The 57,671-nt window shown below is 71.8% G+C and carries 47 protein-coding genes and 1 pseudogene (2 of these 48 only partly in view); 29 read left to right on the top strand and 19 right to left on the bottom strand.

What is annotated here, in order from left to right; translation table 11 throughout:
* From OO62_RS09175 to glgB, 8 genes are all read left to right on the top strand, one after another.
* A protein-coding gene (locus OO62_RS09175) for a M4 family metallopeptidase (protein ID WP_033266776.1) crosses the window boundary here: on the top strand, positions 1 to 1,638 show its 3' portion. Its footprint begins 639 nt before the window's first position; 1,638 of the gene's 2,277 nt are visible here — the last part of the coding sequence; the start codon falls outside the window, past its left edge; the stop codon is at positions 1,636 to 1,638.
* A gap of 287 nt (positions 1,639 to 1,925) precedes the next feature.
* Positions 1,926 to 3,560, top strand: coding sequence for a M4 family metallopeptidase (locus OO62_RS09170; RefSeq protein ID WP_033266775.1), 1,635 nt, complete (start codon positions 1,926 to 1,928; stop codon positions 3,558 to 3,560).
* A 113-nt stretch (positions 3,561 to 3,673) separates the two neighbouring features.
* Positions 3,674 to 4,339: a response regulator transcription factor gene (locus OO62_RS09165; RefSeq protein WP_033266774.1), complete on the top strand. Its 666-nt coding sequence runs from the start codon at positions 3,674 to 3,676 to the stop codon at positions 4,337 to 4,339.
* Entirely contained in the window at positions 4,336 to 5,814 is a 1,479-nt protein-coding gene (locus OO62_RS09160) for a sensor histidine kinase (RefSeq protein WP_248782274.1), read from the top strand. Before OO62_RS09165 ends, OO62_RS09160 begins: the two co-directional genes overlap by 4 nt.
* A 669-nt stretch (positions 5,815 to 6,483) precedes the next feature.
* Positions 6,484 to 8,487, top strand: coding sequence for an alpha-1,4-glucan--maltose-1-phosphate maltosyltransferase (locus OO62_RS09155; RefSeq protein ID WP_033266773.1), 2,004 nt, complete (start codon positions 6,484 to 6,486; stop codon positions 8,485 to 8,487).
* The gene (gene treS / locus OO62_RS09150; RefSeq protein ID WP_033266772.1) at positions 8,484 to 10,235 is read left to right on the top strand and encodes a maltose alpha-D-glucosyltransferase; all 1,752 of its coding nucleotides are present in this window, start codon (positions 8,484 to 8,486) and stop codon (positions 10,233 to 10,235) included. The genes OO62_RS09155 and treS overlap by 4 nt, the downstream gene beginning before the upstream one ends.
* A 323-nt stretch (positions 10,236 to 10,558) precedes the next feature.
* Positions 10,559 to 12,067, top strand: coding sequence for a maltokinase N-terminal cap-like domain-containing protein (locus OO62_RS09145; protein WP_033266771.1), 1,509 nt, complete (start codon positions 10,559 to 10,561; stop codon positions 12,065 to 12,067).
* Between the two features lie 259 nt (positions 12,068 to 12,326).
* Entirely contained in the window at positions 12,327 to 14,519 is a 2,193-nt protein-coding gene (glgB, locus tag OO62_RS09140) for a 1,4-alpha-glucan branching enzyme (RefSeq protein ID WP_033266940.1), read from the top strand.
* A gap of 31 nt (positions 14,520 to 14,550) precedes the next feature.
* On the opposite strand, the gene OO62_RS09135 is transcribed toward glgB, so the two are convergent.
* Both OO62_RS09135 and OO62_RS09130 read right to left on the bottom strand, forming a co-directional pair.
* Entirely contained in the window at positions 14,551 to 15,033 is a 483-nt protein-coding gene (locus OO62_RS09135) for a DUF4259 domain-containing protein (protein ID WP_063738989.1), read from the bottom strand.
* Between the two features lie 230 nt (positions 15,034 to 15,263).
* The gene (locus OO62_RS09130; RefSeq protein WP_033266770.1) at positions 15,264 to 16,694 is read right to left on the bottom strand and encodes a cation:dicarboxylate symporter family transporter; all 1,431 of its coding nucleotides are present in this window, start codon (positions 16,692 to 16,694) and stop codon (positions 15,264 to 15,266) included.
* A 143-nt stretch (positions 16,695 to 16,837) separates the two neighbouring features.
* Here OO62_RS09130 and OO62_RS09125 point away from each other — a divergent pair, with 143 nt between their 5' ends.
* From OO62_RS09125 to OO62_RS09090, 8 genes are all read left to right on the top strand, one after another.
* Complete coding sequence (locus tag OO62_RS09125; protein WP_033266769.1) at positions 16,838 to 18,502, top strand: sensor histidine kinase; 1,665 nt, start codon at positions 16,838 to 16,840, stop codon at positions 18,500 to 18,502.
* 43 nt (positions 18,503 to 18,545) lie between these two features.
* Positions 18,546 to 19,226, top strand: coding sequence for a response regulator (locus tag OO62_RS09120; protein WP_033266768.1), 681 nt, complete (start codon positions 18,546 to 18,548; stop codon positions 19,224 to 19,226).
* Between the two features lie 80 nt (positions 19,227 to 19,306).
* Positions 19,307 to 20,671 carry an extracellular solute-binding protein gene (locus OO62_RS09115; protein ID WP_033266767.1) on the top strand — a complete coding sequence of 455 codons (1,365 nt, stop codon included), beginning with the start codon at positions 19,307 to 19,309 and terminating at the stop codon, positions 20,669 to 20,671.
* Complete coding sequence (locus OO62_RS09110) at positions 20,668 to 21,585, top strand: carbohydrate ABC transporter permease (RefSeq protein WP_397689659.1); 918 nt, start codon at positions 20,668 to 20,670, stop codon at positions 21,583 to 21,585. Before OO62_RS09115 ends, OO62_RS09110 begins: the two co-directional genes overlap by 4 nt.
* A 2-nt stretch (positions 21,586 to 21,587) precedes the next feature.
* Complete coding sequence (locus OO62_RS09105; RefSeq protein ID WP_033266766.1) at positions 21,588 to 22,454, top strand: carbohydrate ABC transporter permease; 867 nt, start codon at positions 21,588 to 21,590, stop codon at positions 22,452 to 22,454.
* A gap of 155 nt (positions 22,455 to 22,609) precedes the next feature.
* A complete protein-coding gene (locus OO62_RS09100) occupies positions 22,610 to 23,311 on the top strand; it encodes a helix-turn-helix domain-containing protein (RefSeq protein ID WP_033266937.1) in 702 nt (233 codons plus the stop codon).
* Between the two features lie 198 nt (positions 23,312 to 23,509).
* Positions 23,510 to 24,310: an ABC transporter ATP-binding protein gene (locus OO62_RS09095; RefSeq protein ID WP_033266765.1), complete on the top strand. Its 801-nt coding sequence runs from the start codon at positions 23,510 to 23,512 to the stop codon at positions 24,308 to 24,310.
* Positions 24,311 to 24,349: 39 nt separating this feature from the next.
* Entirely contained in the window at positions 24,350 to 26,917 is a 2,568-nt protein-coding gene (locus tag OO62_RS09090; RefSeq protein ID WP_033266764.1) for an ABC transporter permease, read from the top strand.
* A 97-nt stretch (positions 26,918 to 27,014) separates the two neighbouring features.
* Here OO62_RS09090 and OO62_RS37745 read toward each other — a convergent pair.
* A pseudogene (locus OO62_RS37745) lies at positions 27,015 to 27,893 on the bottom strand (ATP-dependent 6-phosphofructokinase); the annotation flags it as partial.
* Between the two features lie 230 nt (positions 27,894 to 28,123).
* Here OO62_RS37745 and pta point away from each other — a divergent pair.
* The 3 genes from pta (at position 28,124) to pyk (ending at position 32,970) form a co-directional block, all read left to right on the top strand.
* The gene (gene pta / locus OO62_RS09085) at positions 28,124 to 30,217 is read left to right on the top strand and encodes a phosphate acetyltransferase (protein WP_033266763.1); all 2,094 of its coding nucleotides are present in this window, start codon (positions 28,124 to 28,126) and stop codon (positions 30,215 to 30,217) included.
* A gap of 52 nt (positions 30,218 to 30,269) precedes the next feature.
* Positions 30,270 to 31,481, top strand: a complete 1,212-nt coding sequence (locus OO62_RS09080) for an acetate kinase (protein WP_033266762.1) — start codon at positions 30,270 to 30,272, stop codon at positions 31,479 to 31,481.
* A 61-nt stretch (positions 31,482 to 31,542) separates the two neighbouring features.
* Positions 31,543 to 32,970, top strand: a complete 1,428-nt coding sequence (pyk, locus tag OO62_RS09075) for a pyruvate kinase (RefSeq protein ID WP_033266761.1) — start codon at positions 31,543 to 31,545, stop codon at positions 32,968 to 32,970.
* A gap of 105 nt (positions 32,971 to 33,075) precedes the next feature.
* Here pyk and OO62_RS09070 read toward each other — a convergent pair whose 3' ends face one another.
* From OO62_RS09070 to OO62_RS09055, 4 genes are all read right to left on the bottom strand, one after another.
* Entirely contained in the window at positions 33,076 to 34,365 is a 1,290-nt protein-coding gene (locus tag OO62_RS09070) for a hypothetical protein (RefSeq protein ID WP_033266760.1), read from the bottom strand.
* Positions 34,355 to 34,918 carry a DUF6114 domain-containing protein gene (locus OO62_RS09065; protein ID WP_033266759.1) on the bottom strand — a complete coding sequence of 188 codons (564 nt, stop codon included), beginning with the start codon at positions 34,916 to 34,918 and terminating at the stop codon, positions 34,355 to 34,357. Before OO62_RS09065 ends, OO62_RS09070 begins: the two co-directional genes overlap by 11 nt.
* 217 nt (positions 34,919 to 35,135) lie before the next feature.
* Positions 35,136 to 35,753 carry a DUF6230 family protein gene (locus tag OO62_RS09060; protein WP_033266758.1) on the bottom strand — a complete coding sequence of 206 codons (618 nt, stop codon included), beginning with the start codon at positions 35,751 to 35,753 and terminating at the stop codon, positions 35,136 to 35,138.
* 611 nt (positions 35,754 to 36,364) lie between these two features.
* Positions 36,365 to 37,339, bottom strand: coding sequence for a tetratricopeptide repeat protein (locus OO62_RS09055; RefSeq protein ID WP_033266757.1), 975 nt, complete (start codon positions 37,337 to 37,339; stop codon positions 36,365 to 36,367).
* 295 nt (positions 37,340 to 37,634) lie between these two features.
* Between OO62_RS09055 and OO62_RS09050 the strand changes: the two genes are divergently transcribed.
* Positions 37,635 to 38,285, top strand: a complete 651-nt coding sequence (locus tag OO62_RS09050) for a TetR/AcrR family transcriptional regulator (protein ID WP_228332537.1) — start codon at positions 37,635 to 37,637, stop codon at positions 38,283 to 38,285.
* A gap of 39 nt (positions 38,286 to 38,324) precedes the next feature.
* Here the strand turns inward: OO62_RS09050 and OO62_RS09045 are convergent, their stop codons facing one another.
* Both OO62_RS09045 and OO62_RS09040 read right to left on the bottom strand, forming a co-directional pair.
* On the bottom strand, positions 38,325 to 39,329 hold the full coding sequence (locus tag OO62_RS09045; RefSeq protein ID WP_033266755.1) for a GDP-mannose 4,6-dehydratase: 1,005 nt from the start codon (positions 39,327 to 39,329) through the stop codon (positions 38,325 to 38,327).
* Complete coding sequence (locus OO62_RS09040; RefSeq protein ID WP_033266754.1) at positions 39,326 to 40,492, bottom strand: UDP-N-acetylglucosamine--N-acetylmuramyl-(pentapeptide) pyrophosphoryl-undecaprenol N-acetylglucosamine transferase; 1,167 nt, start codon at positions 40,490 to 40,492, stop codon at positions 39,326 to 39,328. Before OO62_RS09040 ends, OO62_RS09045 begins: the two co-directional genes overlap by 4 nt.
* Positions 40,493 to 40,555: 63 nt before the next feature.
* Between OO62_RS09040 and OO62_RS09035 the strand changes: the two genes are divergently transcribed.
* Together OO62_RS09035 and OO62_RS09030 are read left to right on the top strand one after the other, a co-directional pair.
* Positions 40,556 to 41,284 (top strand): response regulator transcription factor, encoded by a 729-nt coding sequence (locus OO62_RS09035; protein WP_051732939.1) that lies wholly within the window; start codon positions 40,556 to 40,558, stop codon positions 41,282 to 41,284.
* Positions 41,281 to 42,681, top strand: coding sequence for a sensor histidine kinase (locus OO62_RS09030; protein WP_033266753.1), 1,401 nt, complete (start codon positions 41,281 to 41,283; stop codon positions 42,679 to 42,681). The genes OO62_RS09035 and OO62_RS09030 overlap by 4 nt, the downstream gene beginning before the upstream one ends.
* A 67-nt stretch (positions 42,682 to 42,748) precedes the next feature.
* On the opposite strand, the gene icmA is transcribed toward OO62_RS09030, so the two are convergent.
* The 4 genes from icmA to OO62_RS09010 form a co-directional block, all read right to left on the bottom strand.
* Complete coding sequence (gene icmA, locus OO62_RS09025) at positions 42,749 to 44,449, bottom strand: coenzyme B12-dependent isobutyryl-CoA mutase large subunit (protein WP_033266752.1); 1,701 nt, start codon at positions 44,447 to 44,449, stop codon at positions 42,749 to 42,751.
* 174 nt (positions 44,450 to 44,623) lie between these two features.
* Positions 44,624 to 44,956 carry a DUF3817 domain-containing protein gene (locus tag OO62_RS09020; protein ID WP_033266751.1) on the bottom strand — a complete coding sequence of 111 codons (333 nt, stop codon included), beginning with the start codon at positions 44,954 to 44,956 and terminating at the stop codon, positions 44,624 to 44,626.
* A gap of 89 nt (positions 44,957 to 45,045) precedes the next feature.
* A complete protein-coding gene (locus OO62_RS09015) occupies positions 45,046 to 45,555 on the bottom strand; it encodes a MarR family winged helix-turn-helix transcriptional regulator (protein ID WP_033266750.1) in 510 nt (169 codons plus the stop codon).
* Between the two features lie 73 nt (positions 45,556 to 45,628).
* Complete coding sequence (locus OO62_RS09010; protein ID WP_033266749.1) at positions 45,629 to 46,939, bottom strand: MFS transporter; 1,311 nt, start codon at positions 46,937 to 46,939, stop codon at positions 45,629 to 45,631.
* A gap of 74 nt (positions 46,940 to 47,013) precedes the next feature.
* On the opposite strand from OO62_RS09010, the gene OO62_RS09005 reads away from it, so the two are divergent.
* On the top strand, positions 47,014 to 47,994 hold the full coding sequence (locus OO62_RS09005) for an ArsR/SmtB family transcription factor (protein WP_033266748.1): 981 nt from the start codon (positions 47,014 to 47,016) through the stop codon (positions 47,992 to 47,994).
* Positions 47,995 to 48,372: 378 nt separating this feature from the next.
* Here the strand turns inward: OO62_RS09005 and OO62_RS09000 are convergent, their stop codons facing one another.
* Positions 48,373 to 48,669: an MTH1187 family thiamine-binding protein gene (locus tag OO62_RS09000; protein ID WP_033266747.1), complete on the bottom strand. Its 297-nt coding sequence runs from the start codon at positions 48,667 to 48,669 to the stop codon at positions 48,373 to 48,375.
* A complete protein-coding gene (locus OO62_RS08995) occupies positions 48,666 to 49,016 on the bottom strand; it encodes a DUF3817 domain-containing protein (protein WP_033266746.1) in 351 nt (116 codons plus the stop codon). The genes OO62_RS09000 and OO62_RS08995 overlap by 4 nt, the downstream gene beginning before the upstream one ends.
* Positions 49,017 to 49,318: 302 nt before the next feature.
* Here OO62_RS08995 and OO62_RS08990 point away from each other — a divergent pair, with 302 nt between their 5' ends.
* The 4 genes from OO62_RS08990 (at position 49,319) to OO62_RS08975 (ending at position 51,994) form a co-directional block, all read left to right on the top strand.
* Positions 49,319 to 49,957: an AIM24 family protein gene (locus OO62_RS08990; protein WP_033266745.1), complete on the top strand. Its 639-nt coding sequence runs from the start codon at positions 49,319 to 49,321 to the stop codon at positions 49,955 to 49,957.
* Entirely contained in the window at positions 49,957 to 50,619 is a 663-nt protein-coding gene (locus OO62_RS08985; protein ID WP_033266744.1) for an AIM24 family protein, read from the top strand. Before OO62_RS08990 ends, OO62_RS08985 begins: the two co-directional genes overlap by 1 nt.
* On the top strand, positions 50,616 to 51,389 hold the full coding sequence (locus OO62_RS08980; protein WP_033266743.1) for an AIM24 family protein: 774 nt from the start codon (positions 50,616 to 50,618) through the stop codon (positions 51,387 to 51,389). Before OO62_RS08985 ends, OO62_RS08980 begins: the two co-directional genes overlap by 4 nt.
* A gap of 128 nt (positions 51,390 to 51,517) precedes the next feature.
* On the top strand, positions 51,518 to 51,994 hold the full coding sequence (locus OO62_RS08975) for a MarR family winged helix-turn-helix transcriptional regulator (RefSeq protein ID WP_033266742.1): 477 nt from the start codon (positions 51,518 to 51,520) through the stop codon (positions 51,992 to 51,994).
* A gap of 89 nt (positions 51,995 to 52,083) precedes the next feature.
* Here the strand turns inward: OO62_RS08975 and OO62_RS08970 are convergent, their stop codons facing one another.
* Together OO62_RS08970 and OO62_RS08965 are read right to left on the bottom strand one after the other, a co-directional pair.
* Entirely contained in the window at positions 52,084 to 53,496 is a 1,413-nt protein-coding gene (locus OO62_RS08970) for a sensor histidine kinase (protein ID WP_033266741.1), read from the bottom strand.
* 31 nt (positions 53,497 to 53,527) lie between these two features.
* On the bottom strand, positions 53,528 to 54,220 hold the full coding sequence (locus tag OO62_RS08965; RefSeq protein ID WP_033266935.1) for a response regulator transcription factor: 693 nt from the start codon (positions 54,218 to 54,220) through the stop codon (positions 53,528 to 53,530).
* A gap of 132 nt (positions 54,221 to 54,352) precedes the next feature.
* Here OO62_RS08965 and OO62_RS08960 point away from each other — a divergent pair, with 132 nt between their 5' ends.
* Positions 54,353 to 54,994, top strand: coding sequence for a PepSY domain-containing protein (locus tag OO62_RS08960; RefSeq protein ID WP_033266740.1), 642 nt, complete (start codon positions 54,353 to 54,355; stop codon positions 54,992 to 54,994).
* A 56-nt stretch (positions 54,995 to 55,050) separates the two neighbouring features.
* Here OO62_RS08960 and meaB read toward each other — a convergent pair whose 3' ends face one another.
* Positions 55,051 to 56,010, bottom strand: coding sequence for a methylmalonyl Co-A mutase-associated GTPase MeaB (gene meaB, locus OO62_RS08955; protein ID WP_033266739.1), 960 nt, complete (start codon positions 56,008 to 56,010; stop codon positions 55,051 to 55,053).
* Positions 56,011 to 56,063: 53 nt separating this feature from the next.
* Positions 56,064 to 57,239, bottom strand: a complete 1,176-nt coding sequence (locus OO62_RS08950) for an acetyl-CoA C-acetyltransferase (protein WP_033266934.1) — start codon at positions 57,237 to 57,239, stop codon at positions 56,064 to 56,066.
* A 173-nt stretch (positions 57,240 to 57,412) separates the two neighbouring features.
* Between OO62_RS08950 and mce the strand changes: the two genes are divergently transcribed.
* On the top strand, positions 57,413 to 57,671 hold the 5' portion of the coding sequence (gene mce, locus OO62_RS08945; protein WP_033266738.1) for a methylmalonyl-CoA epimerase. Its footprint extends 182 nt past the window's final position; only the first 259 of its 441 coding nucleotides appear in the window; it begins with the start codon at positions 57,413 to 57,415; the stop codon falls past the right edge of the window.

Here is a 57,671-nt window from a genome sequence, read left to right as displayed (position 1 = left end):
GCCAAGATCTTCCAGTACCAGGGCATCGAGACCGGCATCGGCAACAGCGAGTACAGCGGCAAGGTCACCATCGGGACCTCGGGCTCCGCCCCGAACTTCTCGATGACCGACGCCACCCGCGGCGGCCACAAGACCTACAACCTCAACCACGGCTCGTCGGGCACCGGTTCGCTGTTCACCGACGCCGACGACACCTGGGGCGACGGTACGCCGCAGAACGCCCAGACGGCCGGTGTGGACGCCGCCTACGGCGCCCAGGAGACCTGGGACTACTACAAGAACGTGCACGGCCGCAGCGGCATCAAGGGCGACGGCGTCGGCGCCTACTCCCGCGTGCACTACGGCAACAGCTACGTCAACGCCTTCTGGGACGACGGCTGCTTCTGCATGACGTACGGCGACGGCAGCGGCAACGCCGACCCGCTGACCTCCCTCGACGTGGCCGGCCACGAGATGTCGCACGGTGTCACCTCCAACACCGCGGGCCTGGAGTACAGCGGGGAGTCCGGCGGCCTCAACGAGGCGACCTCCGACATCTTCGGCACGGCGGTGGAGTTCTACGCCAACAACGCGTCCGACCCCGGTGACTACCTCATCGGCGAGAAGATCAACATCAACGGCGACGGCACCCCGCTGCGCTACATGGACAAGCCGAGCAAGGACGGCGCGTCCGCCGACTACTGGTCCAGCACCGTCGGCAACAAGGACGTCCACTACTCGTCCGGCGTCGCCAACCACTTCTTCTACCTGCTGTCCGAGGGCAGCGGCCCGAAGGACATCGGCGGCGTCCACTACGACAGCCCGACCTTCGACAACCTGCCGGTGCCGGGCATCGGCCGGGCCAACGCCGAGAAGGTGTGGTTCAAGGCGCTCAGCCAGTACATGAGCGCGAACACCAACTACGCGGCCGCCCGTACCGCGACGCTGAAGGCCGCGGCCGACCTGTTCGGCCAGGGCAGCGCGTCGTACAACACGGTCGCCAACACCTGGGCGGCGGTCAACGTCGGCTCCCGCGTCCCGGACGGCGGCGTCACCGTCACCAACCCGGGCAACCAGACCAGCACCGTGGGCCAGGCGGCGAGCCTGCAGATCAAGGCGACCAGCGGCACCGCGGGCGCGCTGAGCTACGCGGCGACCGGCCTGCCCGCCGGGCTGTCGATCAACGCGAGCACCGGTCTGATCTCCGGTACGCCGACCACGGCCGGCACCAGCAACGTCACGGTGACGGTCACCGACTCGGCGAAGAAGACCGGTACGGCCGCCTTCACCTGGACGGTCAACCCGGTCGGCGGGGGCAATGTCTTCGAGAACGCCGACGACGTGCAGATCCCGGACGCCGGCGCGGCGGTCACCTCGCCGATCACCGTCAGCCGCAGCGGCAACGCGCCGAGCACGCTGAAGGTCGGGGTCGACATCGTGCACAGCTACCGCGGTGACCTGGTCATCGACCTGATCGCCCCGGACGGCACGGCCTACCGGCTGAAGAACTCCAACGCGTACGACTCCGCGGCCAACGTGAACACGACGTACACCGTCAACGCCTCCTCGGAGGCGGCGAGCGGTACCTGGAAGCTGCGGGTCCAGGACGTCTACTCCCAGGACAGCGGCTACATCAACGGCTGGAAGCTGACGTTCTGACCAGGTGGCCGCACCCGGCCGTCACCTTGGTGTGACATAGACGGGCCGGCACCCCACAGGTGATCACAACTGGCCCGTGCAGCAAGGAAGTTGGGCGTCGTTCCCGAAAATCCGGGAACGGCGTCCAACTCCGTTATGCGAACAGCGCGCACCTCTCTACGAACGAAAATCAGCCAAGTTGTGAACAGACTCCTGACATGCACGCGTTCGAATGGCAGTGTTCCGGTCGCACGTCACACCCGCATCGCTTTGCACCCCCACCACTTGGCAAAGTTGAAGGAGCACGCGTGACCCCCCGCATATCCCGTAAGACCCGTGTGACCGGTACCGCCCTCGCGGCCGCGGCCCTGCTGGCCGCCGGTATCACGGCCGGTACCGCCGGCGCCTCGCCGGCCCCCACCCCCACGAAGACGGACGGCACTCCGCTCCGGCTCAGCGCCTCGCACCGGGCGGAACTGCTGCGTGACGCGGGCGCCGCCCGCGCGCAGACCGCCAAGGCGCTCGGCCTCAGCTCGCAGGAGAAGCTGGTCGTCAAGGACGTCATCAAGGACGCCGACGGCACCACGCACACCCGCTACGACCGCACCTACGCCGGCCTGCCGGTGCTGGGCGGCGACCTGGTCGTGCACACCGCCAAGGGCGGCGCGATCAAGTCCACCACCAAGTCGACCGACAAGTCCGTCAAGGTCGCGTCCACCACGGCGAAGATCGCCCCGCAGGCCGCCGCGAAGTCCGCGCAGGGCACCGCGGCGAAGTCGCTCGCCGCGAAGCAGGCCGACGCGCAGGCGCCCAAGAAGGTCGTCTGGGCCGCCTCCGGCACCCCCGTCCTCGCCTACGACACCGTCGTCAAGGGCACGCAGAAGGACGGCACCCCCAGCCGGATGCACGTCATCACCGACGCCAACACCGGCAAGAAGCTCTTCCAGTACGACGAGATCCACACCGGCAAGGGCGAGAGCGAGTACAGCGGCAGCGTCGAGCTGGGCACCTCCAAGGAGGGCAGCGGCTTCACGCTGACCGACGCCGGGCGCGGTGGCCACAAGACCACCAACCTGGGCAACAGCGAGTCCGGTGACGGCAAGGCGTTCACCGACGACGACGACGCCTGGGGCACCGGCAAGCCCGACGACCCGCAGACCGCGGCCGTCGACGCGCACTACGGTGCGGCCGAGACCTGGGACTACTACAAGAACGTGCAGGGCCGCAGCGGCATCAAGGGCGACGGCAAGGGCGCCTCGTCCCGCGTGCACTACGGCAACAGCTACGTCAACGCGTTCTGGGACGACAGCTGCTTCTGCATGACGTACGGCGACGGCGAGGGCAACAAGAAGCCGCTCACCGCGCTGGACGTCGCCGCGCACGAGATGTCGCACGGTGTCACCTCCGCCACCGCCAACCTCACCTACAGCGGTGAGTCCGGCGGCCTCAACGAGGGCACCTCGGACATCTTCGGGACCTCGGTCGAGTTCTACGCCAAGAACGACAAGGACCCGGGCGACTACCTCATCGGCGAGAAGATCGACATCAACGGTGACGGCTCGCCGCTGCGCTACATGGACAAGCCCAGCAAGGACGGCCAGTCGAAGGACAACTGGGACTCCAACACGGGCAACCTCGACCCGCACTACTCCTCGGGCGTCGCCAACCACTTCTTCTACCTGCTGTCCGAGGGCAGCGGCGCGAAGGAGATCAACGGCGTCAAGTACGACAGCCCGACGGCGGACGGCTCCAAGGTCACCGGCATCGGCCGGGACAAGGCCGAGAAGATCTGGTTCAAGGCCCTGACCGAGTACATGACCTCGAACACGGACTACAAGGCCGCGCGCGAGGCGACCGTCAAGGCCGCCACCGACCTGTACGGCAAGGACAGCGCCGAGGTCAAGGGCGTCGAGGCCGCTTGGACCGGTGTCGCCGTCAAGTGACGCAACGAGCGGGAACGTGCTGATCGTCCCGGGGTAACGTGACCCCGGAGCGGGCGGTGTCCGGAGATCTCCGGACACCGCCTTCGCACGTCACGGGGTGATCAGGGGGAACGATGAGCCGGACCGTCACGGTGCTGCTGGCCGACGACGAGACGCTGCTGCGGGCAGGGGTGCGGGCGGTCCTCACCGCCGGGCCCGGCATCGAGGTCGTCGCGGAGGCCGCCGACGGCCGCGAGGCGGTCGACCTGGCGCTGCGTCACCGGCCCGACGTCTGCCTGCTGGACATCCGCATGCCGCGCCTGGACGGCCTCGGCGCCGCCGCCGAGCTGGCCAGGGTGGCGCCGGGGACCGCCGTGATCATGCTGACGACGTTCTCCGAGGACGCGTACATCGCCGACGCGCTGAGCTCCGGCGCCGCCGGCTTCCTGCTGAAGTCCGGCGATCCCCGGGAGCTGATCGCCGGCGTACGGGCGGTCGCCGAGGGCGGCGCCTGCCTCTCCCCGACCGTCGCCCGGCGCGTCCTGGCCCACCTGGGCGACGGGCAGTTGACCCGCGGCGCGGCCGCCCGCGCCCGGGTCGCCGGACTGACCGGGCGCGAGCGGGAGGTGCTCGGGCTGGTCGGCGCCGGACTGTCGAACGCGGAGATCGCCCGGCGGCTGTTCCTCGTCGAGGGCACCGTCAAGGGCTATGTCAGCGCGATCCTCGCCGGCCTCGGGGTCCGCAACCGCGTCCAGGCGGCGATCCTCGCGTACGAGGCGGGCCTGGTCCCCGCGTCGTGACGCCCCGGATACCCCCGGACCGGCGGCGGCTGCGCGCCGCCCTCGCCGGTCTCGGTCTGTGGCTGGCGCTGTGCGGTGCGCCGGTCCTCGCGCTGGAGGCCGTGCCCGGCTCGCCCGTGGCGGCGACCGCGGCCGCGTTCCCGCTGCTCGCCGTGGCCGTGCTGGTGCGCGGCCGGTGGCCGCTGGTGGCGCTGACGCTGCCGGTCGTACCCAGCCTGGCGATCACCCTGGACCTGTTCACCGTCGCGTACTCCCCCGCGCTGGCCGTCTTCGGCTGTCTGGCGGGCGTCCGGATGCCGCGCGCCCGTCCCGCCTTGTGGTGCTTCGCAGGTCTCGCGGCCGGCGCGCTGCCGCTGACCGCGGTCGTCGGACGGACGGTGTGGCCGTGGTTCTCCTTCCTGCTGACCCTGCTGCTCAACGTGGTGCTGCCGTGGCTGCTGGGCCGCTACCGCCGCCAGTACGCCGAACTGGTCCGCACCGGCTGGCAGCTCGCCGCGCGGATGGAGCGCGAGGCGCGGGCCGTCGCCGAACGCACCCGGCTGCGCGAGCGCACCCGGATCGCCGGCGACATGCACGACTCCCTCGGGCACGACCTGGCCCTGATCGCCCTGCGGGCCGGGGCGCTGGAGCTCGCCCCCGAGCTGTCCGCGGAACGCCGGGCGGCGGCCGGTGAACTGCGCGCGGCGGCCGGGTCGGCGACCGAGCGGCTCGCGGAGATCATCGGCGTACTGCGCACGGACGACGAGGGCGCGCCCCGGCTGCCGCCCGGCGAGAGCGTCCCGCGACTGGTGGAGCGGGCGCGCGCCTCGGGGATGACGGTGACGCTGGAGCAGCCGGACGACGCCGCGGGGGACGGACTTCCGGCCATGACCGGGCACGCCCTGCACCGGGTGGTGCAGGAGTCGCTGACCAACGCCGCCAAGCACGCCCCGGGCGCGGACGTACGGGTGCGGATCACCCGGGAGGCCGAGGAGCTGGCGGTGACCGTGACCCACCCCGCGCGGCCGGCCGGGCCGGCCCCGGCACCGGTCTCCGGCGGCAGCGGCCTGGTGGGGCTGGACGAGCGGGTACGGCTGGCGGGCGGCGCGCTGCGGGCGGGGCCCGCTCCGGACGGCGGTTTCACGGTCTCGGCCCGGCTGCCGGCCTCCGGCGGCACACCGCCCGCCCCGCTCCGCGGCCCGGAAACCACCGCCACCGGACGGGAGTTGGCGCACGCCCGGCAGCAGGTGCGGCGCCGGCTCCGGCAGACGCTGGCCGTCCCGTTCGCGCTGCTGGCGGCCCTGGTCGTGCTGATGGGCCTCTTCCATCTGCTCACCCCGTCCTGGACGGTCCTGGAGCGGCAGAGCTACGACCGGCTGCGGCCGGGCGATGCACGCTCCCGGGTGGAGGCCGTCCTGCCGTTCCTCGCCCTGGACGCCCCTCCGGACGGCACCCCGCCGCCCCCGCCCGGCCGGTCCTGCGTGTACCAGCGTTAGCTGGGGGAGTGCGGTGCCTGGGGGCACCTCCCAGCGGTAGCTGGGGGAGCGTCGCAGGCCCACGGAGATCGGGGAGACACCCCCCAGGCGTGCCCCGCGGGGTGCTTCCGGGCCGTCCCGTCACCCGTACGCCGCCGCCCCTCCGCGCCCGCCCCGCCCCGCGGGTTCACTCCCAACTCACCTGCTGACCAGGGGAGTTCACCGGCCGGACGACATCCGGAGCCTTTCCTACCGCCGCGTTTCCCGATATGGCCGATTCCACCCCCTCAGGCGCTCTTGTACGGACCTCCTCCTGGAGAGAGGCTCGGGGTGCGCCGACGGGCCCCGGCGCGGCACCGGACCTCCGCACACCGCAACTCCGCTGTGATCACAACGAGTTGAGGAGGCGAAAGCCGACCGTGTCAGCGCAGCTCCGCGGCCGCCCGCACAAAGGCGGACGTATGTCGGACGGGTCACGGCGGACCCGAGGTTACGTACCAGTAGTTCACATTCCGCCGGATTTTCGGGGCACGACCCCAGGGAAGGCTCAGCAGGGAGACCCCGGCCGGCCGTGTCATCCGCCAGCCGGGTGAAAGCGGACTGGAGCGCCCCTCCCCGCACCCGCTCCCCCTGCCGTAAAGCGGATACAAAGGACAAAACCCAGCAAAGCATCACAAACCAGGTGAGCTGATGATCGGTCGCATCCCTGTTCTGGACATCCGCCCGCAGATCGATTGCGGCCGCCGCCCGGCGAAGGCCGTGGTGGGCGAGACCTTCGAGGTCTCGGCCACCGTCTTCCGCGAAGGCCATGACGCGGTCGCGGCCAATGTGGTGCTGCGCAATCCCGCCGGCCGCTGCGGTCCGTGGACGCCGATGCAGGAGCGGGCGCCCGGCACCGACCGGTGGAGCTGCGACGTCACCCCGGACGTCGAGGGCCGCTGGACCTTCACCGTCGAGGCGTGGTCCGACCCGCTCGCGACCTGGCGCAAGCACGCCTCGGTCAAGATCCCGGCGGGCATCGACACCGAGCTGGTGCTCGCCGAGGGCGCCGCGCTGCACGAGCGGGCCGCCGCCGACGTCCCCAAGAGCGACGGCCGGGAGTCGGTGCTGGCCGCCCTGGACGCGCTGCGCGATCCGAAGCTGCCCGCCGCCACCCGGCTCGCCGCGGCGCTCTCCCCGCAGGTCATCGAGGCCCTCGCCCGCCATCCGCTGCGTGAGCTGCTGACCGTCTCGCGCCCCATGCCGCTGGTCGTCGAGCGCCGCCGGGCCCTGTTCGGCTCGTGGTACGAACTCTTCCCACGCTCCGAGGGCGCCGTCGTCACCGCACGGGGCACCGCCGTCAGCGGGACCCTGCGCACCGCCGCCGAGCGGCTGCCGGCCGTCGCCGCGATGGGCTTCGACGTGGTCTACCTGCCGCCCGTCCACCCCATCGGCACCGCCTTCCGCAAGGGCCCCAACAACGCCCTGTCGGCCGGGCCGGACGACGTCGGCTCCCCCTGGGCGATCGGTTCGGCGGCCGGCGGCCACGACGCCCTCCACCCCGACCTGGGCACCTTCGAGGACTTCGAGCACTTCGTGCGTACCGCCCGCGACCTGCGGATGGAGGTGGCCCTGGACTTCGCGCTGCAGTGTTCGCCCGACCACCCCTGGGTCACCCTGCACCCGGAGTGGTTCCACCACCGCGCGGACGGCTCGATCGCCTACGCCGAGAACCCGCCGAAGAAGTACCAGGACATCTACCCCATCGCCTTCGACGGCGACTTCCGCGGGCTGGTCCGCGAGACCGAGCGGGTGCTGCGGTTCTGGATGGCCAAGGGCGTACGGATCTTCCGGGTGGACAATCCGCACACCAAACCGGTGGCCTTCTGGGAGAAGGTGCTCGGCGACATCAACCGCACCGATCCCGACGTGCTCTTCCTCGCCGAGGCGTTCACCCGACCGGCCATGCTGCACACCCTCGCCCAGATCGGCTTCCAGCAGTCGTACACGTACTTCACCTGGCGCAACACCAAGCAGGAACTGACCGACTACCTCACCGAGCTGTCCGGCGAGTCGGCCTCCTACCTGCGGCCCAACTTCTTCGTGAACACCCCGGACATCCTGCACGCCTACCTCCAGGAGGGCGGCCGGCCGGCCTTCGAGATCCGTGCCGTGCTGGCCGCCACCCTCTCCCCCACCTGGGGCGTCTACGCCGGCTACGAGCTCTGCGAGTCGACGCCGCTGCGCCCCGGCAGCGAGGAGTACCTCGACTCGGAGAAGTACCAACTCAGGCCGCGCGACTGGGATGCGGCGGCGAAGGAGGGACGCACCCTCGCCCCCCTGATCACCGCCCTCAACCGCATCCGGCGCCGGCACCCTGCCCTGCAGCAGCTGCGCAATCTGCATTTCCACCCTGTCGACAACGACGCGGTGCTCGCCTTCTCCAAGCGGGCGGGACACGGCGAGGGGGCCGACACGGTGCTCACGGTGGTCAACCTCGACCCGCACCACACCCACGAGGCGACGGTGTCGTTGGACATGCCGGAACTCGGCCTCGGCCGGCACGAGTCCTTCCCGGTGCGCGACGAGCTCACCGGCGATACCTACCACTGGGGCAGGGACAACTATGTGCGCCTGGAGCCGGGCAGCTCCCTCGCGCCCGCCCATGTGCTGTCGCTGCGACCGTCCTCACCGATCGGAGGGTCACCCAATTGATCGTCAATGAGCCTGTCCCCGACACATTCGAGGACACCCCGGCGAAGGACCGCGATCCCGACTGGTTCAAACGGGCCGTCTTCTACGAAGTCCTGGTGCGGTCGTTCCAGGACAGCAACGGCGACGGCATCGGGGACCTCAAGGGCATCACGGCCAAGCTCGACTATCTGCAGTGGCTGGGGGTGGACTGCCTCTGGTTGCCGCCGTTCTTCAAATCGCCGCTGCGCGACGGCGGTTACGACGTGGCCGACTACACCGCGGTTCTCCCGGAATTCGGCGATCTGGCGGACTTCGTGGAGTTCGTGGACGCCGCGCACCACCGCGGCATGCGGGTCATCATCGACATGGTGATGAACCACACCAGCGACCAGCACCCGTGGTTCCAGGAGTCCCGCGCCGATCCCGAAGGCCCCTACGGCGACTACTACGTCTGGGCGGACGACGACAAGCAGTACGCCGACGCCCGGATCATCTTCGTCGACACCGAGGCGTCCAACTGGACCTTCGACCCGGTCCGCAAGCAGTACTACTGGCACCGCTTCTTCTCCCACCAGCCGGACCTCAACTACGAGAACCCGGCGGTCCAGGAGGAGATGATCTCCGCCCTGCGGTTCTGGCTCGACCTGGGCATCGACGGCTTCCGGCTGGACGCGGTGCCGTACCTCTACGCCGAGGAGGGCACCAACTGCGAGAACCTGCCCGCCTCGCACGCCTTCCTCAAGCGGGTCCGCGAGGAGGTCGACAAGCACTACCCGGACACCGTCCTGCTGGCCGAGGCCAACCAGTGGCCGGAGGACGTCGTCGACTACTTCGGCGACTACGCGGTCGGCGGCGACGAGTGCCACATGGCGTTCCACTTCCCGGTCATGCCGCGCATCTTCATGGCGGTGCGCCGCGAGTCCCGCTACCCCGTCTCGGAGATCCTCGCCAAGACCCCGGCGATCCCCTCCGGCTGCCAGTGGGGCATCTTCCTGCGCAACCACGACGAGCTGACCCTCGAAATGGTCACGGACGAAGAGCGCGACTACATGTACGCGGAATACGCCAAGGATCCGCGGATGCGCGCCAACATCGGCATCCGCCGCCGGCTGGCCCCGCTGCTCGACAACGACCGCAACCAGATCGAGCTGTTCACGGCCCTGCTGCTGTCGCTGCCCGGCTCGCCGATCCTCTACTACGGCGACGAGATCGGCATGGGCGACAACATCTGGCTCGGCGACCGGGACGCGGTGCGCACCCCGATGCAGTGGACGCCGGACCGCAACGCCGGATTCTCCTCCTGCGACCCGGGGCGGCTCTTCCTGCCGACCATCATGGACCCGGTCTACGGCTACCAGGTCACCAACGTCGAGGCCGCGATGAGCTCGCCCTCGTCGCTGCTGCACTGGACCCGCCGCATGATCGAGATCCGCAAGCAGAACCCGGCCTTCGGCCTCGGCAGCTACACCGAACTGTCGTCCACCAACCCGGCCGTGCTGGCCTTCCTGCGGGAGTCCCCGGGCACCGGCGGCGCGGACGACGACCTGGTGCTGTGCGTGCACAACTTCTCGCGGTTCGCCCAGCCGACGGAGCTGGACCTGCGGTCGTTCAGCGGCCGCCATCCGGTGGAACTCATCGGCGGCGTGCGCTTCCCGGCCATCGGGGAACTGCCGTATCTGCTGACCCTCGCGGGACACGGGTTCTACTGGTTCCGGCTGCGCAAGAACCCGGCGACGACCGGCGGGAACGCCGCGGGGAGAACCACCTGACGCCGGTGCCCTGACCGGGCACGGGCGCCCTGCACACCGCCCGTACGCGGCCCCGTGGCGCGTACGGGCGTTTTTTGACCTTTCGCTCGGGCAGTCTCCCTAGTACCGCACGGGCCGGGTGAGCCATCGTCGGTCCCCCGGCTCCGGAGAGGACCGCCACGCGGCGGAAGCGCACGCCGCGGACACTCCCGAGGCCATGCCCTCCGGGGGGACCCGCACCGCCTCCGTACGGGGGTACTGCCACCGCGCCACCGCACAGTGAAGGCCGCATTCCGGGACACTTTGCCCTACCTGTCGTGTGCCCGGGGAAAGGACGCGACGCCATGTCGGACACCGCCCCGACCCGTGCCACCCGAAACAGCCCTGACCGCCGACCGCTCGTCACCGCACCCGATCTGCTGTCCTCGCTGGTGCCCCTGCTCGCCGAATGGGTGCCACGACAGCGCTGGTTCGCCGGCAAGGGCCGGCTGCTCACCGGCTTCACGCTGCTCTCGGCCACCGAGCTGCTGCCCTGCACCGGCGACGGCACCGCTCCGGGCCTGCTCCAGCTGCTGGTGCGGGCGCAGCAGAGCGCCCCACCGAGCCGTACGCCGGCCGGCGGGGACTGCTACCAGCTCCTGCTGGGGGTGCATCCGGCGCCGTCGCCGCAGCTGGCACCGGCGGTGATCGGCCGTCCGGGCGGCGGTCCGCTGAGCGGCCGTACGGTCTACGACGCGCTGCTGGACAACCGGCTGTGCGGGCTGCTGCTGGAACGGCTCCGGGTCCCGGGACGGCTCGGGGGCCTGCGCTTCTGCCGCGAGGCGGACGTGGACATCCCCTCCGGGCTGCCGGCCCGGCCGATCGCCGTCGAGCAGTCCAACTCCTCGATCGTCTATGGAGATTCGTTCATCCTGAAGGTCTTCCGGCGGATCGAACCGGGCGTCAACCCGGATCTGGAGCTGCCGCGGGCGCTGGCGGACGCCAAGTGCGCGCGGGTGCCGGCGCCCGCCGCGTGGTTCGAGGCGGCGACCGCCGACGAGAGCGGCGAGGCGACGACGCTGGGCGTGCTCCAGCCGTTCCTGGCGGGTTCGGCGGACGGCTGGCAGCTGGCGCTCAACGCGCTGGCGGTGCGCGCCGACTTCACCGGCTCGGCGCGGGCCCTCGGGCACGCCACCGCCGAGGTGCACACCGCGCTCGCCCAGACGCTGCCGACCACCGAGCTGCGCCGTCCCCAGCTGGACGTGATCGCCGCTCAGATGCACGAGCGGCTGGAGGCCACCGCCCGCGCGGTGCCCGTGCTCCAGCCCTACCGCGCGCGGCTGCGCACCGCCTTCGACGAGCTTGCCGCGGTGGGCCACGACGGCCGCAGCTGGGCCGCCCAGCGCATCCACGGTGATCTGCACCTGGGGCAGACGCTGCGCACCGCCGACGAGGGACGCTGGTCGCTGATCGACTTCGAGGGCGAACCGGCCCGCCCGCTGGCCGAGCGGCGGCGGCCGCAGCCGGCGGTGCGGGATGTCGCGGCGATGCTGCGCTCCTTCGACTACGCCGCGCGCAGCGGGCCCGCGGGCGGGGACCCCTGGGCACTGGAGTGGGCGCGGCGCACCCGCGACGCCTTCTGCCTGGGATACGCCGAGGCCGGCGGGCTCGATCCGCGCTCCGCGCCCGAACTGATGCGCGCCTACGAGACCGACAAGGCCGTCTACGAGGTGCTCTACGAGGCCCGGCACCGGCCCGACTGGCTGGCCGTCCCGATGGCCGCCATCCGCCGGCTGGCGGCGGGCGGGGTACCGGCCGTGGGCGTGGACGGGTCCGGCCCGGCGCGCTCCCCCGGCTCCGACGGCCGGGGGTGAGCGGACGGGACCAGCCGCCGCAGCACCGCCACCGACCAACCGCCGCAGAGGACCCCGCCGAGGAGGCCCCGTCGTGACCGCCCGCCCGTCACCCGCCACCCGTTCCGACACCGCACCGCCTGCCACCGGTTCCGACACCGCACCGCCCGCCACCCGTTCCGACACCGCACCGCCCACCGCCCGGGAGGCCACCACCACGAACCCGTCGTCCGCCGCGGCCCCGGCCCCCGGCGCGGGGACGGCGGCCGGTACCCGCGGGGTGCGCGCCGCCGCCCCGCTGTCCGACGAGGACCGCGGCCGGCTGCTCGGCGGTGCGCACCACGACCCGCACGGGCTGCTCGGCGCGCACCCCGTGCGCGGCGGGCTGCTGATCCGGGTGCTGCGGCCGTACGCCCGAACCGTGACCGTCGTCGGCAAGGGCCTGCGCGCCGGGCTGCTGCCGGAGGGTGACGGGCTGTTCGCCGGGGTGCTGCCGCTGCGCACCGTCCCGGAGTACGAGCTGCTGGTCGACTACGGCGACGGGCCGGTGACCGTACGCGACCCCTACCGCTTCCTGCCCGCGCTCGGCGAGCTGGACCTGCACCTGTTCGCCGAGGGGCGGCACGAGCAGCTGTGGCAGGCGCTCGGGGCCCGGACGATGGAGCACCAGGGCGTGACCGGCACCCGCTTCACGGTGTGGGCGCCCAACGCGCAGGGCGTCCGGGTCGTCGGCGCCTTCAACTACTGGGACGGCACCGCGCACCCGATGCGGTCGCTGGGTTCCTCCGGGGTCTGGGAGCTGTTCCTGCCCGGCATCGGCGAGGGCGAGCTGTACAAGTTCGAGATCACCCGGCCGGACGGGTCGAGGACGGTGCGCGCCGACCCGATGGCCCGGCGGACCGAGTGCCCGCCCGCCAACGCCTCGGTCGTGCACGAGTCGCACTACCGCTGGAAGGACGCCGACTGGCTGGCCCGGCGCGGTGAGCGGCCGGTGCACGAGGCGCCGTTCTCGGTGTACGAGGTGCACCTGGCGTCCTGGCGCCCCGGCCTCACCTACCGCCAGCTCGCCGCCCAGCTCCCGGCCTACGTCAAGGACCTGGGCTTCACCCACGTCGAGTTCATGCCGGTCGCCGAGCACCCCTTCGGCGGTTCGTGGGGCTATCAGGTCACCGGGTTCTACGCACCCACCGCCAGGATGGGCACGCCGGACGACTTCAAGTTCCTGATCGACGCGCTGCACCGGGCCGGCATCGGGGTGCTGATGGACTGGGTGCCGGCGCACTTCCCGCGCGACGACTGGGCGCTGGCGGAGTTCGACGGCCGTCCGCTGTACGAGCCGCAGGACCCGGCACGGGCCGCGCACCCGGACTGGGGGACCCTGGAGTTCGACTACGGCCGCACCGAGGTCCGCAACTTCCTGGTCGCCAACGCCGTGTACTGGTGCGAGGAGTTCCACATCGACGGGCTGCGGGTGGACGCCGTCGCCTCGATGCTCTACCTCGACTACTCGCGCGAGGACGGCGGCTGGACGCCGAACGTCCACGGCGGGCGGGAGAACCTCGACGCGGTGGCCTTCCTGCAGGAGATGAACGCGACGGTCTACCGGCGCTGCCCGGGCGTGGTGACCATCGCCGAGGAGTCCACGGCCTGGGACGGCGTCACCCGCGCCACGCACCACGTCGGGCCGGGCGGCTTCGGCGGGCTGGGCTTCGGGCTGAAGTGGAACATGGGCTGGATGCACGACTCGCTCGGCTACGTTTCCAAGGAGCCGGTGCACCGCAAGTACCACCACGGCGAGATGACCTTCTCGATGATCTACGCCTACTCCGAGAACTACGTGCTGCCGATCTCCCACGACGAGGTGGTGCACGGCAAGGGCGCGCTGGTGTCGAAGATGCCCGGCGACTGGTGGCAGCAGCGCGCCAACCACCGGGCCTACCTCGGCTTCATGTGGGCCCACCCGGGCAAGCAACTCCTCTTCATGGGGCAGGAGTTCGCCCAGGGCGCGGAGTGGGCGGAGAGCCACGGCCCGGACTGGTGGCTGCTCGACCCGTCCTACGACGCGGAGCCGGACCACCGCGGTGTACGGGATCTCGTCCGCGACCTCAACCGCCACTACCTCGCCACCCCCGCCCTGTGGGAGCGCGACACCGATCCGGCCGGGTTCCGCTGGATCGACGGCGACGCGAGCGAGGACAACGTCTTCTCCTTCCTGCGCTTCGCGGCCGACGGCTCCCCGCTGCTCTCGGTCACCAACTTCTCCCCGGTGGTACGGCACGCCTACCGGATCGGCGTGCCCGACGGCGTCGCCGCCTGGCGGGAGGTGCTCAACACCGACGAGGCACGCTACGGCGGTGGCGGCGTCGCCAACCCCGACCTCCTCAAGACCGAGGCCACCCCGTGGAACGGCCGCGCCACCTCCATCACGGCAGTGCTCCCCCCGCTGGCCACGATCTGGCTGCGGCCGGCCTGACGACCTCCCCGACGGTCACGGACGGCGGCTGTCACGGGCAGCGGTTCTCCCGCTCGCCATCGGCCGCCGCCGCCCCTGCCCCTCCCGCCCGGCCTCGGACCGACTCCGATGCCGGGCGGAGGGCGGTACGCAGGGCGTCCACCGAGGCGCGCCATTCGGGGCCGCTCGCGGAGTCGTCCCACAGCTCGGCGGCTTCGGAGTCAGCCGCCAGCACCCGGTCCAGAGCGCGGACCGCGAGATCGGCCAGTTCCTGGGACGGCTCGGCTATCGCCTCCGTGGGGCCGTACACCTCATCGACCGGCTGCCCGCCGGGCCGTCCCGCCGCCACCAACGCGGCCGCGACCAGGGCGACTTCACCCTCCGGCGCCTCCAGATAACCGGTCTCCTCGACGGCGGAACAGAGCGCCTCCCGGATCGCGGCGAGCCGCTCGGCCCCGTCCGCCATGTCCTCCAGGTCCCCGACGAAATCCGCCACCGCACCCCTGTCGAACGGGCTCGTCCCCCAAAACCTCATGCCTCCCCCTCGTTCATGGGCCGCGACCGCCCCGCCGACCGCTGATCTGCCGTCAACTGAAGGATCCCAGGCACCACTGACAATCGACCGGCGAGGCGCTGGAGAGGGAGAAGAGCGCAGGTGAGAGGGGGCGGAGGGGGACGGAAAGGGCGGGGGAGCGCGGGGCCGGAACGCCGAAGGGGCGGGTGCCGGCCGGCCCCGCCCCTCCTCCCCTCCTCGCACGGCCCGGTTCAGGCCCTGGCGGACTCCTTCGCCGCCCCGCCGTCGCGCGGTGCGGCGATCGCGCCGGCCACCGGTTCGTCCGTCGCATCACCGTGTGCGGCACCGTGTGCGTCGACGGACAGCGTCTGCTCGTCGAACGGGATCCGGCCGGCGAGCACCTCGGCGGCCCGGGACGTGTCGATCTCCTTGGTCCAGGTGCCGATCAGGACGGTGGCCACCGCGTTGCCGGCGAAGTTGGTCAGGGCGCGGGCCTCGCTCATGAAGCGGTCGATACCGACGATCAGGCCGACGCCGTCGACCAGTTCGGGGCGGTGCGACTGCAGACCGCCGGCGAGCGTGGCCAGGCCGGCGCCGGTGACGCCCGCCGCGCCCTTCGACGCGATGATCATGAAGACCAACAGCGAGATCTGCTGGCCGAGGGGCAGCGGCTTGCCCATCGCCTCGGCCACGAACAGCGAGGACATCGTCAGGTAGATGGCGGTGCCGTCGAGGTTGAAGCTGTAGCCGGTCGGCACGGTGATGCCGACCACCGGCTTGCTGACGCCGAGGTGCTCCATCTTCGCGATGAGCCGGGGCAGCGCCGACTCCGAGGAGGACGTGGACAGGATCAGCAGGAACTCCCGGCCGAGGTACTTCAGCAGCTGGAAGATGTTGACCCCGGCGACCAGCCGGAGCAGCGTGCCGAGCACCACGATCACGAACAGCAGACAGGTGGTGTAGAAGCCGACCATGATGATCGCCAGCGACTTCAGCGCGTCCAGGCCGGTCTCGCCGACCACCGCCGCGATCGCGCCGAAGGCGCCCACCGGCGCCACCCACATGATCATGGCCAGCACCCGGAAGACCAGCTTCTGGAGGTGCCCGACGCCGCGCAGCACCGGCTCGCCCGCCGAGCCCAGCGCCTGAAGGCCGAAGCCGACCAGCAGCGCCACCAGCAGCGTCTGCAGCACCTCACCCTGGGTGAAGGCGGAGACCAGCGTGGTGGGGATCATGCCGAGCAGGAACTCGGACAGCGACTCGCCGCCGCCCGACGTCTGGGCCTGCCCCGCGTGCCGCACGGTCTCGGTCAGGTGGAGGCCGGAGCCCGGGTCCAGCAGGTTGCCGACGACCAGGCCGATGGCCAGCGCGACGGTGGACATCACCATGAAGTAGCCGAGGGCGAGGCCGCCCACCGCGCCGACCTTGGCGGCCTTACGGACCGAGCCGACGCCCAGCACGATGGTGCAGAAGATGACGGGCGAGATCATCATCTTGATCAGGTTCACGAAGCCGGTGCCGAGCGGCTTGAGCTCGACGGCCACGCCGGGGGCCGCGAAGCCCACGATGATGCCGAGCAGCACCGCCACGATGACGGCGATATAGAGGAAATGGGTCCGGTCCCGCTTCCGGGGCGCGCTCTCCTCCGGTACGCCCCCACGCGGCGTTGTCTGTGCAGCCACGGCTGCCTCCTCGGGTCTACGGTTGTGCGCTGATCTGCGGCTCTGCCACACAACAAGTCCCGGCGACTATGCACGCCGCTGTGGCGCTGGTCACCCTTACGTACATTTCGTTCACGTAAAAGTGACCCGGCAGACTGTTCTGTATGCGACTCCCCCGACCCCGCGGGCCCCGGTGGCCCGGCCGGCTGCGCGGCCCGCGCAGCCTCGCCGGCCAGCTCTTCGCGATGCAGGTGGTGCTGGTGGCGGTGGTCGTCGTGGGCTGCGCGGTCTTCGCGTACCTCAGCGCCGGCCGGCAGGCGGCGGAGACCGCCACCCGGCAGGCGACGGCGGTGGCCACCGCCGTCGCCGACTCCCCCGCGGTCGTCGCGGCGGTCCGCGGCAAGGACCCCACGGCCGTGCTCCAGCCGTACACCGAGCGGCTGCGCCGGGACGCGCACGTCGACTTCGTGGTGGTGATGACGCCGGGCGGGATCCGCTGGACCCACCCGGAGCCGTCCGCGATCGGCCGGAAGTACCTCGGGCACATCGGCCCGGCGCTGCACGGCAAGGTCTTCCCGGAGACGCACATGGGGGTGCTCGGCCCGTCCGTGCGCGTCGTCGCCCCGGTCCACGACCCGCGGCAGGGCGGCCGGATCACCGCGCTGGTCAGCGCCGGGATCACCATCGAGACCATCAGCGAGCAGCTGCGCGACCAGGTCCTGGCGCTGGTCGGGGTGGCCGGGGCGGCGCTGGTGCTCGGCGGGGCGGGCACCTACGTCGTCAACGCCCGGCTGCGGCGGCACACGCACGGGATGAACGCCCAGGAACTCAGCCGGATGCACGACTACCACCAGGCCGCGCTGCACGCCGTACGCGAGGGGCTGCTGCTGCTGGACGGGGAGCGCAGGGTCGCCCTGATCAACGACGGCGGGCGGGAGCTGCTGGGGCTGTCCGGCGACGCGGTGGGCCTGCGGGTCACCGAGCTGGGGCTGCCGGAGGCGCTCACCGGGGCGCTGCTGGCGGCCGGCCCGCGCGTCGACGAGCTGCATCTGACCGGCGAGCGGGTGCTGGTCGTCAACTCCGCCCCGGTCTCCGGCGGCGAGCGGCGCGGCAGCGTGGTCACCCTTCGCGACCACACCGAACTCCAGGCACTGTCGGGCGAGTTGGACTCGGTGCGCGGGTTCGCCGAGGCGCTGCGCTCGCAGGCGCACGAGGCCGCCAACCGGCTGCACGCGGTCGTCTCGCTGATCGAGCTGGGGCGGGCCGAGGAGGCCGTGGAGTTCGCCACCGCCGAGCTGGAACTGGCGCAGGCGCTGACCGACCAGGTCGTCGGCGCGGTCGCCGAGCCGGTGCTCGCGGCGCTGCTGCTGGGCAAGGCCGCCCAGGCCAACGAACGCGGCGTCGAGCTGGTCCTGACGCCCGACAGCCGGATCGACGACGGGCTGCTGCCGCCCGGGCTGCCGGCCCGCGACCTGGTGACGGTGCTGGGCAATCTGCTCGACAACGCCATCGAGGCGGCGGCCCCCGGCCCGGAGCACCTCCCCCCGGAGCCGCCCCGGGTGCGGGTCACCGCGCGGGCGGCCGGCGGCGAGCTGCTGCTGCGGGTGGCGGACAACGGCCCGGGGGTGGCCGCGGACGCCGCCGAGGAGATCTTCCGGCGCGGCTGGACCACCAAGCAGTCCACCACCGGCCACGGCCACGGGCTGGGCCTGGCCCTCGTCCAGCAGGCCGTACGGCGCAACGGCGGCACCGTCGCCCTGGACCCGGCGCCGGAGGGCGGCGCACGTTTCACGGTGCGGCTGCCGCTGCGGAGCGAGGCTTCGGCATGAGAGAGTCCCGCCCTGAGTGTCCGGCCGCGAGAGGAGGTGCCCGGTGAGCACCTCCGGCATCCGGGTCCTGGTCGTCGAGGACGACCCGGTGGCCGCCGCCGCGCACGCCCTGTACGTGGGGCGGGTGCCCGGCTTCACCGTGTCCGGCACCGTGCACTCCATGACCGACGCCCGCCGCCACCTCGACCAGCACCCCGTCGACCTGCTGCTGCTCGATCTCTATCTGCCCGACGGGCACGGCCTCCAGCTGGTGCGCACCCTGCGTGCGGCCGGCCACACCGCCGACATCATCGCGGTCACCTCGGCCCGCGACCTGACGATGGTGCGCGAGGGTGTCTCGCTCGGGGTGGTGCAGTACGTGCTGAAGCCGTTCACCTTCGCCACGCTGCGCGACCGGCTCACCCGGTACGCCGAGTTCCGCGCCACCACCGGGGAGGCCAGCGGGCAGGACGAGGTGGACCGGGCGATCGCCGCGCTGCGCGCCCCGCGTCCGGCCGCGCTGCCCAAGGGGCTGACCGCGGCCACCCTGCGGGCGGTGACCGATGTGCTGCGGGCCGCCGGGCACGGGCTGACCGCGGCCGAGGCCGCCGCCGACGTGGGCATCTCCCGGATCACCGCCCGCCGCTACCTCGAACACCTCGTGGAGAGCGGCCGGGCCGCCCGCGCCCCGCAGTACGGCCAGGTCGGCCGCCCCGAACTGCGCTACCGGTGGTCGGGCCATTGACCCGGTGTGATCGGTGACTTACTTTCAGCGGGCAGTACGCCGTGGCTAGTTGACCGTGGTAAGTCGCTGGAGGTCGTGCCGTGCGCCCCACCGCCCCGCTGATCCTGCTCGCCGTCGCCGTCGTGGCCGCCGGTACGCTCACCGCCTGCGGCAGCGGGTCCGGCAGCGACCGGAACACCGTCAAGGTCGCCTTCATCAAGGACACCAACGCCAAGGTCACCGTCCGGGACGACTACATCCGGCTGGTGGCGAAGGAGTTCGAGAAGCACAACCCCGGCAAGAAGGTCCGGCTGATCCCGATCCAGGCGTCGGAGAACGACTACTACACCAAGATCCAGCAGATGATGCGCTCCCCGAGGACGGCGCCGGACCTGGTCTACGAGGACACCTTCCTGGTCAACTCCGACATCAAGGCCGGGCTGTTGCGGCCGCTGGACGCGCACGTGAACACCTGGGCCGACTGGCGGCAGTTCGAACCGGCCGCGAAGGCCGCGGCCCGGGGCCAGGACGGGAAGACGTACGGCGTCCCGGACGGGACGGACACCCGCGGGCTGTGGTTCAACAAGAAGATCTTCCGGAAGGCCGGACTGCCCGCGACGTGGCGGCCGAAGACCTGGGACGAAGTGCTGGACGCGGCCCGGACCGTCAAGCGCAAGGTGCCCGGCGTCATCCCGCTGAACGTCTTCACCGGCAAGGGCGCGGGCGAGGCCGCCGTCATGCAGGGCTTCGAGATGCTGCTGTACGGCACCGGCGACAACCAGCTCTACGACCCGGCGAGCAAGAAGTGGGTCACCGGCACCAAGGGCTTCAAGGACAGCCTGAGCTTCCTCGACACGGTCTACAAGGAGAAGCTCGGGCCCGAGGTCTCCGACGCGCTCAGCCCCAACATCCAGACCAATGTGGCCGCCGAGCTGCTCCCCGAGGAGAAGCTCGCGATCGACCTCGACGGCTCCTGGCTCGGCCAGCAGTGGCAGAAGACGGGCGGCGGCAACCCCTGGCCCGCCTGGTCGACGACGCTCGGCCAGACCCCGTTCCCGACCCAGCACGGCCAGGCGCCGGGCAGGGTCAGCCTGGCCGGCGGCTGGACGTGGTCGGTGCCGCAGAAGTCCCAGCAGCCCGACCTGGCATGGAAGTTGATCCAGACGTTCCAGTCGAAGAAGAACGCCCTGGAGTGGTGCGTACGGGGCGCGCAGATAGCCGTCCGCAAGGACGTGGCGGCCGATCCGCGGTATCTGACATCCGTCCCCGGCATCGGCTTCTTCACCTCGCTGGTCCAGATCAGCCAGTACCGTCCCGCGCTGCCGGACTACCCGAAGGTCGCCGCGGCGATCGGGGAGGCGATGGAGGCGGTGACCGCCGGCGACGCCTCACCGGAGAAGGCGGCGAGGGACTACGACGCGGCGCTGGCGACCGCCGTGGACGGCAAGACGGTCGCCAAGCCGTGACGGCCGGCGCCGTCGACAAGGCCCCGGCGCTCCCCCGGGCACCGCGCCGCACCCCGGTGCGCACGCGTCTGCTGCGCTGGTCCCCGCTCGCCCCGGCCACCGTACTGCTGCTGCTCTTCCTCGCCGGCCCGATCGGCTACTGCGTCTTCATCGCCTTCACCGACTCCCAGCTGACCGGCCAGGAGTCGGCGTCCTTCGTCGGGCTGGCCAACTTCCGCCGCGCCTTCGGGGACCCGGCCTTCCGCAACGCGGTGGTGCTGACCCTGGTCTTCACCGTGGTCTCCTCGATCCTGGGGCAGAACACCCTGGGCCTGGCGCTGGCCGGTCTGATGCGGCGCGCCTCGCGGCCCGTACGGTCGCTGACCGGCGCGATGGTGATCACCGCCTGGGTGCTTCCGGAGATCGTCGCGGGCTTCCTGCTCTACACGTTCTTCGAGCGGCGCGGCACCCTCAACGCGCTGCTGGACTGGCTCCATCTGCCCACCCAGGACTGGCTGTTCACGCTGCCCATCATGGCCGTGTCGTTCGCCAACGTCTGGCGCGGGACCGCGTTCTCGATGCTGATCTACTCCGCGGCGCTCTCCGGGATCCCCCCGGAGGTGACCGAGTCCGCCGAGGTGGACGGCGCGGGCGGGCTGCGGCGGCTGTGGCACATCACGCTGCCGATGATCCGCCGCTCCATCGGCACCAATCTGATGCTCAACACCCTCCAGACGCTCTCCGTGTTCGGGCTGATCTGGGCGATGACGCGCGGCGGCCCGGGCAACCGCAGCCAGACGCTGCCGGTGTTCATGTACGACCAGGCGTTCCTGAAGTCGCTGATCGGCTACGGCACCGCGGTGGCGTTGCTGTTGCTGCTGGTGGGCGCGGTGTTCTCGGTGGTCTATCTGCGTCTGATGCGCGAGGAGGTCTGACCGTGCCGCTGCCCCACCGCCTCCCCCCAGCCGTCCGACGCGCTCCGCGCAGGGGGCGCCGCCGGCGCCTGGCCGCCGATGCCGGGCTGCTGCTCGTCGCGGCGGCGTTCGCGACCCCGCTGGTGTGGCTGGTGCTGTCGTCGCTGGACGCCGAGGCGACGCTGCGGGTGCGGCTGCCGGGGGCGCCGACGCTGACGAACTTCTCGGCGGTGCTGACCGACGAGATCACCTTCACGCCGATGCTCAACAGCCTGCTGATCTGCGGCGGCGCCACCGCGCTGACGGTCGTCTGCGCCGCGCTGGCCGCCTATCCGCTGTCCCGGTTCCGCTCGCGCTTCGCCCGCCCGTACCTGCTGACGATCCTGTTCTCGACCTGTCTGCCGGTCACCGCCGTGATGGTCCCGGTCTACGGGCTGTTCGTGCAGGTCAACCTGATCGACACCCGGTACGGCACCGCGCTGTTCCTGGCCGCCGCCCAGCTTCCGTTCGCCATCTGGCTGATGAAGAACTTCATGGACGGCGTGCCCCGGGCGCTGGAGGAGGCGGCGTGGACGGACGGCGCCTCCTGGTGGCAGACGCTGCTGCGGGTGATCCTTCCGCTGATGGGTCCGGGCCTCGGAGTCGTCGCCATCTACACGTTCATCATGATGTGGGGCAATTTCTTCGTGCCCTTCATGCTGCTGCTCTCCCCGGAGCAACTTCCCGCTTCGGTGAGCATTTTCAATTTCTTCGGCAATTACGGGGCCATCGCCTTCGGTGAACTCGCGGCATTCTCGATCCTGTACTCGACACCGGTCGTCCTGCTCTACGTCCTGATCTCCCGGCGGCTGGGCGGCGGATTCGCACTGGGCGGCGCGGTGAAGGGCTAGTGAACGTCCGTGGGAGCCGTTTTCACCGGTCAGCGGCCTCTTGACGCAAAACCGCCGCACTGTGGCCGAGGAAAACCGGCCGGCTAGTAGCTTCCTACGACTTCCATCCTTGGGTATCCGCACGATAGGTGCGAAGCCACATCGTCACCTACCGTGTGCCGGTGAACACGCAAGCCGGAGAGCCGCGCAGGCCCCCTTTCGACGCCGAGGCCGCCCGCCGCTTGCGGGAGGCCCTCGGAATGACCCCTGCCCATGTCGCGTACGGAATATGGGCGGCCTACGGAATTCGTATCGAGCCGGCGACGGTGGCGTCCTGGGAATTGGGCGAGAGCGCCCCGACGGAGGCCGAACTGACCGCGCTGGCCGGCGCCCTGTGGTGCGCGCCCGGCGACCTGCTGGGCGCACCGGGCACCCTGCGCGAGTACCGCCTGGCACTCGGCCTCGCCGCCGACGCGCTCGCCCTGACCATCGGGATGGACCTGGGCGCGTACGAGCGGCTGGAGGCCGGCGGGAAGTGGAGCGGCAACGACCGGCAGGCCGCGGCGCTCGCCGAGGCGCTGAAGCTGCCGCTGCCCGCGCTGCTGCGCTTCACCGGCCGGGACAGCAAGCTGACCGAGCTGCTGACCAGCGCCGCCACCACCCGCTGGCAGGCGTACGTCCGGCCGGTCGGCAAGCTCGTGCCGCTGCCCAAGGAGCGGATCCAGGAGGTGCTCCAGGAGCTGCACGCCGACTACCAGGCGACCATGACGGCTACGCTCAACTGGGGCGGCGGGGACGGCACCGAGGAGTCCGGCAAGGCGGGGCGGGCCTTTCTCGACACCGTGCTGGCGGAGTTCTGGGCCCGGATCGGCGCGTAGCGCACCCACGGCCCGGGGCGCCTCCGGGCGATCCCGTCGGTCCCAGGTGGGAGCCGGGTCCGTCCAGAGGATGACATCGCGGGCACCGATGGCACTTCCGGCCGGTCCCGCTTTCGGTCCCTGCGGCTGAGGATCGGGCTGACCTGCGCATTCGAGAATGGGGACGTCGATTCTTCCGTTCCCTCTCCAGGAGTCCCCGTGTCCCACGCGGCCGCCTTCCCGGGCTTTCCCGGCTCTTCCACCTCTCCCCGCGCCGCCACCGCCGTCGCCGCCCGCGCAACGGATCTGAGCAAGGTCTACGGCCAGGGGGAGACCCGGGTCGTCGCGCTGGACTCCGTCTCGGTCGAGTTCGGCAAGGCCCGGTTCACCGCGATCATGGGCCCGTCCGGCTCCGGCAAGTCCACGCTGATGCACTGCATGGCGGGGCTGGACTCGATCTCCGGCGGCTCGGCGCGGATCGGCGACACCGAACTCGCCTCGCTCAACGACAAGCAGCTGACCCGGCTGCGCCGGGACAAGATCGGCTTCATCTTCCAGGCGTTCAATCTGCTGCCGACGCTCACCGCGCTGGAGAACATCACGCTGCCGATGGACATCGCGGGCCGCCGGCCCGACCGCGAGTGGCTGGACAGGGTGATCCAGACGGTCGGTCTGTCCGGGCGGCTCAAGCACCGGCCCAGCCAGCTCTCCGGCGGCCAGCAGCAGCGCGTAGCGGTGGCCCGCGCGCTGGCCGCCCAGCCGGAGATCATCTTCGCCGACGAGCCGACCGGCAACCTCGACTCCCGCTCCGGCGCCGAGGTGCTGGGCTTCCTGCGCGAGTCGGTACGCGCCATGGACCAGACGATCGTCATGGTCACCCACGACCCGGTCGCCGCCGCCCACGCGGACCGGGTGGTCTTCCTCGCCGACGGCCGCATCGTCGAGGAGCTGTACGAACCGACCGCCGACGCCGTCCTGGACCGGATGCGGCTGTTCGACGCCAAGCACCGTACGAGCTGACGCCCGCCGCCGACCCCCACCTCAGGACTGACCACCACCATGTTCCGTACCGCGCTGCGCAACGTCCTCGCGCACAAAGCCCGTCTGATGATGACCGCTCTCGCGGTCCTCCTCGGCGTCGCCTTCGTCTCCGGCACCCTCGTCTTCAGCGACACCGTGGGCGAGGCCGTCAAGAAAGCCTCGGCCAAGAGCTTCCGGGACGTGGCCGTCTCCGTGCAGGCGACGTCCGACGGGCCGCCCCAGGAAGAGAACGGCCACCGCACCACCGCCCTCAACGACAAGCTGGCGGACCGGGTCCGCGCGCTGCCCGGCGTGGCCGCTGTCCACGCCAATGTCAGCGGAAGGGCCACCATCGCCGACAAGGACAACCAGCCGATCGGCAACGACTGGCAGAACGTGGCCACCAACTACCAGCCGGGCGCGGGCGGCAAGGACAGCCGTTACCCGCTCGTCCGGGGCCGCGGCCCGGCCTCGGCCGGCGAGATCGTGCTGGACGAGGGCGCGGCCGCGAAGGCCGGCCTGAAGGTCGGTGACAGCGTACGCTTCGCCACCGACGGACCGGCCCTGCACAAGACGCTCGTCGGCATCGTCCACTCCGAGGACCCGCAGGTCACCGCGGGCGGCAGCCTGGCGCTGTTCGACACCGCCACCGCCCAGAAGCTGTTCGTGCACCCCGGCCAGTACGACGAACTGGTGGTGACCGCCAAGCCCGGCACCGACGAGAAGGCGCTGACCGCCGCGGTCGAGAAGCTGCTGCCGAAGGACCGCGCGACGGCGACCAGCGGCAGCAAGCTCGCCGCCGAGCAGGCCAAGATGGTCGAGATGAGCAACCAGGCGCTGAGCAAGACGCTGCTGGTGTTCGCCGGCATCGCCCTGTTCGTCGGCATCTTCATCATCGCCAACACCTTCACCATGCTGATCTCGCAGCGCAGCCGTGAGATCGCCCTGATGCGGGCGATCGGCGCCTCCCGCCGCCAGGTGGTGCGCTCGGTGCTGGCCGAGGCGGGCCTGCTGGGCCTGGTCTCCTCCGTCGTCGGGTTCGCGCTGGGCACCGCCATCGCGGTCACCATGCGCGCGGTGCTCGACGCCAACGGCGCGGGCTTCCCCGACGGCCCGCTGGTGATCACGCCGGCCGCCGTGCTGTCCGCCCTTGCCGTCGGTGTGCTGGTGACCGTGCTGTCCGCCTGGCTGCCGTCCCGCAAGGCCGCGAAGATCGCCCCGGTCGAGGCACTGAACACGGTGGACGCGGCGCCCGCGCTGCGCGGCCTGGTCCTGCGCAACACCATCGGCGCGGTGGTCACCGCCCTCGGCGTCGCGATCATGCTGTATGTCTCCACCCTCAAGACCGCCGAGGAGAGCGGCCTGATGACCGCCATGGCGGGCTCCGCGCTGACCCTGACCGGCGTCATCATCCTCGCTCCGCTGCTGTCGCGACCGCTGGTCAGCCTGGCCGGCAAGGTCACCACCCGGCTCTTCGGCATCAGCGGCAAGCTGGCCAAGGAGAACGCGCTGCGCAACCCGCGCCGGACCGCCGCCACCGCCTCCGCCCTGATGATCGGCCTCACCCTGATCACCGGCATGACGGTCGCCGGCCTGTCGGCGCAGCGGGCCTCGGACGAGATGTCCGCCCAGGGCCTGACCGCCGACTACCAGGTCAGCACGGCCAACTTCCGCGGCCTGGACCCCGAGCTGACGAAGAAGGCCGCGCACCTGCCCGGCGTCTCGGCGGCGGTGCCCCTCCGCTCGGCCGCCTTCGAGACCGACGGCGGCTACGGCTCGCTCACCGGCACCGACCTGGCCGGCATCGGCAAGGTCGCCGACCTCACCTTCCGCAGCGGATCGCTGGCGGCGGTGCACGACGGCGGCATCGCGGTCTCCCGCTCCAAGGCCGAGAAGCTGGGCTGGAAGACCGGCGAGACCCACGAGGTCGGCTTCTTCACCGGCACCGAGAAGAAGGAGAAGGCCCGGATCACGGTCGCCGGCGTCTACGAGGACAACGCCACCGTCGGCGACATGTTCGGCGCCACCGCGCTCGTCGACCCGTATGTGATCAAGCCCCTCAAGGACGAGAAGGTCCTGGTCAAGACCGCGAACGGGACCAGCGACGGGCTGGAGAAGGAGATCCGCAAGGCGCTCGGCGACAGCCCGCTGCTGAAGGTGCAGGACAAGGACGACCTGCGCAAGGAGAACGCGGGCCAGATCGACACCGTCCTGAACATGATGTACGGACTGCTCGGCATGGCCGTGATCATCGCGGTGGTCGGTGTGGTCAACACCCTGGCCATGTCGGTCTTCGAACGCACCCGTGAGATCGGGATGCTGCGCGCGATCGGGCTGGCCCGCACCGGCATCAAGCAGATGGTGCGCCTGGAATCGGTGGTCATCTCGCTGTTCGGCGCGGTGCTCGGCATCGGCGTGGGCATCTTCCTGGCCTGGGCCGGCGGCAAGATGACGGCCACCTCGCTGCCGACGTACGAGATGCTCCTGCCGTGGGACCGGCTCGGCATCTTCCTCGCGATCGCCCTGGTCGTCGGTGTCCTCGCCGCCGCCTGGCCGGCCCGCCGGGCGGCCCGCCTGAACATGCTGGAGGCCATCGGCGCCCAGTGACCGGAGCACACGGCGACGGCGGCGGGCCTTCCCCCTGGGGGGAGGCCCGCCGCCGTCGTTGCTCGCGGGAGGGGCGGGTGTCAGAAGACCGACTCGGGTGCCAGCCGAAGCGGGTGGCGAGCACCCGGTCGTAGGCGGTGGGGGTGCCGCCGCGCTGGACGTGGCCGAGGATGACCGGGCGGGCCTCCTTGCCGAGGCGCTGCTCCAGTTCGTGGGCGAGCGCGTTGCCGATGCCGGAGAACCGCTCGTGGCCGTACTGGTCGATGGCGCCCTTCTTGTAGTCCATGGTGCCGGGAGCCGGGTGGGCGCCCTCGGCGACACAGACCACGGCGAACTTCTTGCCCCGGGCGAACCGCTCCTCGACCATCTTGACCAGGTCGTTCACATCGAAGCCGCGCTCCGGCAGGCAGATGCCGTGCGCGCCGCCGGCCATCCCGGACTCCAGCGCGATCCAGCCCGCGTGCCGGCCCATGACCTCGACGACCATCACGCGCTGGTGCGACTCCGCGGTGGTCTTGAGGCGGTCGATCGCCTCGGTCGCCACGCCGACGGCGGTGTCGAAGCCGAAGGTGCGGTCGGTCGAGGAGATGTCGTTGTCGATGGTCTTGGGGACGCCGACGACCGGCAGCCCGGCGTCCGACAGCATCCGCGCGGCGGTGAGGGTGCCCTCGCCGCCGATCGGGATCAGCACGTCGATGCCGTAGTCCTTGGAGTGGTCCTTGGCGTTCTCGCACGCCTCCTGAAGCCGGGCGCGCTCCAGCCGGGAGGAGCCGAGGATGGTGCCGCCGCGGGCGAGGATGCCGCTGACAGCTTCCAGGTCGAGCTTGCGGAAACGGCCCTCCAGCAGGCCCTTGAAGCCGTCCTCGAAGCCGATGATCTCGTCGCCGTGACCGGTGAGGGCGCGATGGACGACAGACCGGATCACAGCATTCAGGCCGGGGCAGTCGCCGCCTGCGGTGAGGACTCCGATACGCATCGTGCTGTGTCTCCTGTGCTCGCTGTTGGTTCCTGAGCCGATCCGATTGTTTCACGGTCCGACGGGCACCGGCCTCAGAGAGGGACCTCCCCCCTACTGTCCTCACCCGTACTCCGCCGGGGAAACTGGGAGAGCGACGTATCCACACGCGCAGGTATTGTCAAGAGGACAAGCCCACAATAACGGCTGATTTTGACCTTGTGGCCAACGGAATGGATCGGAGAGCCCGCGTGACGCGCAGCGTATACGTGACCGGTATCGACCGCGGCGACGGCCGTCAGGTCGTCGAGCTGGGAGTCATGGAGCTCCTGACCCGCCACGTCGACCGGGTGGGGGTCTTCCGCCCGCTGGTCCACGACGGGCCGGACCGCCTCTTCGAGCTGCTGCGGGCCCGCTACCGCCTCACCCAGCCCGCCGGGACCGTCTACGGCATCAGCTACGACGAGGCCGCCGCCCTCCAGGCCGAACGCGGCACCGACGAGCTGGTCTCCCGGCTCGTCGACCGCTTCCACGCCGTCGCCAGGGACTACGAGTACGTCCTGATCCTCGGCTCGGACTACGCCGACACCGGCCTGCCGGCCGAGCTGAACCTCAACGCCCGGATCGCCAACGAGTGCGGCGCCTCGGTGATCGCCGTCGTCGGCGGCCAGGGCCAGGAGGCCGAGTCGGTGCGCGCCGAGGCCCGCAACGCCTACCGCGCCTACACCTCGCTGGGCTGCGACGTCGTCGCCATGGTCGTCAACCGGGTGGCCCCCGAGCACCGCGCGGCGGTCGTCGAGCGGCTCGCCGCCCGCCTGCCGGTGCCCTGCTACGCGCTGCCCGAGGACGGCTCGCTCTCCGCGCCGACCGTCGGCCAGATCGTGCACACCCTCGGCGCCGAGGTGCTGCTGGGCGACGACTCCGGGCTCGCCAGGGACGCCCGCGACTTCGTCTTCGGCGGTGCGATGCTGCCCACCTTCCTCAAGGCGCTCACCCCCGGCTGCCTCGTGGTGACCCCCGGGGACCGCGCCGACCTGGTCGTCGGCTCGCTCGCCGCGCACAGCGCCGGCGCCCCGCCGATCGCCGGTGTGCTGCTCACCCTCGACGAGCGGCCCGGCCCCGACATCATGGCGCTGGCGGGCCGGCTCGCCCCGGGCACGCCGGTGATCTCCGTACCGGGCGGCTCCTTCCCGACCGCCGGTGAGCTGTTCGCGATCGAGGGCAAGCTGAACGCCGCCTCGCCGCGCAAGGCGGAGACCGCGCTCGGCCTCTTCGAGCGCCATGTGGACACCGTGGAGCTGACCAACCGCATCTCGGTGGCCCGCTCCGGCCGGGTCACGCCGATGATGTTCGAGCACGAGCTGATCGAGCGCTCCCGCTCCGGCCGCCGCCGCGTCGTCCTGCCCGAGGGCAGCGAGGAGCGGGTGCTGCGCGCCGCCGACGTGCTGCTGCGCCGCGACGTCTGCGACCTGACCCTGCTGGGCGAGGAGGAGGCGATCCGCAAGCGCGCCGCCGACCTGGCCATCGACCTGGCGGACGCCCAGATCATCGACCCGCAGACGTCCGAGCTGCGCGAGCGGTTCGCCGAGCTGTACGCCGCGCTGCGCGCGCACAAGGGCGTCAGCTACGAGCTGGCCTACGACGTGGTCGCCGACGTCTCCTACTTCGGCACGCTGATGGTCGAGGAGGGCCTGGCCGACGGCATGGTCTCGGGTGCCGTGCACTCCACGGCGGCCACCATCCGGCCCGCCTTCGAGATCATCAAGACCAAGCCGAAGGCGCAGATCGTGTCCTCGGTCTTCTTCATGTGCCTGGCCGACCGGGTGCTGGTCTACGGCGACTGCGCGGTCAACCCGGACCCGAACGCCGAGCAGCTGGCCGACATCGCCATCCAGTCGGCCACCACCGCGGCGCAGTTCGGCGTCGAGCCGCGGATCGCGATGCTGTCGTACTCCACCGGCACCTCCGGCTCCGGCGCGGACGTCGACAAGGTCCGCAAGGCCACCGAGCTGGTCCGCGAGCTGCGTCCCGACCTGCTGGTGGAGGGGCCGATCCAGTACGACGCGGCGGTGGACGACGCGGTCGCGCAGACCAAGCTGCCCGGCTCCGACGTGGCCGGCAAGGCCACCGTGCTGATCTTCCCGGACCTCAACACCGGCAACAACACCTACAAGGCCGTGCAGCGCTCGGCGGGCGCGGTCGCCGTCGGACCGGTCCTCCAGGGCCTGCGCAAGCCGGTCAACGACCTCTCGCGCGGCGCCCTGGTCCAGGACATCGTCAACACCGTCGCCATCACCGCCATCCAGGCGCAGGGCGCCCGGCCCGGCGCCGGAGCCACCGACTGACCCGGGCCGTGCCCGTGCCCACCCCCCTCCCCACCCCACCGGAAAGCGCTACATGACTGCCACCGCCACCCGCGTCCTCGTCCTCAACTCCGGCTCCTCGTCGGTGAAGTACCAGCTGCTCGACATGGCCGACGGCCGCCGGCTCGCCGTCGGACTCGTCGAGCGCATCGGCGAGGAGAACTCGCGCCTGGCCCACACCCCGCTCGCCACCGGCGGCGAGAAGCGCGAGACCGAGGGCGCGATAGCCGACCACGAGACCGCGCTGAAGACGGTCGCCGCCGAGCTGTCCGCCGACGGCCTGGGGCTGGACTCCCCCCAGCTGGCCGCGATCGGGCACCGGGTGGTGCACGGCGGGCTCCGGTTCACCGAGCCGACGGTGATCGACGGCGCGGTGCTCAAGGAGATCGAGCGGCTGGTGCCGGTCGCCCCGCTGCACAACCCGGCGAACATCACCGGCATCCGGACCGCGCAGGCGCTCCGCCCCGACCTGCCGCAGGTCGCGGTCTTCGACACCGCCTTCCACTCCACGATGCCGGAGTACGCGGCCCGCTACGCCATCGACGTGGAGACCGCCGACGCGCACCGCGTCCGCCGCTACGGCTTCCACGGCACCTCGCACGCATACGTCTCCCGCCGGACCGCGGCGCTGCTCGGCAAGGACCCCTCCGAGGTCAACGTCATCGTGCTGCACCTGGGCAACGGCGCCTCCGCCTCGGCGGTGGCCGGCGGCCGCTGCGTGGACACCTCGATGGGCCTGACCCCGCTGGAGGGCCTGGTCATGGGCACCCGCTCGGGCGACATCGACCCGGCGGTCACCTTCCACCTCAAGCGGGTGGCGGGGATGTCGGCGGACGAGATCGACGAGCTGCTCAACAAGAAGAGCGGGCTGCTCGGGCTGTGCGGCGACAACGACATGCGCGAGATCCGGCGCCGGATCGACGAGGGCGACGAGCGGGCCGCCCTCGCCTTCGACATCTACATCCACCGGCTGAAGAAGTACATCGGCGCCTACTACGCGGTGCTCGGCCGGGTCGACGCGGTGGTCTTCACCGCGGGCGTCGGCGAGAACGCCGCCCCGGTGCGCGAGGCGGCCGTCGCCGGGCTGGAGGAGCTGGGTCTGGCCGTGGACGCCGGGCTCAACGCCGTACGGTCCGACGAGCCGCGGCTGATCTCGCCCGAGTACGCCCGGGTCGCGGTCGCCGTGGTGCCGACCGATGAGGAACTGGAGATCGCTCAGCAGACATACGCCCTGGTCAGCGCGTAGGTCCTGGGGTTTCCACCAGCTGGAATATTCCGCTCGTAAACAAACCGATAGGATTCCGCTCATGCGCCGTTCCAAAATCGTCTGCACCCTGGGCCCCGCCGTCGACTCCTACGAGCAGCTGAAGACGCTGATCGAAGCCGGCATGAACGTGGCCCGATTCAACATGAGCCACGGGACCCAGCCGGAGCACGAGGAGCGGTACCACCGCCTCCGCAAGGCATGCGAGGAGACCGGCCGCGCCGTCGGCGTGCTGGCCGACCTCCAGGGCCCCAAGATCCGCCTCGCGACGTTCGCCGACGGCCCGGTGGAGCTGGTACGCGGCGACGAGTTCGTCATCACCACCGAGGACGTGCCCGGCGACCGGACCATCTGCGGCACGACCTACAAGGGCCTGCCCGGCGACGTCTCCAAGGGCGACCCGATCCTGATCAACGACGGCAACGTCGCGCTGCAGGTCGTCGAGGTCGAGGGCTCGCGGGTGCGCACCATCGTCATCGAGGGCGGGGTCATCTCCGACCACAAGGGCATCAACCTGCCCGGCGCCGCGGTGAACGTCCCCGCGCTGTCCGAGAAGGACGTCGAGGACCTCAAGTTCGCCCTGAAGCTCGGCTGCGACATGGTGGCGCTGTCCTTCGTCCGGGACGCCAAGGACGTCCAGGACGTGCACCGCGTGATGGACGAGGTGGGCCGGCGGGTCCCGGTCATCGCCAAGGTGGAGAAGCCGCAGGCGGTGGCCAACATGGAGGAGGTCGTCATGGCCTTCGACGCGGTCATGGTGGCCCGTGGTGACCTGGCGGTGGAGTATCCGCTGGAGAAGGTCCCGATGGTGCAGAAGCGGCTCATCGAGCTGTGCCGGCGCAACGCCAAGCCGGTGATCGTGGCGACCCAGATGATGGAGTCGATGATCACCAACTCCCGGCCGACCCGCGCCGAGGCGTCCGACGTCGCCAACGCCATCCTGGACGGCGCGGACGCGGTGATGCTCTCCGCGGAGTCCTCGGTCGGCCAGTACCCGATCGAGACCGTCAAGACGATGTCGAAGATCGTCGAGGCGGCCGAGGAGGAGCTGCTCTCCAAGGGCCTGCAGCCGCTGGTGCCGGGCAAGAAGCCGCGGACGCAGGGCGGCGCGGTGGCCCGCGCGGCCTGCGAGATGGCCGACTTCCTCGACGGCAAGGCGCTGGTGGCCTTCACCAAGTCCGGTGACACCGCCCGCCGGCTCTCCCGCTACCGCGCGGCCCAGCCGATCCTGGCCTTCACCACCGACACGACCACCCGCAACCAGCTCACCCTGAGCTGGGGCGTGGACAGCTTCGTGGTGCAGCACGTCGACAACACCGACGCGATGGTCGACCTGGTGGACGCCGAGCTGCTCAAGCTCAAGCGCTACAGCAAGGGCGACACCATGCTCATCACGGCCGGTTCGCCCCCCGGCGTCCCCGGCACCACCAACATGGTCCGGGTGCACCACCTGGGCGGCGAGCGCGCCTGACGCGCCCGGAGACGAGAACGGCGGTGGGCCCCCCCCTCGGGGGGGGGTGCCCCACCGCCGTTTTCCGCGGCTCCCAGAAGAGCTCCGGCCGGGTGGTTCTCCCGGTCAGTTCTCTATGGTCACGTGCATGCCGGGAACATGCAGGTTGCCGCCGAACTGGCCCGCCTGGTCGAGCTTCACCTTGCTGAAGTAGGCGAACGGGACGTTCAGCGGCGGCGGGTGCTCCGGATCGAAGACGATCGGGATCAGGCCGAAGAGATTGCCCTGCAGCCGCTCGGTGTACAGGGTCACCTTGCCGCCGGTGATCTTGGACGTGGATCCCGGCGTGGACCTGACGTGGTACTTCTTGCCGGACGCCGGGTCATCGACGATCTGGTGCAGATCACCGATGTCGATACTGTCGGCGGTGAACTTCAGGGCCTGCTTGGTGTGGCCGCTCTGGGTGGTGACGTTGACGACGCCGGCGTAGTCCAGACCGCGCAGGGTGAGCCCGCTGGACTCCAGGTGCCAGGGGGCGTCGGGCAGGGTGACGGGGGTCTGCTCGTCCTTGCCCTTCTGCTTGTTCTCGACGACGCAGGGGTACGCCTGCTTGCCGCTGGCGTCCTTGCCGTCCAGCCCGCCGCCGGGCAGGGCGTTGTCCGCCGTGCCGATGGCGCCGTGGACGGTGTCGTTGACCGTCTTGGACCCGTTCTTGAGGGCGTCACCGGCCTTGCCGGCGCTGCCCGTGACGCCGCCGAGGGTGTCCTTGAGCGGCTTGGTGACCTTGTCGGTGGCCGAGCCGGAGTCGTCGGCCTTCGGCGTGGCGTCCTTGGTGGCGGACTCCGACGGCGAGGGGCTCGGCGACGCGGACGACTCGTCGGACTTGTCGCCGCCCAGCAGGCCGCCGAGCGCGTCACCGATGCCGCCCAGCAGGCCCCCGTCGTCCTTCTTGTCCTCGGAGGCCGACGGCGACGGGGTCGCGGAGCCGGAGGGCTCGTCGGTCTTCCGAGTAGCGGACGGCGAGGGTGCCGGCTTGTCGGCGGTGTCCTTGCTCTTCGAGGGCGAGGGCGAGGAGGAGGGCCCGGCGGACGGCGTGGAGCCGCCCTTCGAGTCCTTGTTGTCCTTCTTGTCCTTCGCGGTGGTGTCCTTGGACTTGCCCTGGTCGCCGGCCTTGTCCGGGGCGGTGACGCAGGGGCCGTCCTTGAAGGGGCTCTTGGGCGGCGCCGGCTTGGCGATCGCCATCTGGGGCGTCAGCCCCATCCCCATGAGCACGGCGGACGGCATGGCGGCGATGGCTATCGCCTTGCCCGCGGGCACGTGCAGCCGAGTCAGCAGCGGCTTCTTGGGCGCCGCATGCCTCGGCCCGGTTCTCGCCCCGGCGGCTGCAGTCTCCTCGTGCAGCTCGTCACCCGGCACGGTGCCTCCCGTTCGTTCCGTTGGTCGGGCTCGTTCCTGACAGGTCGTCCAGTCCGTTGCCCGACCCGGATCCGGCCGGCGAGGGGTTGGTGGCCACGACCGGCCCGGCGACGTTGCGGGCCGCCGGCCCTTCGGTGTCCTCCCCACCGGCTGCTGCCTCAGCGGGCGCCCAGGCCACCCCCAGCGCTCCGCCGATCAGCCCCAACAGGAAGCCGACCAGGAAGGCGCCGAAGTTCGAGACGACCAGCGAGACCAGGGCGAGCAGGATCGCCGCCACCCCCGCGAAGACGCGGGAAGCCGGCTGGAACCACATGGTCAGACCGAGCACGACCAGCAGGACGCCGATGATCAGCGAGCCGGCGCCGGCGGTGGTCGCCATGCGGACAGTCAGCGAACCGATCGTGAGATTCGCGTAGGGGATGTACATGATCGGGAGGCCGGCCAGCAGGGTCAGCAACCCGCCCCAGAACGGGCGGTGCCCGCGCCACTCCCGGAACGACATCCTCTTGCGGCCGATGCCTTCGATCAGCCGTGGTCGCGTCTCGGCGCTCATGCGCCAGCCTCCCTACGGTCGGCGGGCTCGCATTCGCACCGCGCGCACCTGTCGATGATTCGCTCGCGAGGCTCGCTCATGTCGTACAGCTCCTCGGGACTGGCAAATCGGTGGTTCTGAGCTGATGTGTGCTAACTGGCTACCCGACGTACGGGCACGGGGAACGGCATCTGTCTCACCGCGCAGCTCTTCACCCCGCGCCCGCACGCTCAGTGCGTCAGTAGCACTCGCTCTTGCCCTTGGCGACGCTCATCTTGAGGCCGCTGAGCTTGAACGTGCCGGCCGTCGTGGCCCACGCCGTCTGCCGGACGTGGGTCAGCGTGGCCGAGTCGGCCTGCTGGGCGAACGAGCCCGGGTCGGCCTTGTCGCCCTTGTGCATGCCCGGACCCTTGGTCGTCGAGCCTGCAGCAACACCGATGTCGATGTTGTTGAAGGTCGCGTCCGCGGACAGCTGATCCAGGTCGATGTAGAGGTTCTTCGCCTCGACGGGCGTGTCACCGCCACCGGCCGACAGCTTCATCGACACATCGCCGAAGACCGGGACCGGCACGACCACCGACTGGCAGAGGTTCTTGATCTTGGCGTTCGAGAACCCCGAAACCGCCACCGGGACCTGCTTGCCGCCCTTCTGGGCGTCAATCGCTCCGTACTGGACGAAGCCGGTGCCGTCCAGCCGGTCCGTACTGACCTTGAACTGCTGGCCGGACACGCTGAACGACGCCGCGAGCGCACCCTGCGACAGGGCGACTCCGATCGCGGCGGTCGCCGCGACGCTCGGCACCATGACGACGGCGAACCGCTTCCATCTGGTCCCGCCACGAGCCAGGGACTCCATGACTTTCCTCCTTCTCGGACGTACATCTCCGGTACCGGCGGCCTCAGTTGGGCAGCGGTACCTGGGATGGGAGAAGTGCTACGTCCTCGGGAAGGAGAGCGCCTGTTCTCGGAGGCACATCGTGTTCCGAACACCGGCGATCACCCCCGAGCGACAACCACTGGCCACGCTCTCGCGCAACCTCCTGGACAGGCCCTGCCGGATGGGGCAGAGACCCCCCTGTCCACGGCCGGCGCGACTGCCGCCGACCACTCGGTGGGGACCCAATTGACCCGCCGCACCGACCGGATGCCGGGCTGCGGGAATGGACCGAGCGTGGCCGATCGTGGTCCATTCGGAGCCGCCGCACAAGGGGCTCGTTACTTGCGGGTAACGGGCTGATAACCACGTCACGACGCACCGATACCACCCGGGCACACAGGGTCGCCGCTCACTGCGGAAAGACATACGGCATTTGCGGACAGAGTGCCGCAAGGGGGTCGCCGTGACTTACTCCAAGTAACAGCGGCCACGTTTACCAAGTTTAGGTAAAACGTGGCCGCTGGTTCGTTTGTTTGGTCAAGCGACGAAGGTCGTACAGGTCAGAAGGGGGCGCCTCGTACGACAGCGGGTCAGAACAGCACGCGGGCAAGCGCGGTGCGCCCCGCAATCACCCGCGGATCGTCCGCTCCGACCACGTCGAAGAGCTCCAGCAGCCGCACCCGCGCGGCCTCCCGGTCGTCGCCGGCCGTCCGCTTCACCGCGTCGACCAGCCGGCCGAACGCATCCTCGACGTGCCCGCCGACCAGGTCGAGGTCGGCGGCGCGGATCTGCGCCTGCGCGTCGGCCGGGTTCTCCGCGGCCTCCTTGCGCACCGCCTGCGGGTCGAGGTCCTGCACCCGCTGCAGGAGTTCGGCCTGCGCGAGACCGAGCTTGGCCTCCGGGTTGGCCGGGTCGTCGGCCAGCACGTTCTTGTACGCCTGGACGGCACCGCCCAGATCACCGGAGTCCAGCGCCTGGCCGGCGGCCTCCAGCAGCGCGTCGTACGGGCCGACCGGGGCCGGGGCCTCCTCGGCGGCCGGCTGCTCCTCCGCGGCGCCCGGCTCGACCGGCGCGCCCACGATGCCGAACTGCTGCTCGGCGGCCTGCACCAGCTGGTCGAGCACCTGCCGGATCTGCGCCTCCGGGGCCGCGCCCTGGAACAGCGGGATCGGCTGGCCGGCGACCACCGCGAAGACCGCCGGGATGCCCTGCACCCCGAACTGCTGGAACAGCATCTGGTTGGCATCGACGTCGATCTTGGCCAGAACGAACTTGCCGGCGTACTCGTTCGCGAGCCGCTCCAGCAGCGGACCCAGCTGCTTGCACGGCTCGCACCACTCGGCCCAGAAGTCGATGACGACCGGGACCTCGGTGGAGCGCTGCAGGATCTCCTGCTGGAACCCCGCCTCGTCGACGTCGAACACCAGCCGGGCGCCGCTCGTGGGGGCCCGGCCCGTACGGACGGCCTCGGCGCGTGCCTGCTCCGCCTTCTGCTTCGCTTCCCCCGCCGCCTTCACCGCTGCAAGGTCGACGACTCCACTCATGGACATATTGCGTGGCTGCATGGGTCCATCCTCCCCCCTGGGCGGTCCGTTCCGGAAAGCGATCCGGAAAGCGATACGGCGGCGGCGCGATCGATGCGATGGTCGGTGCGGTGATCGGTACTGCCTGCGGCCCGCGGAGGGCCGTCGAGCGCGGCCATGGGTCCCCACCCACGGCCAGTGGCTGTCGCTTTTACGCTACGACCCGTAGCGTAACTCGCCGTCGCCCCCGGACAACAACCGGTTCCGGCCCCGTGCGGAGTGATCTGCCTCACGAGCCCGGCCGACCCGCCCCGTACTGGCCGGTATGGTCGCCCGCATGCACCACTCCGCCAGCCCCCGGAAAGGCCGCACGGGCCGCCCGCGCAGCGTCGAGACCGACCACGCGATCCTCCACGCCACCCGTGCCGCGCTCGTCGACCTGGGCTGGGGTGGGCTGACCATGAGTGAGGTGGCGGCCCGGGCCGGCGTCGCCAAGACGACGCTCTACCGCCGCTGGGCCAACAAGAACGAGCTCGTCGTGGACGCCGTGGCGGTCCTCTTCGACGAGCTCGAACTTCCCGACCGGGGCTGTCTGCAGGCCGACATCGAGGGCGTGGTGCTCCAGTTCGGCGCGCTGCTCGCCCGGCCCGAGACCAAGACCGCGCTGATGGCCGTGGTCGCCGAGTCCACCACCGACGAGGCGCTGCGCGAACGGATCCGCTCGGCGATCGTCGACCGCCAGAAGCGGCTGGTGCAGCTGGGCCGCTCGCGGGCGCAGGAGCGCGGCGAGTTGCCGGCGGACACCCCCGGCGAGGAGGGCGCGCGGACCGCCGCCCGCACCATGGACCTGATCTTCGATGTGATCGCCGGTGCGATCGTGCACCGCACCCTGGTCAGCGGCGAGCCCGTGGACGCCGCGTGGGGCCGCGACTTCACCGCGCTCTTCCTCACCGGCCTGGCGGGCCTGGGGGACGGGGAGCCGGGCTGAGCGGGCCCGGGCCGCCGCCGGCCCGGGCCCGCTCCCGGATCAGACCTGGTAGCGGTCGGCCGCGAACAGGTGCAGGTTCTCCGCGACCCAGGCCGAGGTCCGCTTCAGTCCCTCCTCCAGGGAGACCTCCGGCTGCCACGAAGCCCACCGGCGCGCCCGGGAGTTGTTCGACAGCAGCCGCTCGACCTCGCTGCCCGAGGGCCGCAGCCGCGCCGGGTCGACGACCACCTCCGCGTCCCGGCCCGAGGCGGCGATCAGCGCCTCGGCCAGCGCCCCGATGGCGATCTCCCGCCCGGTGCCGAGGTTGACGACCTGCCCCAGCGCCCGGTCGCAGTCGGCCAGCGCCAGGAACCCGGCCGCGGTGTCCGTGACGTAGGTGAAATCGCGGGTGGGGGTGAGCGAGCCGAGCCTGATCTGCCGGGCGCCGGAGTGGAGCTGGGCGAGGATCGTGGGGATCACGGCGCGCGCGGACTGCCGGGGCCCGTAGGTGTTGAAGGGACGGACGACCGTCACCGGCAGATCGAAGGCGTGCCAGTGCGACAGCGCCATCATGTCCGCGCCGATCTTCGAGGCGGAGTACGGCGACTGCGGCTGGAGCGGGTGGTCCTCGCCGATCGGCGCGGTCAGCGCGGTCCCGTAGACCTCACTGGTGGAGGTGTGCACCAGCCGCCGCACGGCATGCTGCCGGCACGCCTCCGCGACGTTCTCGGTTCCCACCACGTTCGTCTGCACATAGGCACCCGGTGAGTCGTAGCTGTACGGGATCCCGATCAGCGCGGCCAGGTGGAAGACCGTGTCGCAGCCCGCCACCGCGTCCCGCACCCGGCCCGCGTCCCGGACGTCCCCCGCGAGCATCTCGACCGGACTGCCCGGACCCAGATGGTGCGCCAGGTGGCCCTTCTCCGCGTACGGCTTGTAGTGCACGAAGGCGCGCACCTCGGCGCCGGCCTCGACCAGCAGGTCGACCAGGGTCGAACCGATGAACCCCTCGGCCCCGGTGACCAGGACCCTGCGGCCGCTCCACGTCTGCGTACTGCTGCTCATATCGACTCCTTGAGAGGGGTGTTGGGGTGGGTGGCACCGGGGTGGCCGGCCAGCGCCAGCGCCTTGGCGGCGAGCAGGTCGGCGGCGCGGGCGTGGGTGCCGGGGTCGGCGGCCTGCGCCATGGCGGCGAGCCGGCCGGGGTCGGCCAGCAGCGGGGTGATCAGCGCGTCCAGCCGCTGGGCCGAGGTCTCGGCGTCGGGCAGCAGCAGCGCCGCCCCGGCGTCGGAGAGCACCCGCGCGTTGTGCGTCTGGTGGTCGCCGGGCGCGTGCGGATACGGCACGAGGACGGCCGGCATCCCGATCGTGGCCAGCTCGGCAACGGTCGCCGAACCGGCCCGGCACACCACCAGATCGGCCGCGGCGTACGCCAGGTCCATCCGGTCCAGGTACGGCACGGCCTCGGCGACGGCCGCGCCCCCGTTGCCCGCCAGCCGGGCCCGGGTCTCCTCCAGGGCCGCGGGGCCGGTCTTGATCAGCAGGCGCAGGTCCGGCCGCGCCCGGTGGCAGCCCGCGAGGCCCACGGCCGCCTCGGTCAGCCGGGCGGCGCCCAGGCTCCCGCCGTTGAACAGCACCAGCCGCGCGCCGTCCGGGACGCCCAGCGCCCGCCGGGCGGCCGGCCGCAGCGCCGCACGGTCCAGCTGGGCCAGCGGTCCGACCAGCGGCATCCCCACCGTCTCGGCCCGCTCGCCGCCGGTCAGGTGCGCCCGGCTGCGGTCGAAGGCGAGGGCGAGGTGCGGGGTGAGCCGGGCCGCGAACTTGTTGGCCCGGCCGGGGACCGCGTTGGACTCGTGGATCAGGCTCGGCAGCCCGGCCAGCCGCGCCCCGACGATCACCGGGGCGCTCGGGTAGCCGCCCATCCCGACCGCCACCTGGGCGCCCTGTTCCCTGAGGATCGCCCGGCACTGGGCGCCCGAGCGCAGCAGCGCGGCCGGCAGCAGATAGCGTCGGGCGCCGAGCGAGGGGTCGAAGGGGATCATGTCGACGGTGTGCAGCCGGTATCCGGCCTGCGGGATCAGCCGCGTCTCCAGTCCGCGTGCGGTCCCCACGAAGGAGATCACCGCGTCCGGCGCGGCCCGGCGGAGCGCGTCGGCGAGGGCGAGACCGGGATAGATGTGGCCGCCGGTGCCGCCCGCACCGATCACGACCGAGAGTGGTGTGCGCATGGCCGCCACGCTCGCGATACGCACTAAGAACGTTCTAAGAGAGGTGTTTGGCAGCCTATGTCCATGCCACAGCCCCTGCCGCCCACGCCGCACAGCACCCCGGCCGCCAAGATCCTGGTCGTCGACGACGAACCGGAGGTGCGCGCCGCCGTCGAGGACGGCCTGGCCGTGGAGGGCTACGCGGTGCGCGGAGCGGCCGACGGCCTGGCCGCCCTCTCGGAGGTCGCCGCCTGGCAGCCGGACGCCCTCGTGCTGGACGTGATGATGCCCGTCCTGGACGGGCTGGCCGTCTGCCGCCGGCTGCGCGCGCTGGACGACCGCACGCCCATCCTCGTACTGACCGCGCTGGACTCGGTCAGCGAACGGGTCGACGGACTCGACGCGGGCGCCGACGACTATCTGGTCAAGCCGTTCGCGCTGGACGAGCTGGTGGCCCGGATCCGGGCCCTGCTGCGGCGCGCCTCGGCCGCCGTCGTGGAGGACGCCCGGCTCTCCTTCGACGACCTGGTCGTCGATCCGGCGACCCGCAGCGGCCACCGGGCGGGCCGCCCGCTGGAGTTCAGCCGCACCGAATGGGCGCTGCTGGAACTGCTGTTGCAGCACCCGGGGCAGGTGCTGCCGCGCGAGATGATCCTGGAGCGGGTCTGGGGCCGCGACTTCGGCCCCGACTCCAACTCGCTGGCCGTCTACATCGGTTACCTCCGCCGCAAACTGGAGGCGGGCGGCGAGTCCCGGCTCGTCCACACCGTGCACGGCATCGGCTACCGCCTCGGCCATGCGGAGGGCCGGTGACCGGCACCCGCGGCCTGGGCGCCCGCTGGCGCCGGCGCCGGCCGCTGCGGACCCGGCTCGCGCTGACCGCCTCCGCCGCGGTGGCACTGGTGGCCGTCGGCGTCTGCGCCGCGGCCTTCGTCATCATCCACTACCAGATGACCCGTCAGCTCGAACTCGATCTCGCCCAGACGGCCACCCAGCGCAGTCAGCAGACCCGCGACTGGGGCCCGACCGCGAGCGACGCCTCCTGCCGCTACCAGGCCGTGCCCTGCGTGCAGATCGTTCCCGCCGACCCGGCGCAGGACCCGCGCGGCGGCTACCGCGCCCTGCCGGTCACCACCGCCACCCGCGAGGTCGCCGACGGCCGCCGCACCGCGTACTACAGCGAGCTCACGGTCGCCGGGCAGCCCGTCCGGATGTACACCACCCACCTCCCCGGCCGGCACCAGGCGCTTCAGGTGGCGCTCCGTTCGGACACCGTCGAGCGCGGCGTGCGGCACGCCGCCTGGGCGCTGTCCGCGGTCGGCGCCGCCGGCGTCCTGCTGGCCGGTGCGCTCGGCTACTGGGTGTCCCGTACGGGCCTGGCGCCGGTCGCCCGGCTCACCGCCACCGCCGAGCGCATCGCCGCCACCCGCGACGCCCGGCACCGCATCGAGCTGCCGGCCGGGCCGCAGGCCCGCGAGGACGAGGTCACCCGGCTCGCCGCCAGCTTCAACGCCATGCTCGGCGAGCTGGAGGAGTCCGTCACCGCCCGGCGCCGGCTGGTCGCCGACGCCTCCCACGAGCTGCGCACCCCGCTGACCGCGCTGCGCACCAACGCCGAACTCCTCGCCCGCGCCGACCGGCTGACCGACGCCCAGCGCGACCGTGCCGCCGCGGCCCTGGGCCGGCAGCTCCGGGAGGTCACCACCCTCGTCAACGACCTCATCGAACTCGCCCGGGACGAGGAACCCCGGCCGCTGGTCGAGCAGGTGCGCCCGGCCGCCCTGCTGGCGCACGCGGTGGGCGCGGCCCGGGAGCACTGGCCGGAGATCACCTTCACCTCGGACGTGGACCCGGACGCCACCGGTCTCACCGTCCCCGGGGTCCCGGCCCGCCTGACCCGGCTGCTGACCAACCTCCTCGACAACGCCGCCAAGTTCTCCCCGGCCGGCGGCCCCGTGGACACCGAACTCCGGCTGGTTTCCGGGGAGTTGCACCTGACGGTCCGCGACCACGGCCCCGGCATCGCCGCCGGGGACCTCCCCCACGTCTTCGACCGCTTCTACCGCGCCGAAGCGGCCCGCGCCCTGCCCGGCTCGGGTCTGGGCCTGGCCATGGCCCGCCAGATCGCCCGGGCACACGGCGCGGAACTCACCGCGGAGGCGGCACCGGGCGGCGGGGCGCTCTTCCGGCTGCGGATCCCGGCGCACTGAGGCGCCCCCGGCGCGGGACGGGGGCGCACCCCGCCCGCGCCGGGGGCGTCCGCCCGGTCGCGCGGCCTCAGAAGCCGGCCGGCTCCGTGTAGATCCCCCACTCGTCGCGGAGCGTCCCGCAGATCTCCCCCAGGGTCGCCTCGGCCCGTACGGCCTCCAGCATCGGCTCGATCATGTTGCCGCCGTCCCGCGCCGCGGCCAGCATCTCCTTGAGCGCGGCGGTCACCCGGGCGTCGTCGCGGCGCGCCTTGCGCTCGGCGAGGGCCCGCACCTGCTCGCGTTCGACCTCGTGGCTGACCCGGAGGATCTCCAGGTCGCCGGTGACCGAACCGTGGTGGCAGTTGACGCCGACGACCTTCTTGTCGCCCTTCTCCAGGGCCTGCTGGTACTGGAAGGCGGACTCGGCGATCTCACCGGTGAACCAGCCGTCCTCGATGCCGCGCAGGATGCCCGACGTCATCGGGCCGATCGGGTGCTGCCCGTCCGGCACCGCCCGCGCGCCGCGCTCCTTGATCCGGTCGAAGATCTTCTCGGCGTCCGCCTCGATGCGGTCCGTCAGCTGCTCGACGAACCACGAACCGCCCAGCGGGTCGGCGACGTTGGCGACGCCGGTCTCCTCCATCAGCACCTGCTGGGTGCGCAGCGCGATCTCCGCCGCCTGCTCGCTGGGCAGGGCGAGGGTCTCGTCCAGGGCGTTGGTGTGCAGGGAGTTGGTGCCGCCCAGCACCGCCGCGAGCGCCTCCACCGCGGTCCGTACGACGTTGTTGTACGGCTGCTGGGCGGTCAGCGAGACGCCGGCGGTCTGCGTGTGGAAGCGCAGCCACTGCGCCTTCTCGCTCGTGGCGCCGTACACGTCGCGCATCCAGCGGGCCCAGATCCTGCGGGCCGCCCGGAACTTGGCGATCTCCTCGAAGAAGTCGACGTGCGCGTCGAAGAAGAAGGACAGGCCGGGGGCGAAGGCGTCGACGTCCAGGCCGCGGCTGAGGCCCAGTTCCACATAGCCGAAGCCGTCCGCGAGGGTGTACGCCAGCTCCTGCGCGGCGGTGGCCCCGGCTTCCCGGATGTGGTAGCCGGAGACCGACAGCGGCTTGTACGCGGGAATGCCGCGCGCGCAGTGCTCCATCAGGTCGCCGATGAGGCGCAGGTGCGGCTCGGGCTGGAAGAGCCACTCCTTCTGGGCGATGTACTCCTTGAAGATGTCCGTCTGGAGCGTGCCGTTCAGGACGCCGGGGTCGACGCCCTGCCGCTCGGCGGCGACGAGGTACATGCAGAAGACGGGGACGGCCGGCCCGGAGATCGTCATGGAGGTCGTGACGTCGCCCAGCGGGATGTCCTTGAAGAGGACCTCCATGTCGGCCGCGGAGTCGATCGCGACGCCGCAGTGCCCGACCTCGCCCAGCGAGCGCGGGTCGTCGGAGTCGCGGCCCATGAGGGTCGGCATGTCGAAGGCGACGGACAGGCCGCCGCCGCCCGCCTTGAGGATCATCTTGTAGCGCTCGTTGGTCTGCTCGGCGTTGCCGAATCCGGCGAACTGGCGGATCGTCCACGTCCGCCCCCGGTAGCCGGTGGGATACAGGCCCCGCGTGTACGGGAACTCGCCCGGCCAGCCGATCCGCTCGAACCCCTCGTAGGTGTCCCCGGGGCGGGGCCCGTACGCCGGCTCGACGGGGTCGCCCGAGAGCGTGGTGAAGTCCGCGTCCCGCTTCCGGGCAGAGTCGTACCGAGCCTGCCAGCGACGGCGGCCTTCCTCAATCGCTTCAGCGTCCATACCATCGAATTTACTAGGACGTCCTAGTAGTTGTCGACGGGAGAAGGGTATGAGTCGCAGGGCATTACGGTGCGTAAGGGGTGAAGCGGTCGACGCACCTGTGGCCGAAACACAACGGCGCCCGTCCCCGGCAGGGAACGGGCGCGACGTGACGAGGTGCGGCGGGCGGCGGCGTCAGACCTTGACCGGCTCCGGAGCGTCACCGTCGAGCAGCGGCTCGACCTCCCGGACCACCTGGCGCTCCACGAAGAAGGCGGCGGTCGGGATCGTGCCCGCGACCAGCACCCACAGCAGCTTGCCGAACGGCCACTTGGCCTTGGAGCCCAGGTCGAAGGCGAAGACCAGGTAGATGATGTAGAGCACGCCGTGGATCTGGGAGACGACCAGGGTGAGGTCCTTGCCCATCCCGAAGCCGTACTTGAAGATCATGCACGTGCAGAGCACCAGCAGCATCACGGCGGTGATGTAGGCCATCACCCGGTAACGGGTCAGGACGCTTCGCTTCATGCCCCAGAGCGTAACCACCCGTTCCGGGGCGATCTTCACCGCCCCCCGCGGACACCGGGCCGCCGCCGGAGGGCGGGCGGACCGCCCCGCTACTCCTCGTCGAAGTCCGCCGCGGCCACCCGCAGCGGCCGCAGCATCGCGAAGATCTCGCCGCACTCCTCGGCGTCGTACGCGCCCAGCCCGAAGTCCATCGCCATCAGGTCCCGGGTCGCGGCGTCGCACACCTCCCGGCCCTTGTCCGTGATCGAGGCGAGCGTGCCCCGGCCGTCGTTCGGATTGGGCCGCTTGGCGACCAGCCCGGACTTCACCAGGCGGTCGACGGTGTTGGTGACCGAGGTCGGGTGCACCATCAGCCGCTCACCGATCTTCGACATCGGCAGCTCACCGGCCTTGGAGAAGGTCAGCAGCACCAGCGCCTCGTAGCGCGCGAAGGTCAGCCCGTAGGGCTTGACCACCGCGTCCACCTCGGACAGCAGGATCTGGTGGGCGCGCATGATCGAGGTGATCGCGGCCATCGACGGCACGGCACCCCATCGCTGCCGCCACAATTCGTCGGCGCGGGCGATGGGATCGAAAGCAAGGCTGAGCGGCTTCGACACGTCTTCGACCCTACCCGGCGGTCATATGCTGGTCAGCCCTGTCTCAGTTTTCGGTACCACCGGGGTATCGCGGTCACGCCGCCTTCCGGACGCCCGGAGCGGCCCCGGAACGCCGCACCTCCGCGATCACCGCCAGCACGCAGACCGTCCCCACCACGCCCGCCGCCGGCATCACCACCCGCAGCGGCGCCAGCTCCGCGGCGGCCCCGGCAGCCCCCATGGCCAGGCCCATCACCGTCATCCGCCCGGCCTGGGTCACCGTCATCGCCTGCCCCAGCAGCCGCTCGGGGACCGCGGCGACCAGCCAGCGGTCGACCCCGAAGTTGTACGAGATCCCGGTGCCGGTCAGCACCAGCAGCACCACCGCCCAGCCCAGCGACGGCTCGACGGCGAAACCCAGCGAGGGCAGCACCGCGAAGACGCCCATCGGGAAGGTGAGCCGGGCCCGCGCCGCGGGACCCAGGAACGCACCGACCACACTCTCCGCGGTCACCGCGCCCAGCGGCATGCTGCACATCAGCAGCCCCGCGCCGGCCGGACCGACGCCGAGCCGGCCCGCGTAGGCGATCAGCAGCGCCTCCGGGACGACGACGAACGCCGGCGGCAGCCAGCTCAGCAGCAGCAACGCGCGCACCCTGCGGTCGGCCAGCAGCCGCCGGACGCCGCCCAGCGAGGCGCCCAGCAGCGCCCCGCCGCCCCTCCCGTGCCCGGCGGCGTCCCGCGCGGGCCGGGCGAGGGTGCCCAGCCGCAGCAGCAGCGCCGAGCCGAGGAACGTACCCACGGTGATCGCGAGCACCGCCCCGGGCGACGCGACGGCCAGCAGCAGCCCGCCGGCCCCGAACCCCGCCAGCTGGGCGCCCTGATTGACGATGCGGAGGACCGAGCGCCCCAGCACGAACAGCTCGCCGTCGCCGAGGACGTCCGCCAGCGTCGCGGCGCGGGTCCCGGCGAAGACCGGCGCGACGGCGGCGATCACACAGCGCAGGACGAGCAGCACCGCGACCGGTGTGCCGGGCACCGCCATGCACGCGGCGGCCGGCGCGCACAGCAGGTCGCAGACCACCAGCACCCGGCGGGCCGGGTAGCGGTCGGCGACGGCCGACAGCAGGGTGCCACCAACGACGTACGGGAGCAGGCCCAGCGCGAAGGTCAGGGCGCTGAGCAGCGGGGAGTCGGTGAGCTGGAAGACCAGCACGGACAGCGCGATCTCGCAGACGACCACGCCGAGCGAGGAGAGCAGGTGGGCGGCGAAGACGTACCGGAACTCGGCGACGGCGAAGACGGCGCGGTAGCCGGGCGGACGCACCGGCCCGGCACCGGCGCCCGCCCCGTCGCGGCAGGCCGGAGGACGGCCCGGCGGTACGGGCCCGGTGGTCGCGGACATGCCGGCAGCCTGCCGGGAGGCGCCCGCACCCCCTAGTGTTTCGGCTGGAGCCGAATCCGGGGGAAGGGGCGGCCGTGCCGCTGCATCTGCGCTTCGACGCCGACGACCTGCTCCGCATCCGGTTCGCGGTCTCACCGCTGTGCGAGACCCACGAGGCCGTACGGACCCTGCGCCGCGCCGACCGGCACGGCTACCACACGCCCTGGCTGCGCCGGATGCGCGCGGCGCTGGCAGGGCTGGACCTGACGCCGCTGTGGCTGTTCATGCCGTCCTCGCCGCCCGGCTACACCCCGGACTTCCTGGGCCGCCCCCCGGACACCCCGCTGGCCGACTTCGGCGAGGAGCTGGCGCGGCTGCGGGCCACCGATCCGGCCCTGGCCCGCGCCGAGATGGCCAAGTCCCTGGCCTGCACACCCGGCGGGCCGGAGTCGGAACGGGGCCGTGCCGCGCTGGCCGATCCGGCGGCCGCGATCCGCGAACTCGCCGACGTCACCGAACGGGCCTGGCACGCACTGCTCGCCCCGGACTGGCCGCGGCTGCGGGCGCTGCTGGAGGCGGAGATCGCCTACCGGTCGCGCCAACTGGCGGACGGCGGGCTGCGCCGGCTGTTCGCCGACCTGCATCCGCGGGTGACCTGGTCCGGCGACACCCTGACGGTCCGTACCCGTACGGACTTCGTCCAGACCCAGGACCTGGACGGCCGCGGGGTGCTGCTGCTGCCGAGCATCTTCGTCTGGCCGGACGTGGTGAGCGGCTTCGACCCACCGTGGCAGCCGACCGTCATCTACCCCGCACGCGGAATCGGCGGCCTGTGGAGCGAGCCGGAGACCGGGCCGACGCTGGCCCGGCTCCTGGGAACCAACCGCGCCGCGGTACTGGCCGCGCTCGACGCCCCCTCGACGACGACGGCCCTGGCCCACCGCCTGCGCCTGGCACCGTCGTCGGTCTCGGCCCACCTCTCCGTCCTGCGCGCCGCCGGCCTGCTCACCGCCCGCCGCCACGGCCACGAGGTGCACTACGAACGCACCCCCCTGGGCTCCGCGCTCCTGGGGTGACCTCCCACGTTTTTGTCCGTCCCGCCGTGGTGGTTTCTCGCCGTTGCGCCTGCCGCGGGCGGGTGGTCGTCGGGTGCGGTGCCGGCCCTCCAGACTTCGTCCTCCGGTCCAGCCCCTCCCGTGGGAGGGAAAGTTAAAGGCCGGTGGGGGCGAGCGTCAGTAAGACGCCCGCCCCCACCGGCCTTTTTCCACCCACTCACGGGAGGGGCCGCGCCGCAGGACGAAGTCCGGAGGAGCGGCACCGCACCCAACACCAACCCAGCCCGCCGCAGGCGCAACGACGAGAAGGCACACGGCGGGAAAGCCGACAACGTGCGGCGGCGCCGCAAAGCGCAACGGCGAGAAACCACCACGGCGCCGCAGACAAAAACGTGGGAATCAGGCCCCAGCCAGGTACCGCTCGACGGTGTCCACCTTCGACGTCAACCCGTCCACCACCCCCGGGCGGATGTCGGCCTTCAGGACCAGGGAGACCCGGCCGGCGCGGGCCTCGACGGCTGCGACGGCGCGCTTGACGACGTCCATGACCTCGTCCCACTCGCCCTCGATGGAGGTGAACATGGCGTCCGTACGGTTGGGCAGGCCCGACTCGCGGACGACGCGGACCGCGTCGGCGACGTACTCGCCGACGTCCTCACCGACGCCCAGCGGGCTCACCGAGAAGGCGACGATCATGCGTTCACGACCCCTTCCTTGCGGGCGCGGGCGGCGATCACGCCGGCCTCCTCCTCGCGCTTGAGGACGCGGTCCCCGTAGAGGCCGCCGAACGGCAGGATCGCCAGCAGGAAGAAGAACGCGACGCGCTTGAAGGGCCACTTGGTGCGGTTCCACACGTCCAGCAGCAGCACCACGTAGGTGATGAAGAGCAGGCCGTGGATCATGCCGAGCGGCATCACCAGGGCGTCGTAGTCGAAGGCCAGACGGAAACCGGTACCGAAGATCAGCAGCGCCGGGAAGGAGATGGCCTCCGGGATGGAGGCCAGGCGCAGGCGGTGCAGGGCGGCGGCGGTCTTGATGTCCACGGGAACCTCGTTCGGGTGGCAGATGGGCGGTCGGCGCGCAGCGCCGTCTTCTGGGGGTGGAGGTCGGGCGACGGGCGGGCGGTCGGCGCGCAGCGCCGTCTTCTGGGGGTGGAGGTCGGGCGACGGGCGGGGCGATTGTGCAAGAGTTCACAAGCGTCGCCCTATTGTTACAGCCGCCCCGGTGCGCACCGCCCACGGGGGACGTGAGCGTGGTCACCCGGGCGGGCCCCGGGGAGATATCCGGGCGGCGTCAGGGGCGAGGGGTCTGCCCCGCGCGGGCCGGGCCGACTACCGTCTGACCCGTGGCTCAGTTTCGGCTCCAGGGGAGCAAGGTGCTCGCCGTCGACATGACGGGCGATGCCGTCAAGGCGAAGAACGGTGCGATGGTCGCGTACGACGGCCAGATGGCCTTCAAGAAGATGACCGGCGGCGGCGAGGGTCTGCGCGGCATGGTCACCCGGCGGCTGACGGGGGAACAGATGGCCGTGATGGAGGTGAAGGGCCACGGCACCTGCTACTTCGCCGACCGCGCCAGCGAGATCAACCTGGTGCAGCTGCGCGGCGAGAAGCTCTACGTGGAGGCCAGCAACCTGCTGTGCACGGACGCCGCGCTGCGCACCGGCACGACCTTCACCGGTCTGCGCGGCGCCTCGCAGGGCAACGGCCTGTTCACCACCACCGTCGAGGGCAGCGGCCAGGCGGCGATCACCTCGGACGGGCCGGCGGTGGTGCTGCGGGTCACCAAGCAGTACCCGCTCCAGGTCGACCCGGGCGCGTACGTGGCGCACACCGGCGACCTCCGCCAGCACTTCCAGTCCGGGGTGAACTTCCGCACGTTCATGGGAGAGGGCTCCGGCGAGGCGTTCCAGATCCGCTTCGAGGGCGAGGGCCTGGTCTACGTCCAGCCCAGCGAGCGCAACACCGTGGGCGGTGAGGTCTGATGCCGTTCGAGGCCCTCAACTCCCGCATGGTGCAGGCCACGATCGCGCCCGGCCAGCGGATGTACAGCCAGCGCGGGGCGATGCTCGCCTACCGCGGCGAGGTGCACTTCACCCCGAACATCCAGGGCGGCCAGGGCGGCGTCGGCTCGATGATCGGCCGCCGGATCGCCGGTGAGGCCACGCCCCTGATGACGGTCGAGGTGCCCGCGGGCCGTACCGCCACGGTCATGTTCGGCCACGGCGGCCACCACGTCCACGTCGTCGACCTGACGGGCGAGACGCTCTACGTCGAGGCCGACCGGCTGCTGGCCTTCGACGGCTCGCTCCAGCAGGGCACGATGTTCATGGGCTCGCAGGGCGGGGTGATGGGCATGGTGCGCGGCCAGGTCACCGGCCAGGGCCTGTTCACCACGACCCTCAAGGGCGTCGGCTCGGCCGCGGTGATGGCGCACGGCGGCGTCATCGAGCTGCCGATCACGCCGCAGCGCCCGGTCCATGTCGATCCGCAGGCATACGTCGCCCACCGCGGCGAGGTCCGCAACAAACTGTCCACCGCGCTCGGCTGGCGCGACATGGTGGGCCGCGGTTCCGGCGAGGCGTTCCAGCTGGAGCTGTCGGGCCAGGGCACCGTCTACGTCCAGGCGTCGGAGGAGAAGCTGTGACCGGTCCCGTTGTCCACGACGTCGCGTCGCTCCCCGCCGATGACAACGTCAATCCGTACGCCTTCAGCGTCGATCTGGACGGCCAGTGGTTCCTGCAGAAGGGGAAGATGATCGCCTACTACGGGCAGATCGACTTCCACGGCATCGGGCACGGCCGGCTCGACCGGCTGATCGCCGGAAGTTTCCATTCGCCACTGCACGCCGCGGACTGGGTCGTCGCCGAGGGCCGGGGAAAGATGCTGCTCGCGGACCGTGCCTTCGATGTGAATTCCTTCGATCTCGACGAGGGCAACCTCACTATTCGCTCCGGCAACCTGCTCGCGTTTCAGCCATCTCTGTCGCTGAAGCAGTCGATCATCCCGGGCTTCCTCACGCTCATCGGGACGGGCAAGTTCGTGGCCGCGTCCAACGGGCCGGTGGTCTTCATGGAGCCGCCGATCCGGGTGGACCCGCAGGCGCTCGTCGGCTGGGCGGACTGCCCCTCCCCCTGCCACCACTACGACCACCAGTACCTGCGGGGATTCCTGGGCGGGCTGCGGGCGCACACCGGCATCGGCGGGGCGTCCGGCGAGGAGCACCAGTTCGAGTTCGTCGGCGCCGGCACGGTCCTGCTCCAGTCGACGGAGCAGCTGATGCCGGAGCTGGCGACCGGCGCGGTGCCGACGGAGGCGGGGGTTCCGGGCAACGGCGGGCACGTCCCGCAAAGTGGCTCACAACTGCCCCAACTGCCCGGCAACCTCGGGAGCCTCCAACGCCGCTTCGGGCTGTGAGCGGTAGTCTGCGGACGGTGACCTCGAACGTCTGACCCACACCGGCCCCGGCCGGCCGACGTCACCACTCGCAACGATTCCCCAGTGCAATTAATTCATTATTCAACTTTTACGGATAGAATTCCTCCATGACGACCGACAGCGACACCCCCTGGCTGACCGACCAGGAGCAGCGTGCCTGGCGCACCCATCTGGACGTCAGCAGGCTGCTGATGCACCAACTGGAGCGCGATCTCCAGCCGTTCGGGCTCACGAACAACGACTACGAGATCCTGGTCAACCTCTCCGAGGCCGAGGACCACCGGCTCCGGATGAGCGACCTGGCAGCCAGCACCCTGCAGTCCAAGAGCCGTCTCTCCCACCAGATCACGCGGATGGAGAACGCCGGACTGGTGCGCCGCGAGAGCTGCGAGTCGGACCGTCGTGGCCTGTACGCGGTGCTGACGGAGGAGGGCTGGGAGACCATGCGCCGGGTGGCCCCCCACCACGTCACCTCGGTCCGCAAGCACTTCATCGACCTCTTCGCCTCCGAGGACCTCGAAGCGCTGCGCACCTCCCTCGCCCCCGTGGCCGAACACCTGCGCGCGCACCGCGGCGGCCTCTGACCGGCGCCCCGCCCCGCCCCGGCCCCCGTAGGGGCTCCGGGGCACCCCGCGGCCCCGCACCGGGGGCCGCGGCGCCGGCGCGCGGCGGCTCAGCCCGCCACCGGCAGCCGCAGCTCGAAGGCCGCCCGCTCGCGTACCGCCAGCGAGCCGCCGTGCCGCACCGCCACGTCCCGCGCGATGGCCAGGCCCAGCCCGGCGCCGCCGTCGTCCCGCGCCCGCGCGTCGTCGAGCCGTACGAACCGCTCGAAGATCCGCTCCCGTTCGGCCTCCGGCACCCCGGGCCCGTCGTCCTCGACGCGCAGCACCGCCCACGCCCCGTCGCGCACCACGGCCACCTCCACGGACGAGGCCGCGTGCCGCTGGGCGTTGTCCAGCAGGTTGCCCAGCACCCGCCCCAACTGGCTCCGCGAACCCGCCACTTCCAGGCCCTCCGACGGGCCCACCCGCACCGGCACCCGGTCCCCGGCCCGCTGCGCGGTCTCCTCCCGCACCAGCGCCGCCAGATCGACCCGGCCCCCCGCGGGCCGCTCCCCCGAGTCCAGCCGGGCCAACAGCAGCAGATCCGCCGCCAGCCGCTGCAGCCGCACGGTGTCCGCCACCGCGCCCGGCACATCGAGCAGCTCCGGGTGCGCCACCCCCACCTCCAGCTGGGTGCGCAGGCTCGCGATCGGGCTGCGCAGCTCGTGCGAGGCGTCCGCGACGAACCGCCGCTGCCGCTCGACGCTCGCCTCCAGCGCCGCGAGCGTCTCATTGGTCGTCCGCGCCAGCCGCGCGATCTCGTCCCGGGCCGCCGGCTCCGGCACCCGCCGCGACAGGTCCGTACTGGCCGTGATCGCCGCCATCTCCGAGCGGATGCCCTCCACCGGGCGCAGCGCCCGCCGGGTCACCAGCCAGGTCACCCCGGCCACCACCACGAGCAGCAGCGGCAGCCCGATCAGCATCGCGTCGCGCACGGACCCGACGGCCGCGCGCTCCGGCGCCAGCGCCGACCCGGCCCGCACCGTGGCCTTCTCCCCCCGGCCGTCCTCGGCCTCGACCGCCGCGAACCGGTAGTCGGCGACCGTGCCGTCGACGTCCGCGGTCCCGTCGCTCTGGTGCACGTCGTCGTCGACCTCGCCGGGCCGCAGCCCGCGCGCGTCGTCCTCGTCGGCGTCGTCGTCGGACGGCTGCCCGGCGCCGGTGTGCCCCGCCCCGGTCCGCGCCCCGTCCACGGACCTCCCGTCGACCGCCCGCACCTCGTCGCCCACCGCCAGCACCCGGCCGTCCTCGTCGGTGACCACCACCGGGTGCTCGTCGCCGTCCGGCAGGTGGAGCCGGTCGTACGGCGTGCCCGTGGCGATCTGCGCGGCCACCTCGCGCGCCGCGACCTCCGCCTGGAGCCCGGCCTGGCCCTGGAGATTGCCGCGCAGCACCAGCAGCACCGCGGTACCCGCCGCGATCAGCGCCAGTGCCACCACCACGGTCGCACCGGCCGCCGCCCGGGCCCGTACGGAACCCGGCACACCGGTCCGCCGCCCCGGGGAGGCCCCCGCCCTAGTCACCGGCCACCAGCCGGTACCCCGCGCCGCGCACCGTCACGATGCGCTCCGCGCCGAGCTTGCGCCGCAGCGCGCTCACATAGACCTCGATGATGTTGACATCGCCCTCGTACGCGAAGTCCCAGACGTGCTCCAGGATCTCCGCCTTGGAGACCACCTCGCCCGCGCGCACCGCCAGCTGCTCCAGCACGGCGAACTCCTTCGCGGTCAACGCCACTTCGGCGCCGCCCCGCTCGACCCGCCGGGCCCCCTGGTCGACGGTCAGCGGCCCCACCCGCAGCACCGGCTGCGCGCTCCGCCCACGCCGCCGCAGCAGCGCCTTCACCCGCGCCACCAGCACCACGTACGAGAACGGCTTGGTCAGATAGTCGTCGGCACCGGTGTCCAGCCCCTCGGCCTCGTCGTACTCGCCGTCCTTGGCGGTCAGCATCAGGATCGGTACGTCGTTCCCGGCCGCCCGCAGCGCCCCGCAGACGCGGTAGCCGTTCATGCCGGGCAGCATGATGTCCAGCACGACCAGGTCGTAGCCGCCCTCGCCCGCCCGGTGCAGCCCTTCCAGGCCGTCGTGCACCACGTCGACCGCGTAGCCCTCGGCCCGCAGGCCCTTCGCGAGCGACAGGGCCAGGCGCTTCTCGTCCTCCACGAGCAGGAGTCGGAGCGGGGGGCGGTGAGCGGCGGGAGGGCGCATGGCACCCAAGCCTGCCAGCCCGAACCTGAAGATCACTTCAGCCGGCTTCAGCTCCCCTTCAGGTCCGCTCGGCCAGTGTGGTGGCACAGCGTTCGCACAGCGCTGGCACCGCCGAACTCAGGGGAGAGACACATGAAGCGCCACCTCGTCATCGCCACCGCCGCAGCGGCCGCCCTGGTCGCCGGCGGCGCGGTCACCGCCGTCGCGGTCAGCGGGGGCGGAGCCCCGTCCGGACCCTCCGACGCCCCGTCGCGGCAGGCGGCCGGCCCCGGGCGGCCCGGCACGGAGGACGCCCGTGAGGCCGCCGCCGCGAAGGTGACCGCGCCGCAGGCCGCGGCCGCCGCCCTGAAGGCCGTACCGGGCACCGTGACCGGCCTCGACCTGGACCGCGACCGTCCCGGGCTGGTCTGGGACGCGGACGTCCTGGGCAAGGACGGCAAGTGGCACGAGCTGACCCTCGACGCGGGCGACGCCCGGGTGCTGAACCAGCACGTCGAGCAGGGGGACGACGACGACCACACGCGGGAGCAGGCGGCCCTGAAGACCGCCCGGACCGACGCCGCGGGCGCCGCCCGCACGGCCGCTGCGGCGCACGGCACGGTGACCTCCGTCGAGCTGGACGGTGACCACCGGGCCCGGGCCGTCTGGGAGGTCGAGACCGTCGGCAAGGACGGCAAGGAGCACAAGCTGCTGGTCGACCCGGACAGCGGCAAGCTGACCACCGCGCCGGCACACGACGCGGACGACGACGACAACGACGGCGCGGACGACTGACGCCGTACGGGCCGGCCGGGGGCCGCGCGGGCGGCCCCCGGGCCTCGCCGGGCGGCTCAGCCCCCGTTCGTCAGCCCGTCCACCAACTCGTCCGCCGCCCGGTAGGGATCGGTCTCGCCGGCGACGATCCGCTCGGCCAGGGCATCCAGCCGGCGGTCGCCGCTCAGGTCCCCGATCCGCTCGCGCAGCGCGGTCACCGCGATGGTCTCGACCTCGTGGGCGGCCCGGGCGCGGCGCCGCTCGGCCAGCACGCCGTGCTCCTCCATCCAGGCGCGGTGCTTCTCCAGGGCCTCGACGACCTCGTCGACGCCCTCGGAGCGCTGGGCGACGGTCTTGACGATCGGCGGCCGCCAGTCGCCGGGCGCCCGGGACTCCCCCAGGCCCAGCATGTGGTTGAGCTCCCGGGCAGTGGCGTCGGCGCCGTCCCGGTCGGCCTTGTTGACGACGTACACGTCGCCGATCTCCAGGATTCCGGCCTTGGCCGCCTGGATCCCGTCGCCCATGCCGGGCGCCAGCAGCACCACGCTGGTGTCGGCCTGCGAGGCGATCTCCACCTCGGACTGGCCGACGCCGACCGTCTCGACGAGGATCACGTCGCAACCCGCCCCGTCCAGCACCCGGATCGCCTGCGGCGCGGCCCAGGCCAGACCGCCCAGGTGGCCCCGGGTGGCCATCGAACGGATGTAGACGCCGGGGTCGGAGGCGTGCTCGCTCATCCGGACCCGGTCACCGAGCAGCGCGCCGCCGGAGAACGGGGAGGACGGGTCGACGGCGAGCACGCCGACCCGTTTGCCCGTCTTGCGGTACGCCGTGACCAGCGCGGAGGTGGTGGTGGACTTCCCCACTCCGGGCGAGCCGGTCAGGCCCACCACATAGGCGTTGCCGGTGAGCGGCGCGAGCGCCGCCATCACCTCGCGCAGCTCCGGCGCGGCCCCCTCCACGAGGGAGATCAGCCGTGCCACCGCCCTCGGCCGGCCCTGCCGTGCCTGCTCCACCAGCTGGGGGACGTCCACCATCGCTGCCCGTCTCCTTCGGCTCGCTCGTCCGCGTCCGGCCCGCCCGTACGCGCTTACTTACCCGGTACGCGAATGATCAGCGCGTCGCCCTGACCACCGCCGCCACACAGCGCCGCGGCACCCACGCCGCCGCCGCGCCGGCGCAGCTCCAGTGCGAGGTGCAGCACGATGCGGGCGCCGGACATGCCGATCGGGTGACCCAGGGCGATGGCACCGCCGTTGACATTCACCTTTTCGGGGGACACCCCGAGATCCTTCATCGACTGCACCGCGACGGCCGCGAACGCCTCGTTGATCTCGATCAGGTCAAGATCCTGGACGGTCAGTCCCTCCTTGCCCAGCGCGTGGTTGATCGCGTTGGACGGCTGGGACTGCAGCGAGTTGTCCGGGCCCGCGACGTTGCCGTGCGCACCGATCTCGGCGATCCACTCCAGGCCCAGCTGCTCGGCCTTGGCCTTGCTCATCACCACGACGGCGGCCGCGCCGTCGGAGATCTGCGAGGAGGTGCCGGCGGTGATCGTGCCGTCCTTGGCGAACGCCGGGCGCAGCTTGCCCAGCGACTCCGCCGTGGTCTCCCCGCGGATGCCCTCGTCCTTGGCGAAGACGACCGGCTCGCCCTTGCGCTGCGGGATCTCCACGGGGGTGATCTCGGCCTCGAAGAGCCCGTTCTTCTGGGCGGCGGCGGCCCGCTGGTGGGAGCGCGCGGCGACCTCGTCCTGCTCCGGACGGGCGATGCCCAGACGGGTGTTGTGCTTCTCGGTCGACTCGCCCATGGCGATGCCCTCGAAGGCGTCGGTGAGGCCGTCGTGGGCCATCGCGTCGAGCATCTCGACGGCGCCGTACTTGTAGCCCTCCCGCGACTTGGGGAGCAGGTGCGGGGCGTTGGTCATGGACTCCTGGCCGCCGGCGACGATCACGTCGAACTCGCCGGCGCGGATGAGCTGGTCGGCCAGCGCGATGGCGTCGAGGCCCGAGAGACAGACCTTGTTGACGGTCAGCGCGGGGACGTTCATCGGGATGCCGGCCTTGACTGCCGCCTGGCGCGCCGGGATCTGCCCCGCCCCGGCCTGCAGCACCTGGCCCATGATCACGTACTGCACCTGGTCACCGCCGATGCCCGCCCGGTCCAGCGCCGCCTTGATGGCGAAGCCGCCCAGATCGGCGCCCGAGAAGGTCCGCAGGGACCCCAGGAGCCGGCCCATGGGGGTGCGCGCGCCCGCCACGATCACTGAGGTGGTGCCGTTCGTGCCGTTCGTTTGAGACATGCGATGCGGCCTTCCTTTGCAGGGAAGTTAACGAGGGTTCCCGTCAATGTACTGAGCGGTACGCCCGGGGTCACCGGCAAGCCGGTGTGATCGCGCGCACGTTGCGTAACCAGCTGTGCGAGCGGTGCACTGGACTCATGCTGACGCGAATCGACCACATCGGGATCGCCTGTTTCGACCTCGACACCACTGTCGAGTTCTACCGTGCCACGTACGGCTTCGAGGTGTTCCACACCGAGGTCAACGAGGAGCAGGGCGTGCGGGAAGCCATGCTCAAGATCAATGAGACGTCCGACGGCGGCGCCTCCTACCTCCAGCTGCTGGAGCCCACCCGCGAGGACTCCGCGGTGGGCAAGTGGCTGGCCAAGAACGGCGAGGGCGTGCACCACATCGCCT

Source organism: Streptomyces lydicus, from assembly GCF_000717345.1.
GTDB lineage: Bacteria > Actinomycetota > Actinomycetes > Streptomycetales > Streptomycetaceae > Streptomyces > Streptomyces lydicus.
This window is presented reverse-complemented; position numbering and strand designations above follow the sequence as displayed.

Coding starts and splice junctions, on each gene's coding strand:
- OO62_RS08965 (WP_033266935.1), bottom strand. CDS start 54,220: ATGCGCCCTCCCGCCGCTCACCGCCCCCCGCTCCGACTCCTGCTCGTG.
- OO62_RS09050 (WP_228332537.1), top strand. CDS start 37,635: ATGCACCACTCCGCCAGCCCCCGGAAAGGCCGCACGGGCCGCCCGCGC.
- OO62_RS08975 (WP_033266742.1), top strand. CDS start 51,518: ATGACGACCGACAGCGACACCCCCTGGCTGACCGACCAGGAGCAGCGT.
- OO62_RS09145 (WP_033266771.1), top strand. CDS start 10,559: ATGTCGGACACCGCCCCGACCCGTGCCACCCGAAACAGCCCTGACCGC.
- OO62_RS09055 (WP_033266757.1), bottom strand. CDS start 37,339: ATGCAGCCACGCAATATGTCCATGAGTGGAGTCGTCGACCTTGCAGCG.
- OO62_RS09045 (WP_033266755.1), bottom strand. CDS start 39,329: ATGAGCAGCAGTACGCAGACGTGGAGCGGCCGCAGGGTCCTGGTCACC.
- OO62_RS09000 (WP_033266747.1), bottom strand. CDS start 48,669: ATGATCGTCGCCTTCTCGGTGAGCCCGCTGGGCGTCGGTGAGGACGTC.
- OO62_RS09090 (WP_033266764.1), top strand. CDS start 24,350: ATGTTCCGTACCGCGCTGCGCAACGTCCTCGCGCACAAAGCCCGTCTG.
- OO62_RS09065 (WP_033266759.1), bottom strand. CDS start 34,918: ATGAGCGCCGAGACGCGACCACGGCTGATCGAAGGCATCGGCCGCAAG.
- OO62_RS09125 (WP_033266769.1), top strand. CDS start 16,838: ATGCGACTCCCCCGACCCCGCGGGCCCCGGTGGCCCGGCCGGCTGCGC.
- OO62_RS08985 (WP_033266744.1), top strand. CDS start 49,957: ATGCCGTTCGAGGCCCTCAACTCCCGCATGGTGCAGGCCACGATCGCG.
- OO62_RS09080 (WP_033266762.1), top strand. CDS start 30,270: ATGACTGCCACCGCCACCCGCGTCCTCGTCCTCAACTCCGGCTCCTCG.
- OO62_RS09020 (WP_033266751.1), bottom strand. CDS start 44,956: ATGAAGCGAAGCGTCCTGACCCGTTACCGGGTGATGGCCTACATCACC.
- icmA (WP_033266752.1), bottom strand. CDS start 44,449: ATGGACGCTGAAGCGATTGAGGAAGGCCGCCGTCGCTGGCAGGCTCGG.
- meaB (WP_033266739.1), bottom strand. CDS start 56,010: ATGGTGGACGTCCCCCAGCTGGTGGAGCAGGCACGGCAGGGCCGGCCG.
- OO62_RS09035 (WP_051732939.1), top strand. CDS start 40,556: ATGCCACAGCCCCTGCCGCCCACGCCGCACAGCACCCCGGCCGCCAAG.
- pyk (WP_033266761.1), top strand. CDS start 31,543: ATGCGCCGTTCCAAAATCGTCTGCACCCTGGGCCCCGCCGTCGACTCC.
- OO62_RS09165 (WP_033266774.1), top strand. CDS start 3,674: ATGAGCCGGACCGTCACGGTGCTGCTGGCCGACGACGAGACGCTGCTG.
- OO62_RS09040 (WP_033266754.1), bottom strand. CDS start 40,492: ATGCGCACACCACTCTCGGTCGTGATCGGTGCGGGCGGCACCGGCGGC.
- OO62_RS09155 (WP_033266773.1), top strand. CDS start 6,484: ATGATCGGTCGCATCCCTGTTCTGGACATCCGCCCGCAGATCGATTGC.
- OO62_RS09135 (WP_063738989.1), bottom strand. CDS start 15,033: ATGAGGTTTTGGGGGACGAGCCCGTTCGACAGGGGTGCGGTGGCGGAT.
- OO62_RS09010 (WP_033266749.1), bottom strand. CDS start 46,939: ATGTCCGCGACCACCGGGCCCGTACCGCCGGGCCGTCCTCCGGCCTGC.
- OO62_RS09060 (WP_033266758.1), bottom strand. CDS start 35,753: ATGGAGTCCCTGGCTCGTGGCGGGACCAGATGGAAGCGGTTCGCCGTC.
- OO62_RS08960 (WP_033266740.1), top strand. CDS start 54,353: ATGAAGCGCCACCTCGTCATCGCCACCGCCGCAGCGGCCGCCCTGGTC.